Origin of the sequence: Paenibacillus faecis (assembly GCF_008084145.1) — a bacterium.
In the GTDB taxonomy this organism is placed as follows: domain Bacteria; phylum Bacillota; class Bacilli; order Paenibacillales; family Paenibacillaceae; genus Fontibacillus; species Fontibacillus faecis.
This window is the reverse complement of sequence record NZ_VSDO01000001.1, coordinates 1,318,241-1,374,634: the sequence shown is the minus strand read 5'-3', so window position 1 is coordinate 1,374,634 and position 56,394 is coordinate 1,318,241. Positions and strand designations below refer to the sequence as shown.

General features: G+C 52.5%; 57 protein-coding genes and 1 pseudogene (2 of these 58 only partly in view). 38 read left to right on the top strand and 20 right to left on the bottom strand.

Annotated features, from left to right (window positions below; all coding sequences use genetic code 11):
• Positions 1-799: the 5' portion of a non-homologous end joining protein Ku gene (gene ku, locus FRY98_RS06305; protein ID WP_148450837.1), read on the bottom strand. It extends 161 nt beyond the left edge of the window; only the first 799 of its 960 coding nucleotides appear in the window; its start codon is at positions 797-799; its stop codon lies beyond the left edge, outside the window.
• 637 nt (positions 800-1,436) lie between these two features.
• On the opposite strand from ku, the gene tsaE reads away from it, so the two are divergent.
• The 6 genes from tsaE to FRY98_RS06275 all read left to right on the top strand — a co-directional run bounded on the left by tsaE (position 1,437) and on the right by FRY98_RS06275 (position 5,752).
• Positions 1,437-1,952: a tRNA (adenosine(37)-N6)-threonylcarbamoyltransferase complex ATPase subunit type 1 TsaE gene (tsaE, locus tag FRY98_RS06300; protein WP_225040382.1), complete on the top strand. Its 516-nt coding sequence runs from the start codon at positions 1,437-1,439 to the stop codon at positions 1,950-1,952.
• Positions 1,936-2,778 (top strand): tRNA (adenosine(37)-N6)-threonylcarbamoyltransferase complex dimerization subunit type 1 TsaB, encoded by an 843-nt coding sequence (gene tsaB / locus FRY98_RS06295; protein ID WP_148450836.1) that lies wholly within the window; start codon positions 1,936-1,938, stop codon positions 2,776-2,778. The genes tsaE and tsaB overlap by 17 nt, the downstream gene beginning before the upstream one ends.
• Before the next feature lie 15 nt (positions 2,779-2,793).
• On the top strand, positions 2,794-3,306 hold the full coding sequence (gene rimI / locus FRY98_RS06290) for a ribosomal protein S18-alanine N-acetyltransferase (protein ID WP_225040378.1): 513 nt from the start codon (positions 2,794-2,796) through the stop codon (positions 3,304-3,306).
• Positions 3,307-3,308: 2 nt separating this feature from the next.
• Complete coding sequence (tsaD, locus tag FRY98_RS06285) at positions 3,309-4,337, top strand: tRNA (adenosine(37)-N6)-threonylcarbamoyltransferase complex transferase subunit TsaD (RefSeq protein WP_420819692.1); 1,029 nt, start codon at positions 3,309-3,311, stop codon at positions 4,335-4,337.
• A 140-nt stretch (positions 4,338-4,477) separates the two neighbouring features.
• Positions 4,478-4,897, top strand: coding sequence for a DUF6157 family protein (locus FRY98_RS06280; RefSeq protein ID WP_148450835.1), 420 nt, complete (start codon positions 4,478-4,480; stop codon positions 4,895-4,897).
• A gap of 51 nt (positions 4,898-4,948) precedes the next feature.
• On the top strand, positions 4,949-5,752 hold the full coding sequence (locus tag FRY98_RS06275; protein ID WP_148450834.1) for an AAC(3) family N-acetyltransferase: 804 nt from the start codon (positions 4,949-4,951) through the stop codon (positions 5,750-5,752).
• A 430-nt stretch (positions 5,753-6,182) separates the two neighbouring features.
• Here FRY98_RS06275 and cysK read toward each other — a convergent pair whose 3' ends face one another.
• The gene (cysK, locus tag FRY98_RS06270; protein WP_148450833.1) at positions 6,183-7,106 is read right to left on the bottom strand and encodes a cysteine synthase A; all 924 of its coding nucleotides are present in this window, start codon (positions 7,104-7,106) and stop codon (positions 6,183-6,185) included.
• Between the two features lie 236 nt (positions 7,107-7,342).
• Between cysK and FRY98_RS06265 the strand changes: the two genes are divergently transcribed.
• On the top strand, positions 7,343-7,807 hold the full coding sequence (locus tag FRY98_RS06265; RefSeq protein WP_148450832.1) for a hypothetical protein: 465 nt from the start codon (positions 7,343-7,345) through the stop codon (positions 7,805-7,807).
• Between the two features lie 7 nt (positions 7,808-7,814).
• On the opposite strand, the gene FRY98_RS06260 is transcribed toward FRY98_RS06265, so the two are convergent.
• Positions 7,815-8,690: a hypothetical protein gene (locus FRY98_RS06260; RefSeq protein WP_148450831.1), complete on the bottom strand. Its 876-nt coding sequence runs from the start codon at positions 8,688-8,690 to the stop codon at positions 7,815-7,817.
• A 175-nt stretch (positions 8,691-8,865) separates the two neighbouring features.
• Between FRY98_RS06260 and FRY98_RS06255 the strand changes: the two genes are divergently transcribed.
• Positions 8,866-9,183: a YciI family protein gene (locus FRY98_RS06255; RefSeq protein WP_148450830.1), complete on the top strand. Its 318-nt coding sequence runs from the start codon at positions 8,866-8,868 to the stop codon at positions 9,181-9,183.
• A gap of 295 nt (positions 9,184-9,478) precedes the next feature.
• On the opposite strand, the gene FRY98_RS06250 is transcribed toward FRY98_RS06255, so the two are convergent.
• On the bottom strand, positions 9,479-11,428 hold the full coding sequence (locus tag FRY98_RS06250; RefSeq protein WP_148450829.1) for an ABC-F family ATP-binding cassette domain-containing protein: 1,950 nt from the start codon (positions 11,426-11,428) through the stop codon (positions 9,479-9,481).
• 186 nt (positions 11,429-11,614) lie between these two features.
• On the opposite strand from FRY98_RS06250, the gene FRY98_RS06245 reads away from it, so the two are divergent.
• The 7 genes from FRY98_RS06245 to groL all read left to right on the top strand — a co-directional run bounded on the left by FRY98_RS06245 (position 11,615) and on the right by groL (position 16,775).
• Positions 11,615-12,256, top strand: coding sequence for a 5-formyltetrahydrofolate cyclo-ligase (locus FRY98_RS06245; protein ID WP_148450828.1), 642 nt, complete (start codon positions 11,615-11,617; stop codon positions 12,254-12,256).
• An 11-nt stretch (positions 12,257-12,267) separates the two neighbouring features.
• Positions 12,268-12,762, top strand: a complete 495-nt coding sequence (gene moaC, locus FRY98_RS06240) for a cyclic pyranopterin monophosphate synthase MoaC (RefSeq protein ID WP_148451211.1) — start codon at positions 12,268-12,270, stop codon at positions 12,760-12,762.
• Positions 12,763-12,843: 81 nt separating this feature from the next.
• Positions 12,844-13,329 (top strand): MogA/MoaB family molybdenum cofactor biosynthesis protein, encoded by a 486-nt coding sequence (locus tag FRY98_RS06235; RefSeq protein ID WP_148450827.1) that lies wholly within the window; start codon positions 12,844-12,846, stop codon positions 13,327-13,329.
• 109 nt (positions 13,330-13,438) lie between these two features.
• Positions 13,439-13,660, top strand: a complete 222-nt coding sequence (tatA, locus tag FRY98_RS06230; RefSeq protein WP_148450826.1) for a twin-arginine translocase TatA/TatE family subunit — start codon at positions 13,439-13,441, stop codon at positions 13,658-13,660.
• A 93-nt stretch (positions 13,661-13,753) separates the two neighbouring features.
• The gene (tatC, locus tag FRY98_RS06225) at positions 13,754-14,512 is read left to right on the top strand and encodes a twin-arginine translocase subunit TatC (protein ID WP_148450825.1); all 759 of its coding nucleotides are present in this window, start codon (positions 13,754-13,756) and stop codon (positions 14,510-14,512) included.
• A gap of 294 nt (positions 14,513-14,806) precedes the next feature.
• Positions 14,807-15,088, top strand: coding sequence for a co-chaperone GroES (gene groES, locus FRY98_RS06220; protein WP_148450824.1), 282 nt, complete (start codon positions 14,807-14,809; stop codon positions 15,086-15,088).
• 67 nt (positions 15,089-15,155) lie between these two features.
• Positions 15,156-16,775, top strand: coding sequence for a chaperonin GroEL (gene groL, locus FRY98_RS06215; RefSeq protein ID WP_148450823.1), 1,620 nt, complete (start codon positions 15,156-15,158; stop codon positions 16,773-16,775).
• Between the two features lie 855 nt (positions 16,776-17,630).
• Here groL and FRY98_RS06210 read toward each other — a convergent pair.
• The 3 genes from FRY98_RS06210 to FRY98_RS06200 form a co-directional block, all read right to left on the bottom strand.
• Positions 17,631-18,347: a hypothetical protein gene (locus FRY98_RS06210; RefSeq protein WP_148450822.1), complete on the bottom strand. Its 717-nt coding sequence runs from the start codon at positions 18,345-18,347 to the stop codon at positions 17,631-17,633.
• Between the two features lie 109 nt (positions 18,348-18,456).
• Entirely contained in the window at positions 18,457-19,077 is a 621-nt protein-coding gene (locus tag FRY98_RS06205; protein ID WP_148450821.1) for a DUF4352 domain-containing protein, read from the bottom strand.
• A 120-nt stretch (positions 19,078-19,197) separates the two neighbouring features.
• Positions 19,198-19,680, bottom strand: a complete 483-nt coding sequence (locus FRY98_RS06200; RefSeq protein WP_170287034.1) for a MarR family winged helix-turn-helix transcriptional regulator — start codon at positions 19,678-19,680, stop codon at positions 19,198-19,200.
• 191 nt (positions 19,681-19,871) lie between these two features.
• On the opposite strand from FRY98_RS06200, the gene FRY98_RS06195 reads away from it, so the two are divergent.
• The 5 genes from FRY98_RS06195 to FRY98_RS06175 all read left to right on the top strand — a co-directional run bounded on the left by FRY98_RS06195 (position 19,872) and on the right by FRY98_RS06175 (position 24,797).
• Positions 19,872-21,338 carry an MDR family MFS transporter gene (locus FRY98_RS06195; RefSeq protein ID WP_148450819.1) on the top strand — a complete coding sequence of 489 codons (1,467 nt, stop codon included), beginning with the start codon at positions 19,872-19,874 and terminating at the stop codon, positions 21,336-21,338.
• 2 nt (positions 21,339-21,340) lie between these two features.
• On the top strand, positions 21,341-22,153 hold the full coding sequence (gene rfbA / locus FRY98_RS06190) for a glucose-1-phosphate thymidylyltransferase RfbA (RefSeq protein ID WP_148450818.1): 813 nt from the start codon (positions 21,341-21,343) through the stop codon (positions 22,151-22,153).
• Between the two features lie 309 nt (positions 22,154-22,462).
• A complete protein-coding gene (locus FRY98_RS06185) occupies positions 22,463-23,692 on the top strand; it encodes an MFS transporter (protein WP_148450817.1) in 1,230 nt (409 codons plus the stop codon).
• The gene (locus tag FRY98_RS06180; protein WP_338114591.1) at positions 23,637-24,305 is read left to right on the top strand and encodes a TetR/AcrR family transcriptional regulator; all 669 of its coding nucleotides are present in this window, start codon (positions 23,637-23,639) and stop codon (positions 24,303-24,305) included. Before FRY98_RS06185 ends, FRY98_RS06180 begins: the two co-directional genes overlap by 56 nt.
• Before the next feature lie 90 nt (positions 24,306-24,395).
• Positions 24,396-24,797: a cytidine deaminase gene (locus FRY98_RS06175; protein ID WP_148450816.1), complete on the top strand. Its 402-nt coding sequence runs from the start codon at positions 24,396-24,398 to the stop codon at positions 24,795-24,797.
• Between the two features lie 66 nt (positions 24,798-24,863).
• Here the strand turns inward: FRY98_RS06175 and FRY98_RS06170 are convergent, their stop codons facing one another.
• Genes FRY98_RS06170 through FRY98_RS06160 form a run of 3 tightly spaced genes read right to left on the bottom strand, consistent with a single transcriptional unit; the run spans position 24,864 to position 27,683 of the window.
• Positions 24,864-25,565, bottom strand: a complete 702-nt coding sequence (locus FRY98_RS06170; RefSeq protein ID WP_148450815.1) for a hypothetical protein — start codon at positions 25,563-25,565, stop codon at positions 24,864-24,866.
• A gap of 40 nt (positions 25,566-25,605) precedes the next feature.
• Positions 25,606-27,015 (bottom strand): sensor histidine kinase, encoded by a 1,410-nt coding sequence (locus FRY98_RS06165; protein ID WP_148450814.1) that lies wholly within the window; start codon positions 27,013-27,015, stop codon positions 25,606-25,608.
• A complete protein-coding gene (locus FRY98_RS06160) occupies positions 27,000-27,683 on the bottom strand; it encodes a response regulator transcription factor (RefSeq protein WP_148450813.1) in 684 nt (227 codons plus the stop codon). The genes FRY98_RS06165 and FRY98_RS06160 overlap by 16 nt, the downstream gene beginning before the upstream one ends.
• A gap of 185 nt (positions 27,684-27,868) precedes the next feature.
• Between FRY98_RS06160 and FRY98_RS06155 the strand changes: the two genes are divergently transcribed.
• Positions 27,869-28,579, top strand: a complete 711-nt coding sequence (locus FRY98_RS06155; RefSeq protein ID WP_148450812.1) for a YceI family protein — start codon at positions 27,869-27,871, stop codon at positions 28,577-28,579.
• A 76-nt stretch (positions 28,580-28,655) separates the two neighbouring features.
• Here FRY98_RS06155 and FRY98_RS06150 read toward each other — a convergent pair whose 3' ends face one another.
• Positions 28,656-28,913 carry a hypothetical protein gene (locus tag FRY98_RS06150; RefSeq protein WP_148450811.1) on the bottom strand — a complete coding sequence of 86 codons (258 nt, stop codon included), beginning with the start codon at positions 28,911-28,913 and terminating at the stop codon, positions 28,656-28,658.
• A 227-nt stretch (positions 28,914-29,140) separates the two neighbouring features.
• Here FRY98_RS06150 and FRY98_RS06145 point away from each other — a divergent pair, with 227 nt between their 5' ends.
• Positions 29,141-29,641 carry a hypothetical protein gene (locus FRY98_RS06145; RefSeq protein WP_148450810.1) on the top strand — a complete coding sequence of 167 codons (501 nt, stop codon included), beginning with the start codon at positions 29,141-29,143 and terminating at the stop codon, positions 29,639-29,641.
• Positions 29,642-29,787: 146 nt separating this feature from the next.
• Here FRY98_RS06145 and FRY98_RS06140 read toward each other — a convergent pair whose 3' ends face one another.
• The 3 genes and pseudogenes from FRY98_RS06140 to FRY98_RS06130 all read right to left on the bottom strand — a co-directional run bounded on the left by FRY98_RS06140 (position 29,788) and on the right by FRY98_RS06130 (position 32,746).
• Positions 29,788-30,702: a glycine betaine ABC transporter substrate-binding protein gene (locus FRY98_RS06140; RefSeq protein ID WP_148450809.1), complete on the bottom strand. Its 915-nt coding sequence runs from the start codon at positions 30,700-30,702 to the stop codon at positions 29,788-29,790.
• Between the two features lie 14 nt (positions 30,703-30,716).
• Positions 30,717-31,545: pseudogene (locus FRY98_RS06135) on the bottom strand (ABC transporter permease); the annotation flags it as partial.
• Positions 31,532-32,746 (bottom strand): quaternary amine ABC transporter ATP-binding protein, encoded by a 1,215-nt coding sequence (locus FRY98_RS06130; RefSeq protein WP_148450807.1) that lies wholly within the window; start codon positions 32,744-32,746, stop codon positions 31,532-31,534. The gene FRY98_RS06130 and the pseudogene FRY98_RS06135, both read right to left, overlap by 14 nt.
• 372 nt (positions 32,747-33,118) lie before the next feature.
• Between FRY98_RS06130 and FRY98_RS06125 the strand changes: the two genes are divergently transcribed.
• Positions 33,119-33,676, top strand: a complete 558-nt coding sequence (locus FRY98_RS06125) for a GbsR/MarR family transcriptional regulator (protein WP_148450806.1) — start codon at positions 33,119-33,121, stop codon at positions 33,674-33,676.
• A gap of 126 nt (positions 33,677-33,802) precedes the next feature.
• Here FRY98_RS06125 and FRY98_RS06120 read toward each other — a convergent pair whose 3' ends face one another.
• Together FRY98_RS06120 and FRY98_RS06115 are read right to left on the bottom strand one after the other, a co-directional pair.
• Entirely contained in the window at positions 33,803-36,076 is a 2,274-nt protein-coding gene (locus tag FRY98_RS06120; RefSeq protein WP_148450805.1) for an alpha/beta hydrolase family protein, read from the bottom strand.
• Positions 36,077-36,183: 107 nt separating this feature from the next.
• Complete coding sequence (locus tag FRY98_RS06115) at positions 36,184-37,563, bottom strand: amino acid permease (protein ID WP_148450804.1); 1,380 nt, start codon at positions 37,561-37,563, stop codon at positions 36,184-36,186.
• 148 nt (positions 37,564-37,711) lie between these two features.
• Here FRY98_RS06115 and FRY98_RS06110 point away from each other — a divergent pair, with 148 nt between their 5' ends.
• The 7 genes from FRY98_RS06110 (at position 37,712) to FRY98_RS06080 (ending at position 46,768) form a co-directional block, all read left to right on the top strand.
• Positions 37,712-38,677, top strand: a complete 966-nt coding sequence (locus tag FRY98_RS06110) for an ABC transporter permease (RefSeq protein ID WP_148450803.1) — start codon at positions 37,712-37,714, stop codon at positions 38,675-38,677.
• Positions 38,678-38,734: 57 nt separating this feature from the next.
• Entirely contained in the window at positions 38,735-39,601 is an 867-nt protein-coding gene (locus FRY98_RS06105) for a carbohydrate ABC transporter permease (RefSeq protein ID WP_148451209.1), read from the top strand.
• A gap of 66 nt (positions 39,602-39,667) precedes the next feature.
• A complete protein-coding gene (locus tag FRY98_RS06100) occupies positions 39,668-41,347 on the top strand; it encodes an extracellular solute-binding protein (protein WP_148450802.1) in 1,680 nt (559 codons plus the stop codon).
• Between the two features lie 236 nt (positions 41,348-41,583).
• A complete protein-coding gene (locus tag FRY98_RS06095) occupies positions 41,584-43,161 on the top strand; it encodes a response regulator transcription factor (RefSeq protein WP_148450801.1) in 1,578 nt (525 codons plus the stop codon).
• Between the two features lie 17 nt (positions 43,162-43,178).
• Positions 43,179-44,951 (top strand): sensor histidine kinase, encoded by a 1,773-nt coding sequence (locus FRY98_RS06090; protein WP_225040329.1) that lies wholly within the window; start codon positions 43,179-43,181, stop codon positions 44,949-44,951.
• Positions 44,952-45,145: 194 nt separating this feature from the next.
• Positions 45,146-45,343: a hypothetical protein gene (locus tag FRY98_RS06085; protein ID WP_148450800.1), complete on the top strand. Its 198-nt coding sequence runs from the start codon at positions 45,146-45,148 to the stop codon at positions 45,341-45,343.
• 213 nt (positions 45,344-45,556) lie between these two features.
• Positions 45,557-46,768: an MDR family MFS transporter gene (locus tag FRY98_RS06080; RefSeq protein WP_148450799.1), complete on the top strand. Its 1,212-nt coding sequence runs from the start codon at positions 45,557-45,559 to the stop codon at positions 46,766-46,768.
• A gap of 126 nt (positions 46,769-46,894) precedes the next feature.
• Here FRY98_RS06080 and FRY98_RS06075 read toward each other — a convergent pair whose 3' ends face one another.
• Positions 46,895-47,437, bottom strand: coding sequence for a hypothetical protein (locus FRY98_RS06075; protein WP_148450798.1), 543 nt, complete (start codon positions 47,435-47,437; stop codon positions 46,895-46,897).
• A 93-nt stretch (positions 47,438-47,530) separates the two neighbouring features.
• Between FRY98_RS06075 and FRY98_RS06070 the strand changes: the two genes are divergently transcribed.
• The 8 genes from FRY98_RS06070 to FRY98_RS06035 all read left to right on the top strand — a co-directional run bounded on the left by FRY98_RS06070 (position 47,531) and on the right by FRY98_RS06035 (position 53,689).
• On the top strand, positions 47,531-48,124 hold the full coding sequence (locus tag FRY98_RS06070; RefSeq protein WP_148450797.1) for a TetR/AcrR family transcriptional regulator: 594 nt from the start codon (positions 47,531-47,533) through the stop codon (positions 48,122-48,124).
• Between the two features lie 79 nt (positions 48,125-48,203).
• Positions 48,204-48,470: a hypothetical protein gene (locus tag FRY98_RS06065; protein WP_225040327.1), complete on the top strand. Its 267-nt coding sequence runs from the start codon at positions 48,204-48,206 to the stop codon at positions 48,468-48,470.
• A 186-nt stretch (positions 48,471-48,656) separates the two neighbouring features.
• On the top strand, positions 48,657-49,787 hold the full coding sequence (locus FRY98_RS06060) for an outer membrane lipoprotein-sorting protein (RefSeq protein ID WP_148450796.1): 1,131 nt from the start codon (positions 48,657-48,659) through the stop codon (positions 49,785-49,787).
• Positions 49,788-49,964: 177 nt separating this feature from the next.
• Positions 49,965-51,149 (top strand): alanine racemase, encoded by a 1,185-nt coding sequence (alr, locus tag FRY98_RS06055; RefSeq protein ID WP_148450795.1) that lies wholly within the window; start codon positions 49,965-49,967, stop codon positions 51,147-51,149.
• 256 nt (positions 51,150-51,405) lie between these two features.
• Complete coding sequence (locus tag FRY98_RS06050; protein ID WP_148450794.1) at positions 51,406-51,687, top strand: CopG family ribbon-helix-helix protein; 282 nt, start codon at positions 51,406-51,408, stop codon at positions 51,685-51,687.
• Positions 51,688-51,690: 3 nt separating this feature from the next.
• On the top strand, positions 51,691-52,041 hold the full coding sequence (locus FRY98_RS06045) for a type II toxin-antitoxin system PemK/MazF family toxin (protein WP_148450793.1): 351 nt from the start codon (positions 51,691-51,693) through the stop codon (positions 52,039-52,041).
• Between the two features lie 389 nt (positions 52,042-52,430).
• Complete coding sequence (locus tag FRY98_RS06040) at positions 52,431-52,751, top strand: helix-turn-helix domain-containing protein (RefSeq protein WP_170287029.1); 321 nt, start codon at positions 52,431-52,433, stop codon at positions 52,749-52,751.
• A gap of 38 nt (positions 52,752-52,789) precedes the next feature.
• Positions 52,790-53,689, top strand: a complete 900-nt coding sequence (locus FRY98_RS06035) for an IS3 family transposase (RefSeq protein WP_249043332.1) — start codon at positions 52,790-52,792, stop codon at positions 53,687-53,689.
• A 393-nt stretch (positions 53,690-54,082) separates the two neighbouring features.
• Here FRY98_RS06035 and FRY98_RS06030 read toward each other — a convergent pair whose 3' ends face one another.
• The 3 genes in view from FRY98_RS06030 to FRY98_RS06020 are tightly spaced (each overlapping or abutting the next) and all read right to left on the bottom strand, a layout consistent with a single transcriptional unit that may run on beyond the window.
• Positions 54,083-55,255, bottom strand: a complete 1,173-nt coding sequence (locus tag FRY98_RS06030) for an ABC transporter permease (protein WP_148450791.1) — start codon at positions 55,253-55,255, stop codon at positions 54,083-54,085.
• Positions 55,252-55,953, bottom strand: a complete 702-nt coding sequence (locus tag FRY98_RS06025) for an ABC transporter ATP-binding protein (protein ID WP_148450790.1) — start codon at positions 55,951-55,953, stop codon at positions 55,252-55,254. The genes FRY98_RS06030 and FRY98_RS06025 overlap by 4 nt, the downstream gene beginning before the upstream one ends.
• Positions 55,950-56,394: the 3' portion of an efflux RND transporter periplasmic adaptor subunit gene (locus tag FRY98_RS06020; RefSeq protein ID WP_148450789.1), read on the bottom strand. Its footprint extends 863 nt past the window's final position; only the last 445 of its 1,308 coding nucleotides appear in the window; the start codon falls outside the window, past its right edge — the gene reads right to left on this strand; its stop codon occupies positions 55,950-55,952. The genes FRY98_RS06025 and FRY98_RS06020 overlap by 4 nt, the downstream gene beginning before the upstream one ends.

Sequence of the window (56,394 nt, the reverse complement as noted above, 5' to 3'; positions counted from 1 at the left end):
TGGACTTGGCCGGCCCGGGATCGGTGGCGATCGGCTTGACAGCCTCGATGCTCGCCTGGAGCGCGGCCATCAGATCGATCACATTGCTTTCCGGCCTGGCCGGTGCAAGGCTGATTTCTTCTCCGGCCACTTTGCTTTCGATCAACTGCAGGAGGTTTATCCGGTAATCGTCCGTGTATTTTTCCGGCTCAAACGGGGTGGACAACTGTTCGATCAGCAGTCGGGCCATCGTAAGCTCCTTTTCGTTGGTGCTGATTTGCTCGGGAAGATTCGGCACCTGGGAGATCGGGCGGATTTCATCCGGGAAAAAGATGGTCTCGACCGCCAAACAGCCCTCCATCACCCGGATCGCGGCCAGGCTGCTCTTGGAGCGGATGGCGATTTTGGCGATCCCGATTTTACCCGATTGACGCATCGCTTCAAGCAGCAATTGATAAGCGTTCGATCCGGCTTGATCCGGAGAAAGATAGTAGGTTTTCTGAAAATAAATCGGATCGATTTCATGCAGATCGACGAAATCGAGGATCGTGATGGTTCTTTCGGTGCGGGCGGATAGCTGTTCCAATTCTTCTTTTTCAAACAGAACATACTTGCCCTTCTCGTACTCGTATCCGCGCGCAATTTCTTCCCAGTTTACGTCTGCGTCACATGTCGGGCAGCGCCTGACGTACGAGATGGGACTCCCGCATTCCTTATGGATATACTTCATCGAAATATCTTTATCCTCGGTGGCGGAGAACATTTTGACCGGTACATGAACGAGGCCGAAGCTGATAGCCCCCTTCCAGACGGTATGCATCTATCAATCACTCCTTGAAATTCGCATTTTTCTTAGTATTGGATAAAATCCGGTTTTCTATAAGGGTCCGTTCCAACCGAACGGGGGTGGATTCCGTGTTGCGGGGCTTGGGACAGACCGATATAATGGGGACATACGTTTTTTGAGGGTCTTTAGATGCGCGGTGGGGATTTGTGCAAGAAGATGCGATAACGTCGCTTAAGCTTAAGCCGTTTAAGTTGTATCTACCCGACAGGGTTATACTATATTTTGGAATCCTCGCCTCCATGCGGCGAGTTGGATCTGCGTCCTACTGATCACTAGCGTCCGTCGCATTAGCGGCGTTTTGGGCCGTTATTTCGGCCCGATTCGCATTTGCGGGAAAAATAGCGGTCAAAAAAGGCCTTATTACTCTGGTGGGGGTCCTAAAATCAGGATTTTACCTGCTTTTCACCAAAATAAGGCCTCAAAAGACCTCTATTTCTCACCAAAGGGACGATTTCGACAAAATAGCGGCGCAAAAGGCCCCTATCCACGGCGAGTTCACCAAGGACATACGATAAGTTTGCGAGCGCGGCGCTTGCTCGCAGCATGCTTATAGAGCTGATGGAAGCCACCGGCCAAGCCGGAGGTTCTGACAGAAAGAAGGTACCGGAGAATGGATGAATGGATGTTTGATAAAGCCGCCGCGGGACTCGTGTTTCGGGCGGAGAATCTGGAGGGGACGGACAGCCTCGCCGGCCGGCTGGCCAATTTGGCCGTGCCCGGGACCGTCATCGCGCTGGACGGGGACCTGGGGGCGGGAAAGACCGCCTTCTCCCAGCGGTTCGCCAAGCATTTGCAGGTCACGGACACTGTAAACAGTCCGACGTTTACTTTGATCAAGGAATATGCGGGCAGATTGCCCTTTTACCATATGGATGTGTACCGGTTGTCGCTGGAAGAGGCGGAGGAGCTGGGGCTGGATGAGTATTTTTTCGGCACCGGGGTAACTTTGGTGGAATGGGCGAGCCTGATCCAAGAACTCCTGCCGCCGGAGGCTTTGTACATATATATCGAAACGGGAATGGGCGGAGAGCGGACATTTTACTTGAAAGGCTGCGGGCAGCCTTATGAAGCTTGGATCGATCACTTGCGGGAGAATGGAGTCGGGAATAATGAGCAACGAGCATGAAGTACGGCCAATCCGGCGGTTATTGGCTTTCGATACATCGACATCCTCCCTGGCGGTGGCCGTGATGGAAGACGGCAAACTGCTGGCGGAGCGGAATATCCGCGCCGAACGCAACCATTCGGCGTATCTGGTCGGCGCCATCGGCGACGCGCTGGCGGCCGCCGGCATCGCCAAGGCGGCGCTGGACGGGGTCGCCGTCGGCGTGGGCCCGGGCTCTTATACGGGAGCCCGGATCGCCGTAACGACGGCGAAGACGCTGGCGTGGGCCCTGCACCTGCCGGTGTACGGCCTATCGAGCCTGGAGGCGCTCGCCTGGGGCGGGTTCGCGCAGGGCGCGGGCCTGGACGCCGCGAACCTCGGCGTCCCAACCTCCCCGGCGGCAGCGTCCGCCGGGGCAGCCGGAACCAGCGGGGACCACTGGGTCATCCCGCTGGTGGACGCACGGCGCGGTCAAGCCTATACCGCGCTGTTTGCCGCCGGAGCCGGCCGGCCGTCGCCGGAGCGCATGGAGCCGGACGCCGTCCGGCTCATGGCCGACTGGACGGAGCAGCTGGGCGCCCGGCTGCGGGAACTGACGCCGGCGGAACGCCCGGCCGGCGTATGGTTCGTGGGCGAAACGGGGCAGCATGCGCCCGTGGCTGAGTCGCTTCGTCCCTTACTGGGCGAAGCGCTGCACGTGATTCCCTACGAACTGGAGGGAATCACCGTCGGCTTGGCCGCCGTCCGCCGGGCGCGGACGGCCGGCGGCGACGAGGTGCACGCCCTGGAGCCGAACTACACCCAACTGGCCGAAGCCGAAGCCAAACGGCTGCGGGAACGGCGTTAGGGGGCCGGCGCGAACATGGGACAATTACAGGAGGAGACCGGCGGGCATGTCCGGTTCCGCACGATGGAGCTGGGGGACATCCCCGATGTGATGGTCATCGAGCATGAGTCCTTTTCGCTGCCTTGGAGCGAAGAGGCTTTTCGCAACGAGTTGACGTTGAACCATTTCGCCCGTTACCTGATTATGGAGATGGACGGGCAACCGGTAGGGTATGCCGGGATGTGGACGATCGTCGATGAGGCGCATATTACGAATATCGCCGTCCGGACCGCTTTTCGCGGACGGCATTTGGGCGAGCGGCTGCTGCGCCGCTTGATGGAGTGGGCCGGGGAGCTCGGCATGGAACGGATGACCCTAGAGGTGCGGGCCACCAACCGGGTCGCCCAATCGCTCTACACCAAATTCGGCTTTGTTCCGGCGGGGGTGCGGAAGGGATATTATTCGGATAATCAGGAGGACGCCGTGATCATGTGGTGCGAGCTGCCCGAGGAGCTGCGCGGAAGCGGCGAGAAGGAAGGAAGCGAATAAACTTGCGGAATCAGGATTGTTATATACTTGCGGTGGAGACGAGCTGCGACGAAACGTCGGCGGCGGTCGTCAAGAACGGGACCGAGGTTCTGTCGAACTTGATCGCCAGCCAAATCGAGACGCATAAAGCGTTCGGAGGCGTTGTTCCCGAAGTCGCTTCCCGTAAGCATGTGGAGAGCATTACGCTCATGCTGGAGAAAGCGATCGACCAGGCAGGAATCGCTCCGGAAGATCTGTCCGCCGTAGCGGTGACCGAGGGGCCGGGGTTGGTCGGGGCCCTGCTGGTTGGCATTATGGCGGCGAAGAGCCTCGCTTTCGCGCTGGACAAGCCTTTGATCGGCACCCATCACATTGCGGGCCATATTTATGCCAATCGGCTAATCGGAGAGATCCGCTACCCGTGCCTGGCCTTGGTCGTATCCGGCGGGCATACGGAGCTCGTGTTCATGAGGCAAGAAGGCCATTTTGAGCTAATCGGACGGACGAGGGACGATGCGGTCGGCGAAGCCTATGACAAGGTGGCCCGCGCGCTGGGCTTTCCGTATCCGGGCGGCCCGCATGTCGACAAGCTGGCGGTGGAGTCGGCGGTGGCGGAAGAACTTCCCCGTGCCTGGCTGGAGCCCGATTCTTATGATTTCAGCTTCAGCGGTCTGAAGTCGGCCGTCCTGAACGCGGTCAATCAGCATCGCATGCGCGGGGAGGACGGCTATCAGGACGCGATCGCCCGCGGCTTCCAGGAATCGGTGATCGAGGTCGTGGTGGAGAAAGCGATTCGCGCCGTCAAATCGACCGGCGCCGTGCAGCTGCTGCTTTGCGGCGGGGTGGCCGCGAATCGCGGGCTCCGACAGGCTTTGGACGCGCGCTGCGAACGGGAAGGGATCCCGCTGTCGATCCCGCCGATGAAATACTGCACCGACAACGCGGCCATGATCGGTGCCGCCGCCTACCTGAAATGGCAGCGCGGGGAGTTTTCGGAGATGGAGTTGAAGCCCGAACCCTCCTTGTCCTTGGAAGCCTGGTCGGCACGCTGAACCCAAGCAAACAAACAATCGAAGGAGTCCTCATTCCGACCGATCAGTCCGCGGATAGAGGACTCTTTTTACTTCCGAAAAGGGCGGTTTACTTAGTATACTGGGAGAAAGAGAGTCGTTTTGAAAGGAGGATCCTCGCGATGAGCTACAAAAACACATTTATCCTGATCTCACCCGATTGCCCGGTTAGGGAAGGGATTGAACCGACAAGCCGGAAGGAGAGCAAGCCCGTACATGTCATTCAGTACGAGCTGCTTACGGCGCATCCGTATAAATATGTTTACGATGAACTGCTTTTTGAAACGCATATCCGGCATAAAGGCATTTCCGAGTCCATGCTGCAGGACAGCAGGCAAGAAATTTGGGACAGCTTGTTTGCCAAGAAGCATGCCTGTATGCGGGCCTCGGCCCTCCCCAAAAGATACGGCTGGGGCGTGCATTATGATGCGGCGGGGAAGATGGCGATTTACGGGGCGGACACGCCGCAATATCGCTCGTTTGCGGAAAGCGGGGGCAAGGACATTCAGCTTCTGTACGCCATGCGCAGCCGGAAAGCTTAGAGCGCTCCATGCGGCGAGGCCATTCATTTTAATGGAGAGAAGGATACAAAGATGAACAAGATTCAAGGACCCCTGATCACAAAAGATTCGCTATGCGCCGATTTGCGGGCGCTCGGCGTTGAAGAGGGAATGACGCTGCTCGTGCATTCCTCTTATAAGTCCCTGGGCGGCTTTGTTGCCGGCGGACCGGTTGCGGTCATTCTGGCCCTGGAAGAAGCCTTGGGCGAGACGGGAACGCTGGTTGTTCCGACGCATTCCGGGGATCTTAGCGATCCGTCCGGCTGGCAGAATCCCCCGGTTCCCGAAGCTTGGTGGGAAACGATCAGGGAACAAATGCCGGCTTACGACCCCGATTTAACTCCGCTTTGGTACATGGGAGTTATCCCCGAGTTGTTCCGGAAACAAGGTGGGACGATTCGGAGCGCACATCCGAATGTTTCCTTTGCCGCCAGGGGGGCGAAAGCCAGGGAAATCACCGGCGGCCACGGCCTTGAATACGGGTTGGGCGAAACCTCGCCACTGGCGAGGATTTACGAGGCGGAGGGCTGGGTTCTGCTGCTGGGTGTCGGGCACGGCAACAATACTTCCATCCATTTGGCGGAATATCGGGCGGATTACCCCGGCAAGAAGGAGACCGTTCAAAAAGCGCCCATGATGGTCGACGGTCAGAAGAAGTGGGTAGCCTATCGGGAGGTCGAAATCGATGCCGAAGACTTCGACCGGATCGGGGCCGATTTCGAACGGGACACGGGGTTGGTCCGGCGCGGGAATTTGGCGGGAGCGGCTTGCCTGCTTATGCCGCAAAAGCCGCTGGTGGACTATGCCGTAGATTGGATGACCCGCAACCGGAAGTAACCGGCCCAGCCCAAGCGGGTCGGTTTGTTAGTGGCTTTAGCCAGTTGAGCTCGCGAAGCGTGCGAAACAAAAAACGTCCAACTCCAAAAAGATGCAAATCCTGCAGGTATTTTAGGCCGATCCCCGAGGGGATGCGAAAAAAGATGCAAATCTGCAGGAATTTCTAGCGATTTTAGAGAAACGAGCCGGTTTCGTCAAAAATTCCTGCAGATTTGCAGGAATTTTGAAATTTTGGGCCCCAAACAAGAAAAAAAGATGCACATTTGCAGGAATTCTATATTATCAAGGTGGTCTGAAGGGGGACTAGTAATAATCGCCCCCCCTTCAGGGGGAGGCAAAAGCGGCAACGGCATAGAGGCTTGAACGAAGTGAAAGCTAGCGCCTTTAGACGCGAGCCGGTAATAAAGGTAGTTTGACGGGTGGTTATAATTTACTGAAAAATCCCCATGCTCATATACCGTTCTCCGGTATCCGGGGCAATGCAGAGTACCCGCTTGCCTTTTCCGAGCATTCGGGCCAGGCGGAGAGCGGTCCATACCGATGCGCCGGACGAGGGACCGACCAGGATGCCTTCCTCGGCGGCAAGCCGCCGTACCGTATCCAGCGCGTCGTCATCCTCGACCTGAACGATCTCGTCATAAACTTGGGTATTGAGGATAGCCGGGACGAAGCCAGGGCTCGTGCCCACCAGTTTATGCGGACCGGGTTCGCCGCCCGATAGAACGGGGGAGCCTTTGGGTTCCACGACCGCAATGTGAAGCTCCGGCAAATGCTCGCGCAAATATTCTCCTGTCCCGGTAATCGTTCCTCCCGTACCCGAGGTGGCGACAAAAGCGTCGAGCCGCCCTTCCATTTGAGCCAGAATTTCCGGACCTGTCGTCAAGCGGTGGATTGAAGGATTAGCCGGATTCTGAAACTGCCCGGGAATAAAACTACCCGGTATGCTTGCCTGCAGTTCCAAAGCTTTCTCGATAGCGCCCGGCATCCGCCGCGATGCGGGGGTGAGCACGACGTCGGCTCCGTACGCTTTCAACAGATTAATTCGTTCGGAGGTCATATTGTCCGGCATAACGAGAATGGCCTTATATCCCTTGGCGGCCGCATTCATGGCCAGCCCGATGCCGGTGTTTCCGCTGGTCGGTTCGATGATCGTACCGCCCGGCCGGAGGTGTCCGGCCTTTTCCGCCTCCGCGATCATATGGGAAGCGGCCCGGTCTTTAACGCTGCCGCTGGGATTGAAAAACTCAAGCTTCACATAAACCTCCGCGTCATGCGCCCCGGTCAAACGATTTATTTTTACGGCGGGCGTTTCGCCTACCAGATCCACGATAGAATCCACTACTCTCCGTTTCATGACCCTTCGCCTCCGTATCTTCGGTTCGCCATTGGAAAGATGACGATTATGTCTATTGTACTCATGACGGTGTGGCGGTTTCAACGCAAAACTTAAGAAGGGGGATTCCCCGAAAACCGCCGGTATGATATCGTTTAACTAACAACGAAGACGAAGCCGGGAGGTTTCGTCTTCGTGCGTTAAGAGGGCAGGAGTAATTCAATATTTGTGATTTATATCACAATAAGGGGTGGATCATGAATAGAATGGCTAGTATGCCAACCAGCGTAAAGTTATTAATGAGCCTTCATTTTGTGCTGGGTGCCGGGGCCCTTTTTGGCGGAGGGACATTAGTGCTGGATCCCAGCGGGCGGTTGCTGGGGATGCCTCCGGATCTAATGCGGGCCCCTGTTTTTCCGAATTTCCTGATTCCGGGCTTGATTCTCTTTTTTGTACTCGGTGTCGGCCCGCTGGGAGTGCTGTTTTCTTTGGCAGGCCAAAAAAGCTGGAAACTCGGAGAAGCGTTAAATGTGTTCAAAACGCTTCACTGGTCGTGGACGTTCTCGCTGTATATCGGTTTTGCCTTAATCATTTGGATTACCGTACAGATGTATGTGCTTCAAGCAGCATCCGTTGTCCATGCCGGTTACCTATTTTTGGGCCTGCTCATTCAGACGGTAACCCTGCTCCCCGGCACGCAGGATTACTGCCGGAAGACGTGAACACAGCTTACCACGACTCAAGTTTCGTTCTTTTCCAGGTATCCTTGGCTACGCAGACGTAAATGTAATTTTCATCCCAGGTGATATCTCCCTGGTTTCCGGGGGAGTTCACCGAAACGGGCGTGCGTGATTCACGGATCCGAATCGCATCTCCGTTGACATCGAGCTTGCTCTCCGGGGAGGACGTCCCAATCCCGACGTTTCCCTTCTCCCGGCTGGCAGCGATGGCGCTGTCGATAGGCTGGCCTTGGTCGTCATACCGGATCAGGTTAAAATCGGCGCCTTTATTCCCCGCGGTTTCACCGCTGTTCGTCCGCAGCGCCCATAGCGGTGTGGTCGCGTTGTCTTTGCCGGTTTTGGCAAATTGCACGTCCCGGGCGCCTTCTCCGGCCACTCTCAAAATACCGTCCATCACGTTGAAATTCGAGGAATGCGTGCGAATCTCGGCTACGTCGGTATCGTATGGAATTTCGAACCGGGTAAATAACTCGCCTTTGTTTTGGCCCGTGGGTGACATGGTCGTTTCGATGGACAGATGTTTATGGTCGTGCTGTTCCGGATTGTTGGCTTTATCGTGGGACACGATGGCTGTTTTGTCATCCCCGTTTTGGTCGGCCCAAGATATGGCCGGTTTTGCTCGATCGGCGGTCCACTGCAGCCGGATCAAGTCGGACAAATGACCTTCGTCGGCGACCCATTTTTGATTGGTCGACAGATGGATGCGCTCGTTTTCGGGAAAAGCGACACCGCCGCCGGGCAAAGAAGACTCCTTGACGGATAGGGAAGAAGATGAGCTTCCGGACGCACCGGACCATTGGCAACCGCCGACTATCATCAGGCTTGCCCCCAAGGCGGCAATAGAGACGACTTTAACTAACTTCATCATCAAACTCCTTTATGACAATTTTGTAATAATTATATATAAAATGATTGTATTTTTTCATGTAAATGGCAATAGGTATTTCGTTTGGTTTACTTGGGATCGAGTTCCAGGCGTAATTCGGAATATCAGGAAATGGGAGATTCGTCTCATAAATAGAGAAAGGAAGGGAACGAAAATGGGAAATGATTTGATAGACAAGAACTATACGAGGTACGTTATTTTACTTACTTTAAATCCCGGGAAAACGTTGGACGAGCCCCTAATCCGGGAGCATGTGCGTCATTTGCGGAAATTGGACCGTTTGGGGAAATTGGTCATGTGCGGGCCTTTCGGGAATTACAAAGGCGGGATGGTGATTATTGAGGCGGAAGGCATGGAAGAAGCGATGCAATGGGCCGAACAGGACCCGTTTGTGAAATCGGGAGCGGAGAACTATGAAATCCGGACCTGGGAAATATCTTGCGAGGAGAACAATCATTTGGGAATGGGTTGATAAAAAGTCAAGCTGTGGACAATATTATCCACAGTTTGCCTGCTTGCATTATGAAAATTCGTTGAAAGCTTGCCTGCCAAAGGTCCCGGCTTATTTGTGAAAAGACCATATTCACTTTCAAAAAACTGTGGATAATGGGTATAACTCCGTGGATAATATAGGGAATTCGCCTGTCGCAGCCTAAAATCCAAGAAAAAACGACCATGATGGCCGCTTTTTCTTGTGGGTATCCTTGTTAATTTTGTGGATAAAGTTGTGAATAAAGGAATCCGGGCTATTTTGACTATTTTGCAAACTATTCGGCCGCCAGTTTCTCCCATTCTTCATAAGCGGCCCCCAGTTCCGACTTGAGCTTATCAATCGCGGCCTGCCGCTCCTGCAGCACAGCATAGTCCTGATAGACTTCGGGCAGCATCAGCTCGGCTTCCAAATCGGCGATGTCCGATTCGAATTTGGCGATGCTTTCTTCCAGCTGTTCCAACCTGCGGGCGCGGGCTCTTTCCTGCCGTTTCGCCTGCTTTTCCGCCTCGTACGAAGTCGCGCCGGCTTTCTCCCCGGCAGAACTGTTTGCATTGCGGTTCTCTTTCCCGGAAAGGATCATGTTCTGCTCGGCAACCATCTCACGCAGTTCCTGTTTTTTCTCCAAATAATCGTCATAATTACCCAGGAAATGTTCTATTCCTTCGGGATTCAGCTCCTCGATCCGCTCGGCCATCTTATTCAAAAAGTAACGGTCATGCGAGATGAACAGCAATGTTCCGTCATAATCCAGGAGCGCCGACTCCAGTACCTCTTTGCTGAACAAATCCAAGTGGTTGGTCGGTTCGTCGAGAATCAGCACATTGGCTTTTTGCAGCATCAGCTTGGCCAGAGAGACCCGCGCTTTTTCCCCGCCGCTTAATGCCGCGATTTTCTTAAGCACATCCTCGCCGCTGAACAAGAAATTGCCGAGCACGCTGCGGATTCGAACTTCCTCCAAATGGGGGAACGCGCTCCAAACTTCCTCCAGCACGGTATTGTCCGGGTTTAAATGACTCTGTTCCTGGTCATAATAACCGATCTTCACCTTCGTTCCCCAGGTAATCGTACCCTTTGCGGGGGAAAGGTCTCCGGTGAGTATTTTTAACAGGGTCGACTTACCGATACCGTTGGGCCCGATCAAAGCTACGGTCTCGCCGCGTTTTAAACTGAAGGAAACGTTGTGGAATAAGGGTTCGGCGCCGGGCTCGAAGGCATAGGACAGGCCGTCAACCTGCAGCACATCCTTGCCGCTCATGATTTCCGCTTCAAAGGAGAAATGCGCTTTCTTCAAATCGCCGAGCGGCCGATCCATGACCTCCATTTTTTCGAGCGCCTTGCGCCGGCTCTGCGCCCGTTTGGTCGTTGAAGCCCGCACGATGTTACGCTGGATAAAAGCCTCCATCCGGGCGATTTCATCCTGCTGCTTCTCATAGAGCTTCATTTGGCTTTCGTATTCCGCCGCCTTCAATTCGATATAACGGCTGTAATTCCCGGTATACCTGCGCGACTGGTGCCGTTCGATCTCGACGATCACATTGGCGAGCCGGTCCAGAAAATAACGGTCATGGGAAACGACGAGCAAGGCGCCCGAATAGTTCCTCAAATAGTCCTCCAGCCATGTCAGTGTCTGGATATCCAAATGGTTGGTAGGTTCGTCCAGCATCAGCAGATCCGGGGCTTGGAGCAGAATCCGGGCGAGCGCCAGCCTGGTTTTTTGCCCTCCGCTTAGCGTGGAGATCACCGTGTCGGGTGAAAAATCGCCGAATCCCATCCCGTGCAGCACGCTGCGGATGCGGGTTTCGATTTCATAACCGCCATGGTCCTTAAACCAATCGGACTTGGCGGCGTATCGGCTAAGCAGTTCTTTATAGGCTTTATCCTCATGGTCCGCGGCGGGATCGGCGATCTGGATTTCCATCTGCCGGAGTTCCCGCTCGGTTTCCGTCAAATCGGAAAAAACGGCGAGCATTTCCTCCCAGATGGTGCGGTCCGATTGCAAACCGCTATTTTGGGCGAGGTATCCGACCCGCGTTTCCTTCGCTTTGAAAATTTGTCCGCCGTCCGGAGTCAATTCACCCGCTAAAATTTGCAGCAGGGTGGACTTCCCGGCGCCGTTTACACCGACGAGACCGATTCGGTCCCGTTCCAGAACCTGGAGGTTGATCCCGCCGAGAATGGTGGTTACTCCGTACAATTTCTTAATGTCCGTAGCTTGAAGCAGCATATCGTATTGATCCTCCTATATCGCACCTATCTGTATTCAGTGTACATGAAATACGGGGCAAATGCACCGCTCATTCCCGGCGGAACAGGGATGAAACCTGCCGGTTCAGTTTTCATTTTTCGTTAACAATGATACACTAAGGGAGGAGATGGCAGTTCCCGTATTTTCACGGGAGGGAGTTTACGAATGGACATCAAGGAACGCAAAAAAAAACTTAGAGCTCACATGGCCGGGGTGCGGTCGAGTATTCCGGAGGCTGTGCGCCAGGCCGAGGCGTTGGCTGCCTGCCTGCGTGCGGAACGGGAAGTGCTCGGTCCGCTGCGGGCCCGAAAGGGCGCTCCTCTTACGGTTTTTAGTTATTTGTCGTTTCGCGATGAACCGGACACAACCCCTCTTTTGCGGAGCTGCAGGGATCGGGGAGACCGGATCGTTGTTCCCCGTGTAGCGCGTGATGGACGGATGACGCTGCATCTGGTGAACGGGACACAGGACCTGACCGAAGGAACATGGGGCATTCCCGAACCGAGTGAACGGGTGCCCGTATGGCCTGTCAGCCGTTACGGAGAGTTGGATCTCGTTCTTGTACCCGGCCTCGCTTTTGACGGTTTCGGCGGCCGCATCGGCTATGGCGGCGGATATTATGACCGTTTCATGAGCGTTTTGGAAGGGGCGCACCGTGCGGTCCCGGGTGAAAGCCCACGGGTTGTGAAGGCGGCCCTTACATACCGGGAGCTTATCGTAGAAGAGCCGCTTCCGATGGAGGAACATGATTTCAGGCTGGACATGCTGTTTACGGCGTCCGGTATAATATATATAGAAGGAAAGTAGTGAGGAAAAGAATGGTTTCGGCAGATGACCAGGGGAAATTGACGCATTTTAACGAGCAGGGCAGGGCACGTATGGTGGATGTCTCCGGTAAGGAAGCTACGGTCCGCATAGCGGTTGCGGAAACGACGGTCACCATGCATCCGTCCACGCTGCAAGCGATCAAGGAAGGCCGGGTCGGAAAGGGAGACGTCCTTGCCGTAGCGCAAATCGCCGGAATTCAGGGAGCGAAGCGTACGTCCGATTGGATTCCGATGTGCCACCCGTTGCCATTGACCGGGGTGAACCTCGTTTTTACCGATAATGGCAAAGACGAACTTTATGTGGAAGCCACGGTGAAGACCGAGGGAAAAACCGGTGTGGAAATGGAGGCTCTCACGGCCGTTTCCGCCGCGGCGCTTACCGTTTACGACATGTGCAAAGCACTGCAGAAGGATATCGTGATCGGCCCGACGCAGTTGCGCTCGAAGAGCGGCGGAAAAAGCGGAGACTACGTGCGAGAGAACTAAACGAAGCTAAGCTCTGGTTAGGAGCATGAAATATAAAGCTTATATCATTTGACGTTCCGAGATGGATGAGGAGGGTGACTCATGGTTTGGAAAACAGCGATCCTTACGGCAAGCGACAAAGGAGCCAGAGGCGAACGTGAAGACACGAGCGCCCAGGTAATTCGCGAGCTGGTGGAGGAAGAGCTTGGCGGAGAGATTGTGGAGTATCGGATCGTACCCGATGAACCGGACGAAATTATCGCGGCCTTGATCGAAATGACCGATTATTTTCACGCGGATTTGGTGCTGACGACGGGCGGAACGGAACTTGCGATTCGGGATGTAACTCCGGAAGCGACGCGGAGAGTCATCGAGCGGGAGGTTCCGGGTATGGCGGAAGCGATGCGCTATGCGGCGATGAAAAAAAACCGGGGAGCCATGCTGTTCCGGGGAATTGTCGGCATTCGCGGCCGCACCTTGATTGTAAATTTGCCCGGCACGCCGAAAGGGGTACACGAAAACCTCGCGGCTATTATGGATCAGCTTCCGGAAGCGCTGCTGATGGTTACCGGTCAATTTCGGCTGTAAGCGATGAACCCCAAGGGGCATGGGGGAAATCCGTCGAAAATATGGACTAATTTTGTGATATAAGTTATGGTATATCTATAATGAAAGGGTTTGCGGAAGGAGAGTCAGGATGACAGGCGGGATTTTGTTAATCATTATTGCGGCTTTGCTGCTGTTTGGACCCAACAAATTGCCGGAGCTCGGACGCGCCGTTGGACGGACATTCCGTGAATTCAAGGAGGCGACCCGGGATATCGTCGAGGACGAGCCCGAGGCGAAGAAAGCCGAGGCACCGGTGGCCGCTGCGGCGGTTCAGCCCGAGAAGGGCGACCCTCGTCGCCTGCCGGAGTGAGCCTAACTTGAGAGAACAGCTTCCAGCAATCCTTCCCTGAACGGGAGGGATTTTGTTTGCTCATGTCGCATGTGATAGTAAGGAGGCAAAATTTTGGCTGAAGAGCAGGATAAGCAAAGTATTGTCGCTCATTTGGCGGAACTGCGTCGGCGGTTGTTTTATGTCTTATCGGTATTTGTGCTGGTTCTCGTGGCCGCCTTTTTCGTCGTGGACCCGATCTATCATTATATAACGATCAATGCGTTATCCGGCGTCCGGATCGAACTGAACGCCTTTTCGTTTTGGGACGGTGTCGGCGTCTACATGAAAATCGCCATGGTGGTGGCGCTGGGCGTTACCCTGCCTTTTACGCTGTATCAGCTCTGGGCGTTCGTCAGCCCGGGGTTAAAACCGGCGGAACGTAAAGCTACCTTAAAATACATCCCGTACGTGTTCGTCTGTTTTCTGGCGGGTGTGGCTTTCGGATATTATGTCGTCTTTCCGCTGGCGATGTCGTTTACGGGCTCGCTGAACAAGCAGCTTGGGCTGATCGAAACCTACGGCATGGCGGATTATTTCAAATTTTTGATGAATATCGTCCTGCCGATTTCCCTGTTGTTCGAACTGCCGTTGGTGATCCTGTTTCTGACCCAATTGCGGCTGCTCAATCCCGTGCGATTGAAAAAAATGCGCCGTGTGGCCTATTTCATACTGGTGGTCATTTCGGTCATGATTACCCCGGCCGACTTCTTCTCGGCGTTTCTGGTGCTTGTACCGCTCATTCTTCTCTACGAACTGAGCGTCGTGTTGTCCAAGCGGGTACATCAGAAACAGCTCGCGACGGATGCGGAGCGGGAACGGAAATATAAATAGTTTTAGAGTTAAAAGCAACCCGGCTCCGGGGCAGATATGCCCGTGCCGGGCTTTTTGCGTACATATCATCACACGCTGTGCAGGGGAATATATTTATTCGCCGGAGGATAGAATGGTGAGGCGAGGCTGTCCAAGATTTTCATAAATTAAAGACAAAAATTGTATCAGGGACTTGAAATCTGCAAACAAGTTGAGTATCATAAAAGTGGTTATTAGCACTTGGGTATGTCGAGTGCTAATGCATAGTTTACATCTATCCATCAACACAACATATTTAAAGGAGGCTATTTTTTCATGATCAAACCTTTAGGTGAACGCGTATTGGTAGAACCGATCGAACAAGAAGAGACAACCGCTTTCGGAATCGTTCTTCCGGACACGGCGAAGGAAAAACCGCAGGAAGGCCGGGTAGTCGCTGTAGGCAGCGGCGCGCTGAAAGACGGCGTTCGTGTGCCTCTGGAAGTGAAGGAAGGCGATCGCGTCTTGTTCTCCAAGTATGCCGGAACAGAAGTGAAGTACGAAGGTAAAGAGTATTTGATTATGAAAGAGAGCGACATTCACGCCATCGTCGGCTAAGACGGTGCGTTATACATCCGTATTACAGCAGTAACCATTTATAATTAACCAGGGAGGTAATTTACTAATGGCAAAAGAAATCAAATTCAGTGAAGACGCCCGCCGTGCAATGCTCCGCGGTGTTGACACTTTGGCTAACGCAGTAAAAGTTACGCTTGGACCTAAAGGACGGAACGTCGTTCTGGAGAAAAAATTCGGCAGCCCGTTGATCACAAACGACGGTGTGACGATCGCGAAAGAAATCGAGCTGGAAGACGCTTTTGAAAACATGGGCGCTCAGCTCGTTAAAGAAGTAGCGACTAAAACAAACGACGTGGCCGGTGACGGTACGACAACAGCTACGGTATTGGCTCAAGCGCTGATCCGCGAAGGCTTGAAGAATGTTACGGCAGGTGCCAGCCCAATCGGACTGCGTAAAGGGATCGACAAAGCCGTTCGCACAGCGGTTGAAGAACTGAAGAAGATTTCCAAAACGATCGAAGGCAAGCAGTCCATCGCTCAAGTTGCGGCGATTTCCGCTGCGGACGAAGAAGTGGGCCAACTGATTGCCGAAGCTATGGAAAAGGTAGGCAAAGACGGCGTTATCACTGTAGAAGAATCCCGCGGCTTCGCAACCGAACTGGAAGTCGTAGAAGGTATGCAATTCGACCGCGGCTACGTCTCCCCGTACATGATTACGGATACGGACAAAATGGAAGCCGTGCTTGACAACCCGTATATCCTGATCACCGACAAGAAGATCAGCAGCACGCAAGAAATTTTGCCGATCCTTGAAAAAATCGTACAACAATCCAGACCGCTTCTGATCATCGCCGAAGATATTGAAGGCGAAGCTCAAGCGATGCTGATCGTGAACAAACTGCGCGGTACATTCAGCGCTGTGGCCGTTAAGGCTCCTGGCTTCGGCGATCGTCGCGAAGCGATGCTGCAAGATATCGCCGCACTGACGGGCGGTCAAGTGATTACCGAGAAACTCGGCTTGGATCTGAAGAGCACGACCGTGGATCAACTCGGTAACGCTCGTCAAGTTATCGTTACTAAAGAAAACACGACCATCGTTGACGGCAGCGGCGATAAGAACGACATCACCGCTCGCGTTAACCAAATCCGTGCGCAACTGGAAGAAACCACTTCCGAGTTCGACAAAGAAAAACTGCAAGAGCGTCTGGCTAAACTGGCCGGCGGTGTAGCGGTTATCAAAGTCGGCGCGGCTACGGAAACCGAGCTGAAAGAGCGCAAACTGCGCATCGAAGACGCCCTGAACGCAACTCGCGCTGCGGTTGAAGAAGGGATCGTATCTGGCGGTGGCGTAGCGCTCGTGAACGTATACAACGCGGTAGCCAACCTCAGCCTGGTCGGCGACGAAAAAACCGGTGCGGAAATCGTACTGCGCGCTCTGGAAGAGCCGGTTCGTACGATTGCTGCCAACGCCGGCGAAGAAGGTTCGGTTATCGTTGACCGCCTGAAGAAAGAACAAGTGGGTATCGGCTACAACGCGGCTACCGGCGAATGGGTCAACATGTTTGACGCTGGTATCGTCGATCCGGCCAAAGTTACCCGTTCCGCATTGCAGCATGCCGCTTCCGTTGCAGGTCTGTTCCTGACTACCGAAGCTGTCATCGCCGACAAACCGGAACCGGAAAAACCGGCTATGCCTGACATGGGCGGCATGGGTGGAATGATGTAATAAAGGGTACGAAAACCCTGTAATAAGCATAACGAAAAGGCTCCCGAGAGGGAGCCTTTTTTACTTAGTGGCTTTAGCCAGTTGAGCACGCGAAGCGTGCGAAACAAAAACCACCTGCTATGCGGGTGGTGTAGTGCTGCTTATAGCAAAAACAACCTGATGGGTTCGTTATCATAGAGGTGTTCAAGCTGCTATGTATAGCGAAAGGAAAAGGTGGCTTAATGGCTAATCGAAGTGAAATGTCACCTACAAAGAGGCGCCTAGAGTGCTTCCAAGCTTCCAACTCCAAAAAGATGCAAATCTGCAGGTATTTTAGGCCGATCCTCGAGGGGATGCGAAAAAAGATGCAAATCTGCAGGAATTTCTAGCGATTTTAGAGAAACGAGCCTATCTCGCCGAAAATTCCTGCAGATTTGCAGGGATTTTGAAATTTTGGGCCCCGAACAACAAAAAAACATGCACATATGCAGGAATTCTATATTATCAAGGTGTCTGAAGGGGCACTAGTAATAATCGCACCCCTTCAGGGTAGGCATAAGCGGCAACGGCATAGTAGTTTGAACGAAGTTCAAAGCTAGCACATTTAGACGCGAGCCGGTAATAAAGGCTTATAGCCTAAGAGCAAACCACCCGTTTGACGGGTGGTTATGATACGGATCAGGTAAAAATCTTTATGTGAATAGCTTAATGATCAGTCTGGGGAGATAAAACAATGCCTCTGATAACCAAGTGATGAAGTTAGCGGCTTTTTCCGATTTTCTTCTTCCAAACTCCATTATGACACCTCGCAATGGAAGCACTTTGCTAAATCATATCCAATTTGAGAGGAAGAAGCTACAATTGTAAGCGGACTCCTTATTGTTTTTGAATTGTTGAAGCTGCTAATAGAACGGCATTTGTTGTACCGCCACCAATATTATCAAACGAATAGACCACAGTAGGAACACCTCTCATGGTTACATAATCACCATCAAGGATATCGCCTGTTGACCCTAAATAGATTCCTATCACTGAATTATTGTTATCATCTATTATATGAATTTCTGAAACAGTTCCAAAATCAGTTTCTTCTTCTTCAATCTGAACGATATCCCCACTAACCTTGATCATTTTTTCAAGATATGGAGATATATTTTTGAAAATGTGGCGCGATGTTACATTTGAGTCGACTAGTGATTCTGCTTCTTTTTTTAATTCAACGGTGCCTGCAGGAAATAAATTACTGTGATCGACTATGTAATTGTATGACTTTTCGTCCAATTCAGCTCCTGAGTAATATAAGGCGATCTGGTTCATTACTTCTGCTGCTGCTACCTTTTCTTGTTCTTTAGCTGCAGCCTCCTGTGCTGCTATTGTTTCTTGCTCCTTCTTCTCAGCTTCTTCTTTTTCAGCCAATTCCTGTTTAAGCTTTTCAGCTTCGGCTTTTAATTTTTCAATTTCCTCTTGATTTTCACTAACTGTGCCGCTATCCACGTTTGACTTAGGCGCCGAATTGCTCTTATTGTTCCCGCCACAAGCGCTAAGGGCAACCGCTAAAGTAATAACCAGAAATAAGCTCAATAATTTCTTCATATTCTTCCAACCTTTATTTCCCCATCGGCTGAGGTACTTGCTTAATCATTCTGACAATCACCGTTTCATAAAGGTAAAGCCCCACGATTTGTGAGGCCCTAATCTTGCTTTATTTGTTTTGCAGAACAATCTTAACTTCGCCGTCGTTGCTCAAACTGAGTACGGTTAAATCGACATCGATTTCAAGCTCTTTCCAATCCTTAGGTACTTGATAAATCAAGTTCCCCTTAATCTTTTTACCGGCGGCTAAAGCCCCATCCATTGTTTTCTCCTGGCCCTTAATGGCATGAGCGGTGATGTCTTCGTTTATAGAAAACCCATCCTGATAGGCATTAAACATCAACATAGAACTAACGGTATAATCCTTCTCGGAAATATTTTCAATTAACAAACCGACAGAAACGAACTCTTTGCCTTCTTCCGGTGCTATAAATTGATTATCGCTCTTTGGTTTGGTCAAACTTTCCACGCTAACCTTGAAGTTCTTGGTTTGAATTCCCTCGCCAACAGCGGTAATGGCGGTTTCTTCTTTTTTCTCCGGTTCCTTTGATGGTTCTTGTTTTGGCTCGGTTGTCGCTGCCTTATCCTCGCCTGCTTTTGCCGGTTCCGCGGTATTCGCGGTTTTGGTCGTATCCGTAGAATTCATGTTAGAACCAATGATGCCGATGGTCAGAATGATTAAAACCCACACCCACCATTTTTGATACCATTTCTTTTTAGCCTTTTCCAAAATAAAAATCCCCCTAAATGTAGTTAAATAGAACTAATTCAATATTACCATCATTTGGAGGGATGAGAATAAAAAAATAAAACTCTACCAGGTCTATCGACACAATAAGCGAATGTGGACTTATCCATCTTTTGTACTAAATTCAGTTCGATTCGAATCAAGCTGCCATAAAATTTCAACCAATTGGCTCCGCTGCTCTAAAGTTAAACGCTCAAGCAATTTATTCGATATTTCCCCCATCACTTCTTCCGCTCTTTCCATTAAGGATTTCGCACTGTCCGTAAGCTGCAGGATGGTGGCGCGCCGATCGGATGTATCGGGGGTACGGACGATAAATTGATCCTTCTGAAGCGCGTCGACGAACTGGGTGACCGTACGGGCTTTAATGCCCAAATTTTTCGCCAGCTCATTCATTCTGATTTGACCGGCTGCGGAAATCTCCAATAGAACGCGTAATCTTGGCCCCGTTAATTGTTCCGGCAAACCGTAAGATATTAATCCCATTTCAAATTGCCGTTGCAGAAGATGATTGATTTTAAACAACAGATGCAATAAATCTTGGGCCGACAGCTCTCCGTAGCCGGAAGATGAATCTGAACTCATCATAAATCCTCCTTGACATCCCAAAAATTAGTGAGTATACTCCCTTTGTCAAGTAAATGGTGAGTATACTCATTATATGTTTACTCTCTATTTATCATTTTACTTCATTCCGCGGTTTATGTACAGGGAGGTGATATATCCTGCAGCGACTTTAAGCTTATTCATTAACACAAGGAGGATCTTGGTCGATCATGACAAACCCATCCATCGCAAGCTCTGAACCGTTTTCGCTTCGTAGAATATTACCCGCACTATTACCTGTTTTAACCGGAATGCTCCTAGTCATGCTGGATAGTACGGTCATGAATGTAGCGATTCCACAACTTGAAAAAAACTTTCATACGGATCTAAAAACGATCCAGTGGGCGATTACCGGATATACCCTTGCTCTATCTGCAGTAATCCCTTTGGCAGGCTGGTTTTCGGACCGCTTCACCTCGAAAAAAGTGATTTTAACCTCCGTCTTCTTATTTACAGGCTGTTCCGCATTATGCACTATTGCCACAACGCCAGCTCAGTTAATTATATTCCGCATTTTGCAGGGTCTCGGAGGGGGAATGATTGCCCCGATTAGCATGGCGCTTTCTTTCAAGCTGGCTCCCCCGGACAAACGGGGCTCAGTGATGGGGATTTTAGGTTTACCCATGTTGATTGCTCCCATTGCGGGACCCGTATTGTCAGGCTGGTTACTGGACTATATGCATTGGCGGTGGATTTTTCTCATCAATATCCCTATCGGTCTGTTCTCCTTTATATGGGGGATTAAACATCTTCCAGAATCCAATTTGGGAAAAGACGTGAAGTTGGATATTTGGGGGGCCATTTTAGCTCCCGTATCCTTCTCCGCATTGGTTTATGGTGTGCATAGCGGCAGCAGCGAGGGATGGGCAGATATTACCACGATGATGTCCATCACCATAGGAGTAATTCTTCTGACCACCTTTATTTTGGTAGAAATTCGAAAGAAAGAACCGCTGCTTGAACTACGTTCCTTTCTTTCTAAGGAGTTCAGCAAAGGTATGATACTTACCTGTCTGAATTGGACCGCATTAGCAGGGTCGGCTTTATTAATACCTTTATTTTTGCAGCAGGTAAGAGGTTTTTCATCCTTTGAGTCGGGCTTGCTTGTCATCCCGCAAGCGATCATGTCTTTTATCGGGATGCAGCTTGGCGGCAGGCTGTTTGATAAATACGGTGCACGGCCCGTGGTGTTTGTAGGACTTGTCTTTCTGGCAAGTGCTTTGGGGGGATTATCGGGAATTCGGGAAACCCGCAGATTGGAACTATTGATCGGCTTTATCGCCTTTATGGGCTTGGGGCAAGGATTAGCGACGATGCCGCTCAGCACTTATGTTTTGAAATCCGCCCCAGAACACCTCATAAGTCGGGTTACTCCATTAACTGCATCCGCCCAGCAAGTTTTCGGGTCGTTTGCCGTTGCGCTCATGTCCGGTTTTCTAACCTCGAATATTAAAAGTCACTTGGCTAGTGTCACGGCGGGTTTACCGGGATCACAAGCAGGGGCAATGACGGCAGGATTTTGCGACACCTTCCTGATTTCCATGATATTAGCTGTTTGCGGTGTGATCCTGAGCCTGTTTTTACGGAAATCGGAAAAATATTCAACAACCAATCATTTTAAAAGTAAGGAAGTGTAATTATGGCAAATGTACTTTTTTTAAGTATTCCGTCACATGGACATGTTAATCCTTCATTAGGGTTAGTAAGCGAGATGATGGCGGGAATCAGGGAGATATTAATCATTTCCACGCCAAGGGATACCCGTCTGTTCCAAGACCTTCTGGGAGATGGTTCTAAACTCGGTCTTTCTCTGCAATATGCGGTTCAAGCACAGCCGCGCGGGCTTGCGGATGCCTTTATTGTCGGCGAAGCGTTTATAGGACGCGATTCAGTTGGTTTGATTCTGGGAGACAACATTTTCTTTGGACAGAGTTTTGGCGCCACCCTTAAAAAGGTTGTTCAAAGACAGGAAGGGGCCACGATTTTCGGTTATTATACAAAAGACCCGAGGGCCTATGGAGTGGTTGAATTCGACCGCGAAGGCAATGCCGTTTCCATTGAAGAGAAGCCCAAGATACCGAAATCGAATTACGCGGTACCGGGATTGTATTTTTATGATCATAATGTCGTCGAAATTGCGAAAAAGCTAAAGCCTTCCGCCAGAGGGGAAATTGAAATTACCGCGGTCAACGAGGAATATATGAAGAGCGGAAAACTGAAGGTCGAACTGCTTGGCAGAGGGATGGCCTGGCTGGATACGGGGACGATCGAATCATTAAGAGAAGCCGGCAATTTTATTGAAGCCATTCAAAAAAGGCAGGGATTGTACGTAGCCTGTATTGAAGAGATTGCCTTCCGCAACGGGTATATCTCCAAAGAACAATTGGTGGAAATGGCTGGCCCTCTGACCAAAATCGACTACGGCAAATATCTGCTTCAGATTGCGGAATGACCTTGCGGAAGGGCGCCAATTAGAATCAAAAGTAAAAGAGGGTGTCCCAAGTCATCCTAGATGACGGAGGGACGACCCTCTTTTACTCTCTATGATTTAACCTCCTTAAACAGTTCTGGCGAATTGTTCCTTACGTTTCCGACCGAACTTGAAACCGGGTAGGCCCGCATTTTTTCTCCGCTTGATCGGGCTGCAGCAGTAATAGGATATTAATTTTATCAGTGCGTCTTTGACAAAGAAATCGGAAGTTATTAAAATGGTTTACATAGAGTAATCCTTTACATAACGTAAACTATTTTGGAGGTCCTTATGTCACGCATTCCGGTTACAAGCAGATACCCGCTTTTTATCTTGATGTTTAATTTATTCATCGCCCTGTTGGGGCAAGGAATGGTCATTCCGATTCTTCCGGATTATCTGAAGCTGTTTGACGCCGCAGGCACGGCAGCCGGCTATCTTGTCGCCGCCTTCGGGGCGGCCCAGTTTTTGTTTTCCCCTATCGGGGGGCAGCTTTCCGATAGATTTGGCCGTAAAAAAATGATCATGTCCGGTCTGTTTTTAACCGTTCTCTCCGATTACATGTTCGCCGTATCGCACAGCCTGTCTTTTTTATATGCAGCCCGTTTTATCGGGGGCATCGGACTCGGGCTTATGGTACCGTCCGTTATGGCTTATGTAGCCGATTGCACAACTACGAAGACAAGGGCTAAAGGGATGGGGTATCTGAGCGCAGCGATGAATCTAGGCATGGTCCTAGGGCCGGGGCTGGGAGGTATTATCGCCGAGTTTGGCATTCGGATGCCTTACTTTTTTGCCGCGGGGTTGGGACTTGCGGCCACTCTGCTTACAGGGCTGCTCCCCGAAACCCAAACGCGGCAACTTCAGCAACCCGCAAGATTACGTTCTGAACGTGAACCGCTAAAGCAGCAAATCGTTAACTCGTTTCGAACTCCCTATTTTCGATACCTCCTGCTCATTTTGGTCATGACATTCGGGCTAGCCAATTATGAAACGGTGTATGCTTTGTTCGTAGAGCAAAAATACGCTTTCGACGCTCGGGAGATTTCCGTTATTATAACAATAGGAGCGATTGTTGGTGTGGTCGTACAGGTATGGCTGCTTGATCGGATTGTCCGGCGTTTTGGCGAGATCCGGGTCATCCGCCTTTCTTTGATCCTATCGGCTTGTACCCTCTTGTTGATGTTGGTCCGGGTCAATCAGGCTTACCTTTTGGTGATATCAGCTCTGTTCTTTGCCTTCAACGCTTTTCTCCGGCCGACGGCCAGCACGATAATTGCCAACATGGCCGAAGGGCGGCAGGGATATGCTTCCGGACTAAATACGACCTATACCAGTTTGGGGAACATGATCGGGCCGATTTTTGCGGGGGTTCTGTTTGATATTCAACTTAATTTGCCTTATATAATGGGTGCGTTTATTCTGCTGGGGGCCTTCGGTTTAACTATAGAAAGGAAAATGCGTAATGAAGGACGAATCTACAACGATGGCGGAGTCATGGCACAAAAACCTGAAGAATAAACATCGCGAAGCCTTAATCGCGGCAGGTAAGAGCCTATTTATGAAAAAAAGCTTCCTTAACGTGAACATCAAAGAGGTATGCGAGTTGGCGGGGGTTAGCCGCGTCACCTTTTACAAGCATTTCCGATCCATGGACGAATTGATTTTTGAGGTTCAAATGGATGTGCTGGAGGGCATGACCGGTTATTTGGAAGGAATAGGCGTCGAAGCTCGCGATGGGAAGGCCAAGTTACGGCTCATTCTTGAGGCTTGGATCGACTATGCCCGGCAGCATCCCGATTATCTGAAATTCATCCTGCTCTTTGACCTCTACTACGAGGCCTATGATTCGGATCATGAATTGAAACACCGCTATGAACAATTTATCGTTACGAAAAAAGAACGGCATTTCCTTACCGAGACACTCGAAGCGGGGCTCAGGGACGGCTCGTTGCAACCAGGTCTCCACCCTTTGGAAACGGGACAGTTTATTTTTACTGCGATGATGGGACTGCTTCAGAAAGTTAGTCTAGTCCCGGCAGCGGAGATGGCCGGGGAATCGATAGACGACCCCATTCCTCAGCGCTTCGTGGACATGATTCTTCAATATTTGGCTGACAGTCGGCACAATTAGGACGGATGAGGTAATGCTATCGCATTTTAAAATGAATAATATTAAAATAAGCAAGACAATATATCTATTTCTAACTTTTGGAGGTTCACATTGAGTATTGAACAGAGACTTTTTGAAGCGGCAAAGGAATTGGTAATGAAGAGATATCCCTCAGGTTGGGGAGGGGCGGCGGCCATGTATACCAGTGATGGGGAGATTTTGACAAGCGTGGCGCCGGAAGTGATCAATGCTTCCACAGAGTTGTGCATGGAGACGGGGGCTATTTTGGAAGCGCACAAACTGAACACCAAAATCACGCATTCCCTATGCATCGCGAGAGATAACGAAAATGAAGAGTTTAAGATTCTGAGTCCATGCGGCGTGTGTCAAGAAAGGTTGTTTTATTGGGGCAACGACGTAAAGGTAGCGGTAACCACACCGGACAATCAACTTCTGTTTAAATCCTTGGAAGAAGTGCAGCCCTATCATTGGACCAAGGCCTACGCCGAATAAGAAAAATTCTAAAGCAGTATGAAATAAAACCGACCTTCCGCTTAGCCGGAAAGGCCGGTTTTTGTTTTAGCCGTACCATGTGCACTTGCTCAACATCTCGTCCCATTCCGGCTCGGGAAGGATCAGATTTCCGCCATAGGCCATGTCCAAATGAAAGTCCCAATCTCCCATTGTAACGAGGTGATAACGGCCCGCCGTTTTCCGAACCAATCCCCATACGCCCAAGTCTCCCTCAGCGCTGGAAGTGACCAGAAACCAATCCTGCCATTGAAAAATATGAGGGTTCCTATATAAGCCCAGGTGTTCGGCATACCCCGATCCGTCCCGCGGCGGGACTATGGCACAAAGCTCGGATAGCAGCGTGACCTCCTCAATATACAGCTCCACCCACGCTCTTTGTCCGTTCCGGTCAAGGACCCGCTCCACCTTGCAGCGCACAAACGCAGAAGCTTCAATTTCCTCGGGATGGCTGTCCCAGCCGTTAAAATGCGAAAGGGCAGGGGTAAATAAAGTCCAAAACGACTCCCCGACCGTCATATGAAAATGGGAATGAACCTGTACGATCCGACGTTCTCCAGCCGTAGGCGCTTTCTCGGATCTGGCCCAGATTCTCTCGTCTAAGCCAGGGAGATCATCCTCCGGCCGGAAATCCGACCAATCCATCACATTATCGAGCCCGGTGATCTCAAAATCGGGATGATCCTTCTTCGCCTTTTCGTAATTTTTGTGACATACGGTACATTCAAACACGATAATCTCCTCATCCATCCGGCAAACTCCTCATCTTCAGCGAATAGTCATATGAAAATCAAGCGGGCACCTGCCTGCGCAGCTCCAAAATAAAGGTGCTGCCGGCCTGCGAGCTGCTGCCCAGCCTCAGATCGCCGCCTTGGGCGCGGGCCAGCAGCCGGCTGTAGGTCAAGCCGAGGCCCAGGCCGCGGACCTTGCGCTTCTTGGCCTCCCCGCGATAGAAGCGTTCAAAGATATGCGGCTGCTCCTCCTCCGCAATGCCGCTTCCATTGTCGCTCACCGCGATATCAATGTACCCCTCGTGGGAATGGAGCGAGATCTGGATCAGGAGCGGGCGCTCGTCGGAAGCGGCCTGCAGCGCATTATTCAGCAGATTCACCACGATTTGCTGAATCCGCAGGGCGTCCCCGGCCGTAAGGAGCTCCTCCTCCGGAGCCTCCACGGTAATGATGATGTCCTCGTTCTCATGGAGCAAATTCCACTGATAGGCGATTTCCTCAACGAGCACTTTCACGTCCAGCGAATCATGCCGGACCTCCAGACTGCCCGAAGATAGGGCATTGTAATTGAGCAGGTCGGCCACCATCACCTCCATCCGCTCCGATTCCTTGAGCGCGATATCAAGAAACTCCTCGGCCTCCTCCGGATGGACCACTCCTTCACGTACCGCCATGAGCAGGCCTTTGATCGAGGTGACGGGGGTCTTCAATTCATGGGACACCCCGGCCAGCGACAAGGCCCGCCATTCTTCCAGTTGCTTAAGGCGGTGCGCCATGTCTTTGAAGGAGCCGATCAGGTCCTGAAGCTCCCTTTCCGGGGTGGCGATCTCCAGATCGACCTCGTAGGAGCCCGCCGCAATCTGCCTGGCGCTCTGCGCCACGCGGCGAATCGGGCGGGACAGCTTGCGGGACAGTGAGTAAATCGTAATCCAACCGCATAAGATGAGGGTCGCCAGCAGTACGGCGATCAGGATAATTTCGTTGGGACTATAGGTGAGCGAACGTTTGGACTGCAGCAGGGAAACCTGCCCTTGCAGTTGTTTTCCGTTCAGGATCGGCGTCGTCACGGCCAAAAAACGCTCATCCCGCGCACGCGACAGATCGTCGGTGAGTTTATGTTTAAGCTCCCGATCGCTGATTCGGGGTTTGGAAAATACGAGATCCCCTTTGTTGTCGGTAATAATCAGGCAGAGTTCATCCTTGTCCAGATTGAAATAGACGAACCGGCTTTTCAGCAACTGTTCGAAGTTCGGAGGGATAACGAGTTCACCTGTGGGTGAAGCGACCCGTTCCGAAATTTCCTGACCGAGCAGCCCGGTCGTCTTCAAGCGGCTGTCCATCGCCGTCTCCCGGATCCAGTACACGGCAGCGAGAGCGATAATCGCCAGCCCAAGGCACAGAATAATAAAATAACGGACGGTCCAATACGATAGCATGGAGGTTTGTTTACGTTTCACTCTTTGATCCATAACTGATACCCCATTCCCCGCAGCGTACGGATTTCTCCTTCTTCCAGCGACCAATGCGACAGCGCCTGCCGCAGCCGTTTAATGGACAGATCGACCGCCCGGTCGCTGCCGTCATAATCGATTCCCCATACCTGCTCAATGAGCTGTTCGCGCGTAAAAGTCCGGTTGGGCCATTCCGCCAAAAACAACAGCAGCGCCAGTTCACGGGGATTCAAAGCGACTTCGGCGCCGTTGACCAGGACCTGCTTGGCGGCGAGGTCAATCGACAGGTTCCCGTAAATCCGTTTGCTGCTGCCGTCATGCCAGTGCGGAGGCCTGCGCAGTACGGCGTTGATGCGGGCGACGACTTCATCGGGGACGAAGGGCTTGATCATGTAGTCGTCAGCTCCGCCGTTCAGCCCCGCCAGCCTGTCGGAGATTCCGTCACGCGCCGTCAACATGATGACCGGGCAGGCGCTCGTTTTGCGGATCTCCGCGAGCAAATCCATCCCGTCCCCGTCCGGCAGCATCAGATCGAGGAGGACGAGGTCCGGGGACTCGCTTTCAAATTGCTCGATCGCAGCCCGGCCGGTAGCCGCCCGGACCGGACGGTGCCCAGCTTTTCGGATATAAGCGGCGAGAACGCGGGAAATGGCTTCTTCATCCTCGATAATTAAGATCGTTTTCACGAATTTCTCCTCTTTCGGCTGATCGCTTTTTCTAAATCTTTATCATATCCCGGGCATAGCCGCAAGCTTTTCAAGCCGTTCAAAGTGAAAAATAGGAAATTTTTCAGAAAAGTGTGATTCTGACATCATCCCGACATATTCGGATGCTAGATTAGCTGTAAATGAGATAGGAGGTAACCTGAAAAATGAACAAGAAAACCAGAAATTGGATTATAACAGGAGTGGCCGCGGTCATACTGGTCGGTGCCGGCGGCTATGCATTTATGGATAATTATCTGGGGAATCGCGTGGAGATCACCGAAGCGATTCCGGCAAGCGCGGCGGCGGCAAATGGCAAAGCGGACGGGGGAAGCGACGAACAAGCGGTTGTAGCCGCTGAACAGTTAAACGGCGAATGGAAAATTGCCGCTGCGTCCAAAGTCTATTTTTCCGTCACCACCTCCAGGGAAACCGTCAATTTTGAGAATGCGGCGGTCAGCGGGAGTTGGACGATTCAATTGGATCAACCCGAAAATATGAAGGCCGAAGGAACCGTTGAAATGAGTGAAGTCAGCTCGGGAAACGCACAGCGGGACGGGCATATTCAGAATGGAGAGTTTTTTAATGTGCCTGAGCATCCGCAGGCCAAATTCGTCGCTTCTTCATTTGAAGGGCTTCCTGCGGAATGGAAGGAAGGGGCGGTATACGACTTCACCATGCCGGGGACATTAACCGTAAAAGGGGTCGATAAAGACGTGATCTTCGAGGCACAGGCGCTTTATCAGGACAACCAAGTCAGACTCTCGGGCGTCACGACCGTGACTTTCGCCGATTTCGGCATGCAGAATCCGCATTCCGTCGTCCTGGAAACGGAGAACGATATTTCGGTTCGTCTCGAGCTGGTGCTGGAACGTTAACGGAATTACTCATACGTGGATAAAAAAGACAGGGATGGACCCAATCGGGTCCATCCCTTTTTTCGAAAGGCCGAGATTAAATAAGCGCAATAGCGAGCAGCGTAAACAGGCTGAGCGTGAGAATATCATTGCCGTACCAGCCGGCACCGCCATATCCCGGACCGTAAAATCCCGGGTAAAACGCGGATGTTTGGACGGGCCCCCCACGTTCAGGACGCAAATAGACATATTGGGGGTCCACGTCGACGATCGTTCCTACGACATGGCGTCTGTCCGTCGTCAAAATCCGCACCTTGCGGTTTTTCAAGCGCATACAGTTATAGTAAGCTTCCACTTGGGCATTCCTCCTCCTTTTTTATAACCTATGTGAGACCTGGCGGCATGGAAACGGCGTTCGCCGGGAGGCGGAATGTTTCAGGTCAAAAGTTTCTCACTAATAGTTTTTTAAAAATTTTAATGACTAAGTCTTCGGTTTTTGGAAGTTTACAGAAGTTTTGCCGGGAAAAACGGGTATGGAAATAATGTGGAGTGCAGAGAGGACGACAACAGGGAGGAGATATGATGGCAAAATTAGTGGCTGCGATTACACACACAAGGCAGGATGCGGCGATGGCGATCGAGGATCTGAAACGGGCCGGTGTGAAAAAGGGGCGGATTTCCGTGGTGGCCAGAACGGAAGAGGAATTAGGCATCATCAGCAGGGATACCGGATTACCCAAGCCGAGACGGGGGGACGGCAATCACGCGCTGTTTCATCCGCTGCTTGAAGTCGCCGCCATATTGGAAGAACAGCCGGCGAACGTGGCCGTCATCGGGCCCGCTTCCTATTTGCTCGCCGGAGCGGAGATCGGCCAGGGAAGCGACGACTTTGTCGTCGGATTGACGGGAGCGGGGATTCCTTTGGAGGATGCGCGGGAAATGGAACGCGGTCTTTTAAACGGCGGTTTCGTCTTGTTTATCGAATGTGAAGAAGGCCAAAGCGAGTTTATCGAGCGGCTTCTGGCGGCCCGGGAAGAGCTGGTGCTTTTTCCGGCGGAGGCTTTAAACAACATGGCTAAATGAAATTAATCTGTTTTTCAGGTTTCCGTAAGGTTTGTTTAAGGAAGGCTTGTTATATTAATTGTACTCCCTCTTTTTAATTGATATAGATGAAACAAAGAAACCATCCCAGCCAGAGGGATGGTTTCTTCTTGTGGTTTGAAGGATGTTTATTTCAAATCCTCGATCGATTTCACATCGACATAGGACGGCACGACCAGGCCGGTTTTGACGCCGGTCATGTTGGGGCCGAGGTCCTCCAGCTTGTCGCCGAACTTCGTCCAGTAATCGGCATGCGTGAGCGGAAGCCAGGCCGCCGCGGAAGCGTCGACATCCCCGCTCGCCACACCGGTCCACATCGGGCCCGCTTCGACTTGAAGCGCCGTGACGTCGTATCCGAGCTTGCTCTCCATAATGTATTTCAGCAGATAGGTGCTGGCGATTTCCGAATCCCATGCGACATAGCTCAGCTTGATTTTGTCGCCGCTGACCGGCTGCAAATCCTTCGTCCAGGCATCGACGCGATCGCCGTGGCTGTCCGCCCATGCCTTGGCGGCTTCCGCCGGATCCGTACCGTCCTGAATGGCCGTCATGATTTCGCCCATTTCATCGGAACTCCACTCAAACCGGTCCAAAAATTCGTAGGCGACCGGGTGATCTTCCTTCAATCCTTTACGAACGATCGTATGGATTTCTTCCGCTTCCCCGTATACTTTCTTGGGGTCTTCCAGGTATTTCAGATCATACTTGGAAAACATCCAATGCGGCGTCCAGCCGGTGATAATGATCGGCTCTTCTTTTTTGATCGCCTTGTCAAGCATGGCCGTCATCGCGGCGCCCGAACCTTCGATTAATGTCCAGTCTTTCAGCTCATACTGCTCCAGGGCGTCGGCGGTTGCCTTCATAATGCCGGCGCCGGGATCGATGCCGATAATTTCATGTTTGACCTGCGCACCGATAGAGCCGGTTTCCGCGCCCGCGCCGGACTTGCCGTCACCGCCGGTGGCGGCATTGGAACCGCAAGCGGTTAAAGCCAGCATCCCGGCTAAGCCTGCCATTACCCATAGCTTCTTCGTTTTCTTCATCCTTTATCCTCTCCTTTTGCCTGATTTGAAAAGATTCTGCGTGAACCGGTCCAGCACAATCGCCAGTACGACCACAGCTAACCCGGCCTCAAAGCCTTGCCCGATTTTCAACTGGGTGACGGCGCGGTACACGGTTGCCCCGATGCCCTGCGCTCCGATCATGGAGGCGATGACGACCATCGACAAGGACAGCATGATCGTCTGGTTCACACCGGCCATCATGGTCGGCATCGCTAACGGCAGCTCCACCTGGACAAGTTTTTGCCAGGAGGTGGAGCCAAAGGCATCCGCCGCTTCGGCCAGTTCGCCGGAAACCTGCTTGATTCCAAGGTAAGTCAGGCGAATCGTCGGCGGGATCGCAAAGATAACGGAAGCGATCACCCCCGGAACGACCCCCAGACTGAAGAAAGTGACCGCCGGCAGCAAGTACACGAACGCCGGCATGGTTTGCATGAAATCAAGCAACGGGGAAATGATACGGTGCGCCGTTTTGCTGTAGGCGCTCCAGATCCCGATCGGAATCCCGAGGACAATCGAGATCAGTCCCGACGTAATCACCAATCCCAACGTGTTCATCGTTTCCTGCCAGTACCCGAGATTTTCAATCAGCAGGAAGCCGATCACCGTAAAGAGCGTCAGTCTCCACTTGCCGATCAAAAATGCCAGTACGCCGAGGATAGCGATAAATAGAAGCGGGTGGGGGAGCAGGAACAACCCCGAGAAAAAGCCTACGATTCCTTCGATAACACTTGAAATACCGTCGAACAAGCCGCCGAGATGAGCGGCCATCCAGTCGACCAACATTTCAATCCAATCCGCGAGCGGCAGTTTAGGTAAGTTCATGTCCGCTCACCTCCTTATTTTCGACTTCACCGGCGAGCGCGCCGAGCACGGCACCGCGGACAATGACACCGAGAAGCCGGTCCTGGTCATCCACGACCGCGAGGGGAACCTTCGCGGAGCTGGTGACCTCAAACAGTTCGTTAAGCAGAGTATCCGGGGAGACCCGAGGTCCGTCCTTGATCAGAATGTCGCTCAATGTCCCGCCGGCCTTGTGAACTTGCGAAGCGTCCTCCGCCGTAATCACCCCGAGCAGACGTTTGGCCCGGTCGATGACGAACAGGTTGGAAATCCCCCGCTCCCGCATCAATTGCAGCGCGACCCGCGGACCGCGGTCCAGGGTTACGGTCTCCGGACGGCGCATAACATGCGAAGCGGTCAGTACCTTGGACAGGTCGACATCCTCGATGAAACGTTCCACATAACGGTCGGCCGGTTGCGTCAACATTTCTTCCGGCGTCCCGATCTGGACGAGCTCGCCGTCTTTCATCAGGGCGATACGATCGCCGATGCGCAGCGCTTCATCCAGGTCATGCGTGATGAAAACGATCGTTTTCTTCATTTTTTCCTGCAGCTCGAGCAGTTCATCCTGCATATCGCGCCGGATCAGCGGGTCGAGGGCGCTGAACGCCTCATCCATCAGCAGAATTTCCGGGTCATTGGCCAAGGCGCGCGCCAGGCCGACCCGCTGCTGCATCCCGCCGCTAAGCTGATCGGGCATCACATTCTCCCAACTTTGCAGCCCGACAAGTTCCAGCGCACGCAGCGCTTTCTCGCGGCGTTCCGCCTTCGGCACTTTCTGCACCTTCAGCCCGTATTCGACGTTTTCCAGCACGGTCCGGTGCGGGAACAACCCGAATTTTTGGAACACCATGCTGATCGTTTTACGGCGCACTTCGCGGAGCTGCGCCTTGTTCATTTTTCTTAAATCCTTGCCATGAATCAGAACTTGACCCGATGTCGGCTCGATCAGCCGGTTTAACATGCGAACCAGCGTAGACTTACCGCTGCCGGACAGGCCCATAATGACAAAAATCTCGCCTTCCTGAATGCTCAGGCTGACGCGGTTCACCCCGACCATAATGCCCTTCTCCTTGGCCAACCGCTCTTTGGTGTAGCCTTTCTCGAGCAGTTCGACGCCTTGATCGGCCCCGGGTCCGAACAACTTGGATAATTGGTTGACTTTTAAAATTTCTTTAGTCATATGTTCACCCCTTTTGGATTCGATACTTCATTTCTCTATAACATCACAACGGAATGACGCCGCCGTGACGATCATGTAACTTAGTTTAGCAAAATGGCAAGCTTTTAATCAAAGCTCAAAACCGTACGTAAAGAACGTACAGAAAAAACTGAACGGAAGGATACTTCCGTATTCTCCGGATTACTCCCAAATGCTGTCCAGTTCGCTTCTTTACTTTTGAACCTCCTTTTCTTAAGATAGAATAAGCATCCGTGCGCTTGGATTTATGTACCGCGGGTTGAACGCGGGACTTATCGGAATTCACTCGTTGAAATTCAATTCTTTTCAATTTACGGATTGAACGCACAGCATAATGAATGGAGGTCGCACAACATGAGCTTGGACCAGCTCACAACGGAACAACAAGCCGAGTTACAAAAAGTGCGTAAGCGTGTTATAGAAGCGATTGGACGTAATATGGACTTATATGGAATATCTTTGTCAACGGGCCATTTGTACGGGCTGCTTTTTTTTGCCGACAAACCGATGACGTTGGATGAAATGGGTATGGAGATGAGGATGAGCAAGACGAGTATGAGTACGGGCGTCCGTACGCTGCTCGACTTGAAAATGGTGAATAAAGTTTGGGAAAAGGGTTCACGCAAAGACTTGTATGAGGTGGAATACGACTGGTATCAGACTTTTACCGACTTTTTTGCGATTAAATGGAGAAAAGCGGTAGAGACGAACCTCCTCGTATTGAAGCGGGCCATGGATGAAATCCAGAGATCTCTGTCCGCGGAGAACGGCCCGGAAGAACCTTTTCGGTCGATCCTGGAACAGGACCGGCAGAAGATGGGGGAAGCCGTTAAATATTATGAATGGATGGACAGGCTGATCGATGTGATGGAGAGCGGCGAAATCTACAACCTGGTTCCCAAGGAAATATAGAAAAAGAGGGCGTCCCGAGTCGTTTTGACGGGGACGTCCTCTTTTTTGCCGCTTGCGTCGCATTAAACTCGAGCCAATTTGTCAGCGGCCAAATCCGTTAGAAGAAGCTGCGGACGCTGCCGAGCGTCAATACGCGCCGATGTCATCCAGCATGACCCGGCCCGGGCCGCCGGTCAGGCGGAAGGAAAGCCGCCGGATGCCCGTACTTGCGTCGAACTTCGCGTTCTCGGCGGTAAACGCGGTGATCGGCAGCCGATAGGTCTGAAAGACGGCTTCGATCGGGTCTTTATATTTTCCGCCGGACAGATGCCGATCGAGCCAGGGATGAAGCGTGTAGCTCGTTTCGGGCAAACGCGGTATCGGCATGAACTTGGACAGCGGGACGCGGGCCGTTTCCCCGTTGCCGCTCTCCAGTTCCACTTCGATGTCCAGCTCTTCCCGGGAGGCTTCCCCTTCCTTTCGTTCCAGCTCGTAGCTCCGGTCCGACAAAGAGAACGACAACATGTCGATCGGTCCATTTTCCGGAGAAGGGGCGGATGCTTCCCAGTTCAGGCTGTAAGCGGACACCTCCGATGGGCTGTCCGCATCTCCCGTCCGCTCCAGGACAATGCCCCGCGTGCCTTTGCCGGAGTTGCCCCGGTTTTTGGCTTCCTCTTCCTTCCAGAGTAAATTCGTTCCTTTGGCGGTTCCGCCGTCCGGAAGGGTCAACCGGTTGGAGTCTTCGTCAAACCGGGCCCAGGCTACCATTTCCCCGCTTTCGAAGCGGTTGAAATAGGCGGTTTCCGGCAGCCAGGACAGTCCCGTCCGGTAGTCGACGAATAGAGGCAGGTACTCCTCGTTTTGTCGCAATGTACTTTCCAAAAAGGCGGAGATGTATACCTTTGCGATCGTCCGCTGTTCCTGCGGAGACAGCATTCCCTGCCGGCTCAGCAGAATGCCTTTCGGGTAACTGACATCGCGTCCGCCCCAGCCGGTATTGAATTGGCTGTGGTTGGCGTCCGCGATGTACAGCGAGGCCTTGAACGCGTCTGCTCTTCCCGGGAAGCTCGTGCGGACGTACTGCCGCTCGCCGTCAAAGTCCGTGACGTCGCCGTCGCGGGCCCCTTGCAGCGTCAAATAGCTGACATCGGCGAGCCTCGCATACTGATCGTCCACCTTTTTGTCCGTTGGGGCGATCGCGGCCACGGCGCGGATGTTGTAGCGGTCCATTCCGCCCAGCGTGGCGTCCTTGCTGAACCAGCGTTTGTAATCGGCGGCCATCGCCACGGCCTGCCCGCCTCGGGAGTGGCCGACCAAAGCGATCCGCCCGAAATCCACCTTGCCGGAGAACGGCGTGTCCGCGCGGTCGGCAAACCGGCCGATCTGCTGGAGATGTTTCAACAGCAGCCAGGAGCGCACCTTCATATCCTGGTCGGGAATTCCGGACCAAACGGAGTAATTCAGGAAATTTTCGTCGATGGAGACGGCGATGTATCCCCGGCTGGCCAGCAGATTCCCGAGGTAGGCATAGCCGTCATCGGAGTAGTCCTCCATGAGGTGGTTTCCGTGAACGATCAGCACCAGCGGGAAGGGGCCCTCGCCCTGCGGCATCCATACCCGGCCGTTGAGCGGAAGCGCGCCGGCGTGAAAGCCCCAGTAGAGCGTGCGAAAACGGGACCACTTCCCAAGATAAGCGGAGGCGTCGACGGGATCCGACCTCAGGCCGACGTGTCTGCCGTATTCCGGCTGCCAGATATCCCGGCCGCTCCCGTAGGTAAACGCGTCCACGGGATACCCGCCGGGCTCGGAGGGATCGGCCGCGGCCAGCGGCAGGGTGCCGGAGTCGGCCCGGATCTCCGCCGACCCGGCCGGGACGGCGGACCCGTCGGGCGGCCAGACGGCGGCCAACAGGCAAGCTAAGGCCATCAGGCCGGCGATGCCCGCCTTCAGGCGAAGCGAGGCCTTGCCTGCGGCAAACCAGCCGAGGAGCAGACCGCCGAGAGCACCCGCCGCGGTGAGGATGACGGATACGATAGCCGAGATGGCGAAAGCTTGATCCTCTTGATAAAAAATCAAGAAAATGGCGGCTAAATCGAACAGCAGAGCGCCCGCGAAGAGGCGGGGGATCGGCAGCCCGGTCAAGGCCAGCAAAAAGGCGGCAAGGTGCGCCGTAAGGAACAAGGCTGCGGTGCCCGCCGCGGCAAAGCTCAAGGTGTCGACCGCGGCGCCCAGTCCGGTCGGCATGCCCAGCGCCGCCAGGGCAAACGCGAACATGCCGGCTCCCCAGGGGCCGGCCAGGCTCATGCGCCAAAAAGCGGTGTCATACCGGTAGGTCTGCCGGATGCGCTGCCGCAGGATGTGACGAAGCCGCCTTTTGGGCGGCCGGACGACAACAAGTTCGGTCTGTGCTTGAAGTTCCATAGTTTCCCCCGGATTTTTAGATCAAGGTGTTGAAACGGCGTAGTTTCATATTTTCATTTATTGTAACACGCCAAATCGCGGGAACAAACAGGAGAATATCGGCGCTTTTAGGAACGGGAACCGCGTTTGAAGAGCCGGAAAGAGCAGAGGAGCAGCGCGGCCATCACCCCGAGGCAAACTCCGATGCTGATCCGGTTTTGGGCATCGAACAGGAAGAGAAGGGCGATGATCGACAAGCAAATCACCGCGATCCAGGTGATGAACGGATATCCCCAGATTTTGAAGGACGGTTCCGCGGGATAATTTTTACGCAATTTCCATTGCGCCAGCAGAATCGTAATCCACACCAACAAGACCACGAAGCCGGGAACGGCCATCAAGAGCCGGAACAGGTTGTCCTGGGCGACATAGGCGATCATCGCGCCCAGGACCAGAACGAGTCCGCTGAGCTTCAGGCTGTTAACGGGCACCCCTTTGGAGGAGAGCCGGCCCAGGACCCGGGGGGCTTCGCCGCTCGCCGCCATCGAATGCAGCATCCGCGTCGCTCCGTAAATCCCGGAATTGGCGGCCGACAACACGGCGGTAATCAGAATGAAATTCATCAAATGCGCGGCGCCCTTCAATCCGGCAGAAGTCAACACCTGAACGAACGGGCTGGTTTGTTCGCTAAGCGTGTCCCACGGGATTAACCCGCAAATCACCAGGATAGGCAGCGTATAGAACAGCACCACTCGTAAAATAAAACTTTTGACGACCTTCGGCAGCACTTTCTCGGCCTGTTGGGTTTCCGACAACGTGAGACCGATCAGCTCGGATCCCCCGTAAGAGAACATGACGACAAGCAGGGCCGAGAATATCGCCGTCCATCCGTTCGGAAAGAATCCGCCATGGGCGCTGAAGTTGGAAAGTCCCGGCGTTTCCGCACCGGGCAGCACCCCGAACAAAATACAGCCCCCAAGCACGATAAACACGAGAATCATGGCAATCTTTATGCCCGCCAGCCAAAATTCAAATTCCCCCAGACCGCCGACGCTCATCAGATTGACGGCAAGAATCAGCGCCGCGCAGCCCAGGCTAAGCAGCCAAAGCGGAACCTCCGGCAGCCAAAACTGCAGGAAGCTTCCGGCCGCGATCACCTCGATGACGCACACGGTAAGCCACATGAAGCAATAGAGCCAGCCGATGATAAACGAAATGCGTTCGCCCAAAGCGAGCCGGATAAAGTCTTTCATATTAAGTCCGGGGTAGACCGTGGCCATTTCGGCGATCGCCCCCATGACGACCAGGAGCAGCAGTCCCGCCAAGGCATAGGAGAGGACGACTCCGGGCCCCGCCAGGCTGACGGTCTCGGCGCTCCCCTTGAATATGCCGGTCCCGATCACGCCGCCCATCGCCATAAAGCTGATATGCCGCGGGCGTAGTTTTTTCTGTAAAGGAGAAGATTGCGAATTCACAAATGAAAGCCTCCCGACGTGGATGATAGACATTAATATTACATCAATTTGCGACGTGTGGAAATGAATATTCGTTACATTGATAAGTATCATTTTTAGTTGATCCGTCAGATAGTCTTCCCGTCCGATCCTCTTTAAAATGAGGATAGCCGGAAAAATGCGGATAGGAAAGGAGCAAAATATGGCACAGCTTTCCGTCAATAAATCGGTGGACCCTCCATCACTCCGGGACCGTAGGAAGAATGGGTTCCTGCGATTCGTGAGACAGCTTGACTTGCAGTTGATGGTCATCCCGGCGCTCGTTCTGATTTTTGTGTTCAGCTACATTCCGATGTACGGGATTCTGATCGCGTTTCAGGATTACAAAATCGGGCGCAGCTTTACGGGCAGCCCCTGGGTGGGAATGAAGCATTTCATTACTTTTTTTCAATCGCCGGAGTTCGGGATCGTCATGAAGAATACGATTATGATTAGCCTGCTGAAGTTTTTCATCGGGTTTCCGGCCCCGATCCTGCTGGCCCTGATGCTCAACGAGGTCCGCAAGATGGTGTTCAAGAGGGTAGTGCAGACGATTACGTATCTGCCCCATTTCATGTCCTGGGTCATTTTGGGCGGGATCGTCGGGTCCATGCTGGCCACGGATAACGGCAGCGTCAATATGCTGCTGGAACGGCTGAATCTGATCGATGAACCGATCAACTTTCTGTCGCTTCCGGAATATTTCTGGTCCATTTTAATTACGACCAACGTATGGAAGGAGATCGGCTTCGGCTCGATCGTCTACCTGGCCGCCATTGCGGGCGTAGATCCGAATACGTATGAAGCCGCTTCGATCGATGGCGCCAGCCGGTTTCGTCAAATTTATTTGATAACGCTTCCATCGATTATGCCGGTCGTTTCGATCTTTATGATATTGGCTATCGGCAATCTGCTGAGCGCCGGGTTCGAGGACATTCTGGTGCTTGCGGTCAATCCGGCGCTGCGCGATGTGTCCGATGTGCTCGATACGTATGTCATCCGCGTCGGCATCAACAATTACCGCTACTCGTATGCGACCGCGGTCGGTTTGTTTAAAGCGGTAATCAGCGTCGGTCTGCTGACGATCGCCAACTATGTGGCCAGGAAATCCGGCAATAGCTTGTGGTAAACAAGACATCATCCAGGGAGGTGAACCTCGGTGCGGGATAGTCTGGGTGACCGAATCATGGTCACATTCATTTATATGTTTCTCATTCTCCTGTCCGTTTCAACCTTGTATCCGTTTTTAAACGCTATTGTTATTTCCTTGAACGAAGGCTTGGATACCTCGAAGGGAGGGATCACGCTCTGGCCCAGGGAATTTACCTGGGAGAACTACAGCGTGGTTTTCCAGGATGAAAGGCTGATGAGCGGTTTTTTCGTCTCCGTGTTAAGGACCGTCATCGGAACGGTTACGGCCATTTTGGCCACCGCGATCTTCTCGTACGGGATGTCCCGGAGAGAGCTGATGGGGCGAAAATATTACATGATCATTTGCATTATTACCATGTACTTTGGCGGGGGGCTAATTCCGACCTTCCTGTTGATCCGTGAGCTGGGCCTGATGAACTCGTTTTGGGTTTATATTATTCCCTCGCTGATCAGCGTCTGGAATATGATCATTTTTCGTACGTTTTTTCAAGGGCTGCCGGCCGGTTTGGAGGAATCCGCCAAAATCGACGGCTGCGGCAATTGGGGCACGCTTTTCCGGGTGGTGCTTCCGTTGTCAGGCCCGGTCATCGCCACGCTGGCGCTGTTTACCGCGGTTGGACACTGGAATGAATGGTTCCTGGCCAGCATTTACATTTCGGATGAGAAGCTGCTGCCGATCCAGACGATCCTGAAGCAGATCCTGGCCTCGAACATCGTCTCCGAGCAAACTGCCAGTATGGATGCCGCCGCGCTGGCCCACTTGCAGAAAGCGAAGACGATCACAAGCAAGTCGCTGTCGATGGCGACGATGATGGTCGCGACGCTGCCGATCGTTCTGGTATATCCTTTTGTGCAAAAGTATTTCGTCAAAGGCGTACTGGTAGGCTCGTTGAAAGAGTAGCCTGGAAGTTTAGAGCGCCCTCGCTTTAAACATATATATTATGGAAGGGAAAGGGGATCACAGCGAATGAAGAAAAGAAGAAAGCTGTTTGTCGGCATGATCGCTCTGTTGACGGTGATGGCCATGATCGCGGGATGCTCGGGCGGCTCGGGCAAGGCCCCCGCTAACAAGGCGCCTCAAACCGGTGAGAACAATACGGGGCAGGGAAATGCGCCGAAATCCGAAGAGTCCGGCTTGTACGAGTTGGGGAAGGAACCGCTTGAATTTACGCTGTTTGGCAATTATGACTGGTACACGATGCCGAAATGGGGAGCGGACAAAACGACAGCCTGGATTCAGGAGAACAAGAAGGTGACCGTGACGGAAGTGCCGAACGGAGGGAATAACGTCCAGAAGCTGAATACGATGATCGCTTCGGGCGAACTGCCGGACGTCATTTGGGGCGAACGCGGCGCGGACGTGGAAAGAATGCGCGAGGCGGGTATGCTCGTTCCGCTGGACGATTACATCGAGAAATATCCGAATCTGAAAAAATGGCTCGACCCCAAGGCGCTGAACATGCTCCGCTCGCCGGACGGCAAAATTTATCAATTCCCGAACTGGTACACGAACCGTCCGAACGGGAATGCCGGCTGGGTCGTCAACAAGAAAATATATGACGAGTTGGGGAAACCGAAGCTGGAAACGACGGATGATCTGTACGCCTACTTGAAGATGGTCAAGGAAAAATATCCGGATGTCATTCCGCTGGAAACGGACATTGCCAGCGAAGGCCACGGCCTGGATCAAATCTATTCCGCCTTCAAAGAGAACAATTTGAGCTTTACCCGTTATTTCGCCGTTCCGGATGGCGATAAAATGACTTCTATTTATAAAGATGAGCCGTTCCGCGAATCGGTGGTGTACGCCGCCAAGCTGTTCCGGGAAAAACTGATGACCCAGGACGCCATGACACAGACGCGCGATCAGGTGCAGGAGAAGCTGATGAACGGCAAAGTCGCCGTCTACGTCTCGACCAACCCGACCGTATATGCGATGCAGGCCCATGCCGAACTGACCAAAAAAGATCCGAACGGCGGTTATTTTATGATTTGGCCGATTCATAAGGAAGGGCTGGATAAGAACAAAATTTATCCGGGGACTTACAACAAGCTGGGATGGAACGCCGCGGTCATCACCACGAGCGCCAAAAACCCGGAAGCGATTTTCGCTTTCCTGGACTGGTATACCGGTCCGGAAGGAATGAGATTGCAAATGTGGGGCGTGGAAGGCGAATATTGGAACGGTCTTGAAGCCGATGGGGAAACGCCGAAATTCACCGAGAAGTATACGACGGAGAAAGAGGCGCTCGCGGAGCATCAGACGAAGATGGACCCGTTAATGTGGGTAGGCAACACCGTTTATGTCGACGATATCAAGGGGAAATATGAAGCGACCCTCCCCGAAAATGAACGGAACTGGTCGACATACTGGCAATATGAGATTACGTGGAAAACGCAAGGCGACGCCACGGAATTTATTAACCTCTTCCCGATGCCGGACAGCGAAGAGGGGATCTCGTTCCAACGGGCCAAAGACATTTGGCTGAAGGTCCGGGCCCAAACCTTGTATGCGAAGACGGACGAGGAAGCGCTGGCGATTCTTGACCAGGCTCACGAAGACACGATGGCGGCCGGCTTCCAAAAGGTGTTGGATTTCTACGCGGCCAAATGGCAGGAAAACCTGAAGCAGATTAACGGGAACTGATGCGAATCGAGGGAAACCGGTTATCCGGGGACCCTCTTTTCGCCGTTTTGCGGGTGCGGGGTACCTCCATCTCACAGGGAGGGATTTTTGTCGGGAGGGAAGAATTTAGTATTATATTAGATTGAATTCAAGAATTGCGTTGGGGAAGGGCAGCGCACTGCAATCAAAGTGTCTAATGATCAAGTTCGGGCATAACGTTTATGGATGGATTCCCTCTGAAAAAAGGAGTTTACCTCATGTATAAAGTTTTGCTGGCGGATGACGAACTGTTGGATTTGGAGGGGATGAAGCGGTTTATCCCCTGGTCCGACCTGGGGCTCCAGGTCGTCGGTGCCGTGAACAACGGCTTTGCAGCCTGCGAGGTTATGGAGCGGGAGCCGGTCGATATTCTGGTCACGGACGTAAACATGCCGAATATGTCAGGGCTGGAACTGGCCCGGATCGCGATCGAGAAAAAACCGGAAGTCCGAGTGATCTTTGTAAGCGGTTACCAGGATTTCAACTATGTGAAACAGGCGCTTTCCTTGAAAGCGTGCAGCTACGTGTTAAAACCCATGGAGGATGACGAGCTGATTTCCTCCCTGCGCCGGATTACCGAGGAGCTTGCCGAAGAGGAACGCCGCAAAGCAGCGGAGAAACAGTACCTTCACCTCAAGCCGATGGCGAAGAACGACTTCCTCGTCCGGCTGCTGGAAGGGGAGCTGGCCCTTGCCAAGGCTGAGGAGTTTGGCGAGCTCGCGGCTTCCTTTGGCATGGATCGTTTAAGTGCGCCGCTGCAGGCGGCCGTACTGGAAATCGATGATTTGAAGTGGCTGCAGCCGGGAAATGCGGAAGCGGCCCTGCATCACTTGGAAATGAGCTTGACGCAGATCAACGAGGTGCTGCTTGGCTATGGATTTACCCACAGTTGCAAGCTGTCCCGGCAGCGGATCGGCATCCTCCTGCATGGCGAAAGGCTCAGAGCCTGCGTTGACGAGCTATGCGGCGCGGTGGACGCCAAGGCGTCTCTTTCCTTGACGATCGGGCTGGGCCAGCAGGTACCGGATCTTTCCCGCATCCATGAATCCTACAGGCAAGCGTTGGAGGCGCTGGAGGGAAAGATGTTTTTCGGCCGTGGGCAGGTCATTAAATACGAGGATGTGCAGCAGGCTCCGGAGCTTAGCGACGCGCGAACGCTGGATCTAAGGCTGGATGCGTTGTTTAAGGCGATGGCCAATTACGATCTGGTCCTCATTCACGATGAGATCGAGAATCTGTTCAAATCCGTCTCTTCGCTTCGATCCAAATTTACGATTTATAATCTGGCGATGTACATCGTTTTTAAGCTGGACCATTATTTGCACGCCCTGGATGAGGATCTGTTCGAAATGCTCGGCATGGAACTTCACAGCCTGGATGTGGTGCTCCAGTTTGAAATGGTCGGGGATATCCGTTCGTGGCTGGTCCGCAAGGTGTTTGAAATTTCCGAAATCATGCGGATCAAAGCGAACTCCAAAAACAGCCGGCTGATTCGTGAAATTTTGAAAACGATGCGGGAGCGCATGCAGGAGAACTTGACCTTAAAGGACATTGCCGAGCAGTTTTCGTTCTCGCCCAACTATTTGGGGCATCTGTTCAAGGAAGAGGTCGGCAAAAGTTTCAGCGAAACGCTGATCGGCATGCGGATGGAGCGGGCGCGCGAACTGCTCAAGAATCCGTCCCTGAAAATTTACGAGGTCGCGGATCAGGTCGGATACCGATATATCCCGTATTTTAGCCGGCAGTTCAAGGAGACGTTCGGCATGACCCCGATGGAGTGCCGAAAGCGCGAGTAGGACGGAGGGAACGAAACATGAAACCGGCCGCGGATGCAGCACCGAAACAACCGAAATACATTCCTTTCGGCTACAAGTTAATGATCACATATATGGTGTTTATTATTTTGCCGGTCCTTGCGATCGGCTATTTTTCGAATGCGATGTACCAGGAATCCATCCGGGACCAGACGAGAAATTCCATTCAAGGGACGCTTGTACAGATGAAGGATAATATCGAATTCAAGATGGCCGACGTAGAGCGCATCTCCTCCATGCTGTATAACGATTACTCCCTGGTCATCCAGCTGCGGAGCTATGAAGAAGGCTGGGACAGCTACGAGCGGACGACGAAGATCATCATGCCGAAATTCGCCATCGCCGTGAATGCAACGGGATTGAATATCGCGATGTACCTGTTTCTGGCCAACGATACGCTGCCGGAGGTGTACTACGGTTCTTTTGACCGCGAAAATCCGGATCTGCTCGAACGGAATTATAATCTCTATCATTTAAAGCGTATAGAGAACAAGGCTTGGCACCGGGACTTTCCGCCGGAAAAATACGGGGAGACGATGCTGTGGAGAAAGGTGGAGCGCGATGCGGACTTCAGCCGGATCTCTCTGCTGCGCCGCCTGGTGGACAGTCAACGTCCGCTGGATTTGAAGGAAGTCGGTTTTATGCGGATCAGTGTGAGTACGGAGGAGCTGTTCCAGGGGCTGGACTATAAAAAAATCGGGGACGGGAGCGGCCTGATTATCCATGACGAAACCGGGGCGGTGCTGCACCGATCGGGAACGATTCCCGGTGAAGGCCGTGAAGCCGATGCCAACGGGGGAGAGCGCGAGTTTCTGACGATCCGCGAGTCGGTCGGCAGACAAGGCTGGGACTTGACGGCCTACGTGCCGCTGACGATCATGGAGCGGGATTCCGCGAAGGTGCGCATGTTCGTCATTCTGATCTGCCTGCTGTGCCTGATCGTATTTACCTTTGCGGGGATGTTCATCTCGCGGTATTTCTCCATCCGGATGAACAAAATCGTGTTCGTGCTGAACGCGTTTCGCGAAGGGGAACTGCACAAGCGGATGGGATATCGGGGCAAGGACGAATTTTCCCAAATCGCCAACGCATTGAATGAGATGGGCCGAAATATCGATCATCTGATCGAGCAGGTGTACATGACGCAGATCGAAAAGAAAGAGGCGGAGCTCGAGTCGCTGCAGGCCCAAATCAACCCGCACTTTTTGTACAATACATTGTCTTCCATCAGCCGGTTGGCCCAATTCGGCGAGATCGACAAGCTCCAGCGGATGGTGTTGGATTTGGCGAAGTTTTACCGCCTTTCCCTCAATGAGGGGAGGACCGTGATCCCGATTCACAGCGAATTGGAACAGGTTAAGGCGTATATGAACATTCAGACAACCAAGTTCGGCGAGGCGGTTCATGTCTTTTACGATATCGATCCGAAAATTTTGAACTACGTTACCGTGAAACTGATTTTGCAGCCTTTTATCGAAAATGTTCTGGAGCATGCCTGGTTCGGAAACTCCATTCATATTCGCATCTCGGGACGCCTGGAGGGGGAGCGCATCGTTTTTAAGGTGATCGATGACGGCGTCGGAATGTCCCTCGAGCGGATTGCACAAATTTTTGATCCGGTGGAGGGGCTTAACACCGGGTTTGGCATCCGAAATGTACACAGCCGGATTCAGCTTCATTTTGGATCCGCCTACGGCGTTACGATCGGAAGCCGGCCGGGGATCGGCACAACCGTTCGAATCGTGATCCCCGCCCAAAGGCGCACGGACTAGGACCAAAGGGGAAGGGACTTGACGCTGAGGACCGCACTCCTTTTTCCGAAAGGCCAAGGGTCCTAAAACTGAAACTATCTTCCTGTTTTATGAAAAGCTTGTTTATAACTCCGGAGAAGCGGGTAAACGATCGATAGTGATCCGAATCGGAAAGAGGATGACCCGAACCTTATTCATAAAGGAGTTTTAACGATATGAATCTCAGCAGTGTACATAGCCCGGTACCCTATCATTCCCAATATCCCAGAACTTCCGTGATGAGTCAGGCTAAGAAGAGCGAGGGCAAAGACTCCCCGCTAAGCTTCCAGGAGATATTGCAGGAAAAAATGAAAAGCAACCGGGAGCGCCAGACTTCCGAGTCAAAACGCTTGTCTCTGCCGAGATCGGTCTAACCGGATAACTTAGTTTTACCCTTCCTAACATGGTTCCCCCTGCCCAAGACAGCCGTTTCCAAGCAAACGGCCGGTCTTGGTTTTTTTGTTCGAGGGACGGGAATCGCAGCGTCTTCGCCTCAACCTTGACAGAAAATGACTTCTCGGGTTTAATAGTCCAATAGTTTCTTTACATAGAATGAGTAAATCCGCATCAAGAAAGGCGACAAGTGTATGACCGCGAACCTGAGACAGATCCACCCGCTATCCTGGACCATTATTATTGGAACGATTTTCGGCAGAATGGCCACGTCCATGAGCATTCCCTTCCTCTCTATTTATCTGATCGGCAGGCTCGGCGCAACCCCGTTAGAATCCGGCGTCGTCGTTGCGGTCAGTTCGCTGATCGGTGTGTTTGCCAGTTTCTACGGCGGCTACATTTCGGATGTCATCGGCCGAAAAAAAGTGCTGTTCATCTCCATCTTCGGCTGGGCGCTCGTCTTTGTCGGTTTTGCGCTGGCCGATCGAATCTGGTTGTTCTTCATTATCAATGCGCTGAACGGACTCTGCCGGGCCATGTTTGAACCGACCTCCCGGGCGTTATTGGCCGACATTACTCCTCAGGAAAGTAAACTTCTCGTTTTCAACCTGCGGTATGCCGCTATCAATTTGGGGGTGGTGGCCGGACCGATTTTAGGGCTGCAGATGGGCTCCTCCCACTCGGGGGGCGCCTTTTACATCGCGGGCCTCGTATATTTTTGCTATGGGGCGGTGCTCGTCTTTCAGTTTCTGGGACACAAACATATCGGCGGGGTCAGCGGGGAAAGCAGGGATCCTTTAACCTTAACCGAAGCGCTGCGGGTGACCGGCAAGGACCGTACTTTCGTCTATGTGCTGATCGGGATGATCTTTTGCGTGCTGGGGTACGGGCATTTCAGCTCGACGCTGGCCCAATATATGGAGTTAAGCCCGCATTTCACGGACGGGGCGAAATGGTTCGGCTACATGCTGTCCTTGAATGCGGTGGTCGTACTGACTGTTCAATATCCGCTTGTCCGCTTCGCCGGCCGTTTCTCGCCGATGGTGCCGTTAATCGCGGGAAATTTATGCGTAGCCTGCAGTTTGCTGATGTTCGGCCTCTTTCCTTACCTATGGACCATGATGCTCGGCGTCGTCGTATTTACGATCGGGGAAGTGTTGATGTTCACGATGACGGATGTGCTGGTGGACCGGATCGCCAGTCCGGAACTGCGGGGCACTTATTTCGGAATGTTCGGCTTCAACAACCTTGGGAATGTACTGGCTCCGTTGCTTGGCGGTTTTCTGCTGAACGGATTTGGAGCGAACCATGCGATCCCGATATTCGCTGTTATAGCCTTGACTACGGCCTTCGGTCTTCCGTTTCTCCTCCTGGCCCGCAAACATTTGCCTGAAGGAAAGGAGTGAGGGGGGCCAAAAATGTAAGTGAATCCCCTTTTCCAAATTTAGAGGACTTGAGTTGAAATGATCTGCGATCGCAGGAAAGCCCGCCGTCCGGTATGTATTCTCCGGAAGCGGGCTTTTTGTCTTTGGTTACGGCTTTGCCGGTTTCGGCCAAATAAAGTAGCTGCAGGTAATCAGGAAGTCTATGCCCAGAACGGCCCCCCAAATTCGCAGAACGTCCATTAATTTTTCCGTCCGAGTCGGGTCGTCGATCCAATAGACTAGACCGGCAAGGAGTCCTGCCCCGATGAGAAACGCCAGGATATGCCGGAAAAATCCCTTCAGGTAATGCTTGGCGAAATCCGTGCCGTACCGTTTGACGGGTTTGGCCTCCGGCTGTTTGGCGATATGGTAGCGAAATCGGGTGTCGGCCCATTGGATCATGCTTTTGCCGTAAGCGACGGAAACGCCGATGTAAACGGCGGCGATGGCGTGGGCCGTAGTCGCTGTGGCGCCGCGATACAGGTCCAGGCCGGTGATGATCAGGAGAACCAGATCCACGACAGGGGTTAACGCGAGCAGAATAAGTCCGAGTTTGGGCAATTTCAAGACATAGCGGGCAAGGAGCCCGGCTGCGATAACAACCCAAAACGCAATCTCACAGGCAACAATCATCCAGGCTACGAAATTCATTGTATACTCCTTCCAAAATATAAATATTTAATTTTTATAATACAGTTGTACTAAATAAATGTCCACAAGGAACTTTTTTGATAAAATGAGGCTATGCCGAAACAAATCGATCATGACCAAAGAAAACAAAAAATCGCCGAAGCGACATGGCGGGTGATTTTGAGGGACGGGATGAGTGGCGCGACCGTAAGAAATATCGCCCGGGAGGCCAATATTTCGCCGGGATCGCTCCGGAACGATTTTCCCTCCCAGGAGAGCTTGCTGCAATACGCTATGACTCTGGTAAAAGAGAGGGCGGGCGAGCGCATCTTGACCATTGCCAATCAGGAACTTCCTCCGAAGGAGAAGGTGCTGGGGATGCTGATGGAAATCGTGCCTACCGATGAGCAGACGCGGGCGGAAATGGAGGTGTGGTTTGTATTTACCGCCCATTACAGCCACCAAAGGGAGCGGTTTGACGCCGGTTTCGACGGAATCCGGAATATGATCCGGATCATTATTCACCAACTGCAGGAGCTGGATTTACTTAAGCCGGATATCCATCTGGATTTAGAAGTCGAGAAACTGTACGCCTTGGTGGACGGTTTGGCGCTGCACGCCATGCTGGAGCCCGGCAGACTTGACCGGAGTCAAATTAAGGCCGTCCTGAAAAGCCATCTGTCATCCGTCTGTCTGTTCTCTTCTTAGCGATCCGCTAAACTAGGGTCCAAGCGTTCTCCCGGTCCGGCGCGTATACTGTGTCAAGATCCGGAGGAGGTGAAGAACCTTGACGCTGCAGGCCAAGATGAAACGAGCCCTCCGCTATGTCGGAAAACGGGTGCGGATTAAAACCAAAACCGGAGCCGTTTTGTACGGCACGGTCGAAGAGGTGAAGAGCGGCAAGCTCTACTTAAAGACAGAATCCCTTCATCCGCGGAGCAGCAAGGCGCATGCCGCATTCGCTCCGGCTATTTTGCCGCTGGTGCTGTTCGACTTGCTGGCGATTATTCTGCTAGACAGAAGACCGAGACGCAGGAGATTAAGAAGATTATAACAAGTGGAAACCCGGCCGGGATACAATCCGGCCGGGTTTTCGCGTCTCGCCATGATGAAATGGGAGAGCCTGTCTTAACGCCTGTCCCCGGCGGCGGGCCAAGCAGGAACTCGTCTGCATAATCGGCCAAGTTCCCACATAGACATGTATCAGTTTAAGAAATCAAACTGCAGAGGGGATGATCTCATGCGTCGGATCGCAAGGATGCTGACGATATTCATCGTAGTAAGCATCGTACTGGCCGCATGCGGGAAAAAAGATGCCGCCGGCGTCGTCAAGGATTTGGACAAAGTGGTTACCAAATTGGAAAGTTATCAGGGCTCGGGGACCATGACACTGTTTACCGGTGACAAACCCCAGGAGTACAAGGTCGAGGTGTGGTATCAAAATCCGTCCTTTTACCGGATTGCGCTCACCAATGCGGAAAAGGACATAACTCAAATTGTGCTCCGCAACGAGCAGGGCGTGTACGTTCTGACGCCGAGTTTGAACAAGAGCTTCCGTTTTCAAAGCGATTGGCCGGAAAATCAGGGGCAGGTGTATTTGTACCAGACTCTGGTACGCAGCATCCTGAGCGATAATTCCCGTCAATTCGTGGCCGATAAGGACGACTATGTTTTCGAAGTGGCCGCCAACTACAACACGCATTCGCTGGTTCGGCAAAAAATCTGGCTGGCAAAGGACAATTACGCCCCGAAACAAGTACAGGTCTCCGATGCGCAAGCGAAGGTTGTCGTTGAGGTGAAGTTTGACAAGTTCGATTTCAACACCAAATTCGACAACAACTCTTTCGATATGCAGCACAACTTGGATACGGCGGCTAAGGACGCTCAAGGAACGCTGCTGGAAGTGGATCAGAACGGGATGTTGGTGGAAAAGACTCCCGAGGAGAAGGCCGAGGACAACCAGCCTTCAACGGATGCGGCCGCGGGGGAAGCGGGAGACGGAACGGTGGAGAAGGCGCTTCCGGCGTTGTCCGATCCGTTTGGAGTCATTATCCCCACCTACCTGCCTGACGGTGTTGTGCCTCAGGACGATAAGATTGTGGAGGACAGCGAACGGAGCATGGTGCTGCTGCGTTATGACGGTACATACCAATTTACGCTTTCCGAATCCCGGTCTCCCGATCGTACGACATCTCTCGTCCCGGGCGAAGTGATCGATCTCGGGTTTACGGCCGGGCTGCTGACCGGCGAAGAGCTTCAAACCTTGACATGGACGGTGGACGGTTTGGAATTCCGGATTACGAGCGACAATTTGCCCGTGCCGGAGATGGTGAAAATCGCCGCTTCTATGCAGGATCAAACGGGTAAATAAGGATTACGGCAGGCGGATTAACGGTTGTCGGGGAGAAGATGAAAAGTTCCCCTGACCCGTCTATTCGCCTCTTTCTTCATCTCACCTTCCACCGGATTTGACAGCCGCTCCCCGGAACATTACGATAAGTGTATTGTTTCAGCATGGACTTTCAATCATTAGAGAAGGTGACTTAAAGTGCAAGTGAAGTATCGGCCAACCCAAGCAGTCATAGACCTGGATGCACTGTATTCCAACTACACGGAGCTGCGGCGAAATCTGCCGGCCGGCATGAAATTTATGGGCTGCGTCAAAGCCAATGCCTACGGGCACGGCGCCGTTATGATCGCGCGCGAACTTGAACGTTACGGGGCGGATTATCTCAGCGTCGCGTTTTTGGATGAGGCGCTCTTACTCCGGCGTTCGGGGATAACCCTGCCCATACTCGTACTTGGATACACGCCTCCGCACGGTGTTAGAACTGCGTGGGAGCACGACATTACGCTGAATGTTTTCAGCGCAGAAGTGCTTGAGGCGATCTCGGCGCTCGACCCTTCCGATTTTCCGCATAAGCTAAAGGTCCATATCAAAATCGACTCCGGTATGGGACGCCTTGGTTTGCTTCCCGGGGAAGGAGCGGTTGCCTTCATTCGTCAAGCGCTCGAAATGCCTCAGCTGGAAGTTGAGGGGCTGTTTACTCACTATGCTACGGCGGATGAAGAAGACAAAAGCTATACATTGGAGCAGTATCAGCGGTTTCAGGACGTGGTGTCCGCCCTGGGGGAACTTGGAGTCCAAATCCCGATTATACATACGGGCAACAGCGCCATCGCCATTGATTTGCCGGACCTTTCCTGCCAAATGGTAAGAATCGGCATCGCTCTATACGGGCTGTATCCGTCCGAACAAGTCAGCCATCAAAGCGTGAAGCTTAAGCCGATCCTGTCGCTGAAGAGCGCCGTGGTTTGGGTTAAAACGCTGCCGCCGGCCTCCGCCGTCAGTTACGGTGCGAAGTATGTGACGAGACGGGCGGAACGGATCGGAACGCTCCCGATCGGTTATGCGGACGGATATTCCCGTATGCTCGACGGCAAGGCGGAAGTATTGATACGCGGACACCGCGTTCCTGTGATTGGAAAAATTTGTATGGACCAATGTATGGTATCGCTAGAACCTTTGGCCGATGAAGCCAAAGAAATCCAAGCCGGCGAGGAGGTTGTACTCATCGGTCAGCAGTCCGGGGGACAAATATCCGCGGATGAACTGGCCTCCGCCATGGGAACTATCCACTACGAACTGATATGCATGCTGGCCCATCGGGTTCCGCGCTTATACACCCGTTCGGGGGCGCCTGATATACTTGTCAACCCTCTATCGACCTAATCATTACGCAGGTTGACAAAAACCTACAAAACTTTTTTCCCGGGTGAAGGAATTTATGCCTAGTCTATCGAATGAGTAAACAATGGAAATGACTCAGGTATGTACGGTAATGTCATTTTTGTTTATAATGATATGCAGCATACTTGATATACTCACGGCATATATTTTCTTTGTATATATTTCCTTGGATAATGCTATACTGTATCACAGGGTCAAGGGATCAGGGTCGACAAGGTTTTGGGGGTGGAAGTTAAAGATGGCCAATATGCATAACACCAAAAGAATCATGATTAGTTTACCGGATCATCTTTTGCAGGAAGTGGATGGAATCGTGGCGATGGAGAATTCCAATCGCAGCGAGCTGATCAGGCAGGCTATGAAGCTGTATCTGAACGAGCGGAAGAAGCGGTTTATCCGCGAATCGATGCAGCGCGGCTATATGGAGATGGCGAAGATCAATCTGTCCATGGCCTCTGAAGCGTTCCATGCGGAGGAAGATGCAGACAGCACTCTGGACCGCCTAGTAAGCGGGGTGTAACTATTGATCGTAAAGCGCGGCGACGTTTTTTTTGCAGACCTCTCCCCTGTAGTAGGTTCTGAGCAAGGCGGGGTGAGACCGGTGCTTATTATCCAGAACGATATCGGCAACCGATTCAGCCCGACGGCGATCGTTGCTGCCATTACCGCACAAATCCAAAAGGCGAAGCTGCCGACGCATGTCGAAATTGAGGCGGCAACGCATGGGTTTGATCGGGATTCCGTTATCTTGCTGGAACAGATCCGTACGATTGACAAACAGAGATTAACCGACAAAATTACGCATTTAGACGACGAGACGATGAAAAAGGTGAACGACGCTTTGCTCATTAGTCTTGGTTTAATTGACTTTTAAACATATCGCCCGAGAAGACGGCGTCAAGCTCGGGTCGGACGCTTCGAACAACTCGTTCGGGGCGTTTTTTGTTCGTGGCTTTAGCCAGTGGAGCTCGCGAAGCGTGCGAAACAGCAAGCCATCTGCTATGCGGGTGGTGTAGTGATGCTTATAGCAACAAACCAACCCGATACGGTCGTTATCATAGGGGTGTTCAAGCTACTATGTTGTATAACGAAAGGAAAAGGTGGTTTAACGGCTAATCGAAGTGATACGTCACCTACAAAGAGGCGCCTAGCGTGCTTCCAAGCTTCCAACTCCAAAAAGATGCAAATCCTCTAAGGCCCCCTAATTAAACTGGAGTCTCCCTGCCCAATAATTTAAACTTAGGACAAAGGGAGATGATCGGTATGGGAAAAAGGTTGAATGAAGAAAAACGTTTAAAAGTTGTGAAAGAAGCGATGGCAGGTGTTAAGGTGGGGGTATTGGCTCGAATGTACGACGTCCACCCTGAGACTGTCCGTAGTTGGATTCGAGATCATCGGGACTCTATTTCGCCTGAAGAAATTCCTGCGGCAGACGAACATGTTCAAGAGTTGCAACGCCTGCAGGAGGTAGAGCAACGCTACCAAAAGGCCGTTAAGGTCCTTGGTGAAAAAGAACTCGAAATCGAAATTTTGCGAGAGCTGCTAAAAAAGCAAAACCCCGCTTATCTGAAAAATTTGAAATAGCCGACCCATTCATTAAGCGGGGGGAACCGGCAGCTGTTGTGCTGCGCATTCTTGGGTTGTCAGAATCAACGTATTACCGTAAAAAGCGACTCGCCCAGTCGGCAGAAAAAGGCGAAGAACGTCCAACCGAAAGCCGTGCAGGGCGCCCTGTGCCGGGATACTCATACACGACTACAGGTGAGAAAGTTAGCGACGCACAAATTAAAGAATGGCTGCTCGAACTCCTTGAAGGAGAAGAGTTTGTCTATGGTTATAAGTTTCTAGCCCAATCCCTTCGAGATAAGTATGATCTCATCTTCAACAAAAAGAAGTCTTATCGACTTTGCCAAGAGTTAGACATATTGCAGAAACCTAGAAAGCGCCTACGCTCTCACCCCCGCAGATTACCGAGAAATCGAGTTATAACGGGGTCAAACCAACTTTGGCAAATGGACATTAAATACGGATACGCGATCGGGCAGAACCGGTTCTTTTTTATACTCAGCATTATAGATGTGTTTGACCGAATGGTAGTAGGGCAGTATAGAGGCCCGGTATGCGAAGCTAAACAAGTCGTCCAAACCTTCTGGTATGCCTTGCAAGACCGTATAGAGCCCGGCGAGCCCATGCCGGTGGTTCGTACAGACAATGGTCCACAGTTCGTTAGCAAGCTATTTGGGGATACCTGTGAAAGCTTGGATCTTATTCATGAGCGTATTCCGCCACGGTCCCCCAATATGAACGCCTACATTGAGTCGTTTCACAGCGTCCTGGAGCGCCATCTGTTTAGCCGGAGGGACTTTATGACCCTGGATGAAGCTTATGAGGCACTAGACCAATACATGGACTTTTACAACAACCGAAAAATTCACGGTAACTTAAGAAAAATGTCTCCAGCGAAGTTCTCAATATGGGTGAGGACACTGAAAGACACCTCTGCCTTTCATAGAGCGGTGTAATACGGCAGAATAAGGAGCAATCCTGTGAATTCATAAACATTGTAGGGTAGGACTCCGAAATAAGGGGGCCTCGCCGAATCTGCAGGTATTTAAGGCGATCCCCGAGGGGATTGCGAAAAAAGATGCAAATTTGCAGGCATTTCCAGCGATTTTAGAGAAACGAGCCGGTTTCGTCGAAAATTCCTGCAGATTTGCAGGAATTTTGAAATTTTTGCCCCAAACAAGAAAAAAACATGCACATATGCAGGAATTCTATGTTATCAAGGTTATCTGACGGGGGATAGTTTGTCGCGTGCGCGGGCCCCTCAGGCGAAAAAAAGGCGATGATTTCCCTCTGAAAACGAGAAAATCACTGCCTTTTTTCATTGTGATATCAATCTGGGCGGGCGCGGGCTAGTCGTTCCGCAGCGCATAGATCGGTCTCAGCTTGGCGGCTTTGTTGGCCGGAATCATGCCGAAGACGACGCCGATAAACAAGGAGAAGCCAAAAGCTATGAGCACAACGGCGATCGAAACGTCGGCGCTTAAAGTCGAATAAGTGCTGATCAGAGCGCAAGCGCCGTACCCGATGCCTATGCCGATCAAGCCTCCGAAGCTGCTCAGGGCGGTGGACTCGATCATGAATTGGAGCAGAATGTTCCTTTTTTTCGCCCCGATCGCTTTTCTAACCCCGATTTCCCGCGTCCGCTCGCTGACGGACACCAGCATAATATTCATAATTCCGATTCCGCCGACGAGGAGGGAAATCCCGGCGATCCCGCCGAGCGCCATGGACAGCATCTGGGTGGTCGAGTTCAGCGTATCCATCATTTCCTGGGCGTTGAAAATCGTATAGGCGTTGTCGGCGGATTTGAACTTCTCGTTCAGCCACGCTTCAAGCCGGCTCTGCGTCCGCTCGACCAGGTCGGTCGATTCCGCCTGGACCGTGATCGAACGGATGCCCCGGGTTTGCATAAATCGTTCCGCGGTCGTGATGGGAATCAGAATTTTGTCGTCATTGGACTCGGTCGCGCTGGTGCCGATCGATTCCAACAGCCCGACGACGGTAAAGCTGGATCCGTTCAATTGCAGCGTTTGTCCGACCGGGTTGTCGGTTCCGAAAAAGTCGCCGGCCACCTCGGTGCCGATAAGCGCCACTTTCATGCGATATTCATTATCGATATCGAGAATATATCGACCCGCTTGGACATGAAAATCTTTAACCTCCTCATAGGCGGGAGTAATCCCTTCAATGGTATACGTATCGTTAATCGTTCCCTTTTTTACGGTAGCGGAACCGTTGATGACCGGAGAAACCGCCTTGATCCCCTCAATTTCGCTCAAACTTTTGACCTCCGCGTAGGTTAGGGACGTCGTCGCTCCCCGGCCCATGATATTGACGGTGAGCAGATCGGTTCCGAGCCCTTCCAGCTGTTCGGTAATGGACGAAGTGGTGCCTTGGCCGACGGAGACCAGGGTGATCACGGACGACACGCCTATAATAATACCCAACATCGTCAGAAAAGATCGAACTTTGTTCCCAAGTATGCTTTTCAAGGCCATCTTGATGCTTTGGTACAGGTTCATCCCGCGGCCCCCCGATCCTCGACGATCTCGCCGTCCATGATCCGGATAACCCGCTTGGCTTGCTCTGCGATAGAAAGGTCGTGTGTGATAAGAATGATCGTATGCCCTTTACGGTTTAAATCTTTGATCGTTTCCATCACTTCGGCACCGGTTTTACTGTCGAGCGCGCCTGTAGGCTCGTCAGCCAACAGGATCGGAGGATTCCCGGCGATAGCGCGGGCGATGGCCACGCGCTGCTGTTGACCGCCGGACAGAGCGGAGGGGCGGTTATGCATCCGGTTCTCCAGACCGACCGATCGGAGCGCCGCCTCAACCGCCTTCTTTCTCTCCCGGTGCGGCATGTTCCGGTAAATCAGGGGCAGCTCCACATTTTCATAGGCCGAGAGTTTCGGCAGCAGGTTATATTGCTGAAAAATAAAACCTATTTTTTCATTGCGGATTTGCGCCAATTTGTTATCGGACAATTGACGGACGTCCTGTCCGTCCAACATGTAGCCGCCCGCATCGGCGACATCCAGACAGCCCAGCATATTCATGAGGGTTGATTTTCCGGAGCCGGAAGGTCCGATAATGGCGACAAATTCCCCGTCATGAATGCGAAAGGAGATATTTTGCAAAACGGGTATCCTCTCTCCCGCCATGATATAGCCGTGACTCAGACGATCCACTTCGATTAGCGGCCGGGGCGAACTTATCATTCTCTCCCACCCCCGCCACCACCGCCGCTGCGGGGCATCCCGCTTCCGCCGCCGGGCATACCGCCGCCCATGCCGCCACCTATACCGCCGGGCATTGGAGCGCCTCCGCTTCCGAAACCGCCCATCCCTGCGGGGACGGCTTGCTCATTGGCCGTTGAGCTGCCGGAAGGCCGAACGGTGGGGATAACGACTTCGTCTCCTTCGTTCAAGCCGCTGACGATCTCAATCCGGGTTTCGTTATGCGCTCCAACCTGGACTTCCTTCATCCGGCCATTGGCCGAAGCGCCCGTTTTTCGGGCGGTGGGTGACGCGGAATCCGCCGCCGGTTCGCCGGTTTCCGTCTGCTCCCGCACGTTACCGCCGTCGTTCGAGGAACCGGAAGGCAGGAGGACTATGTATTTTTCGCCCCGTTGTTGAACCGCTTCGATGGGAAGCGTCAGC

What these genes read in the sequence shown, in the direction of transcription:
- FRY98_RS06040 (WP_170287029.1), top strand. Translation starts at nt 52,431, where the DNA reads ATGGGAAAAAGGTTGAATGAAGAAAAACGTTTAAAAGTTGTGAAAGAA.
- FRY98_RS06130 (WP_148450807.1), bottom strand. Translation starts at nt 32,746, where the DNA reads ATGACTAAAGAAATTTTAAAAGTCAACCAATTATCCAAGTTGTTCGGA.
- moaC (WP_148451211.1), top strand. Translation starts at nt 12,268, where the DNA reads ATGGTTTCGGCAGATGACCAGGGGAAATTGACGCATTTTAACGAGCAG.
- FRY98_RS06140 (WP_148450809.1), bottom strand. Translation starts at nt 30,702, where the DNA reads ATGAAGAAAACGAAGAAGCTATGGGTAATGGCAGGCTTAGCCGGGATG.
- FRY98_RS06050 (WP_148450794.1), top strand. Translation starts at nt 51,406, where the DNA reads ATGGCCAATATGCATAACACCAAAAGAATCATGATTAGTTTACCGGAT.
- FRY98_RS06030 (WP_148450791.1), bottom strand. Translation starts at nt 55,255, where the DNA reads ATGAACCTGTACCAAAGCATCAAGATGGCCTTGAAAAGCATACTTGGG.
- FRY98_RS06110 (WP_148450803.1), top strand. Translation starts at nt 37,712, where the DNA reads ATGGCACAGCTTTCCGTCAATAAATCGGTGGACCCTCCATCACTCCGG.
- FRY98_RS06200 (WP_170287034.1), bottom strand. Translation starts at nt 19,680, where the DNA reads ATGAGTTCAGATTCATCTTCCGGCTACGGAGAGCTGTCGGCCCAAGAT.
- FRY98_RS06185 (WP_148450817.1), top strand. Translation starts at nt 22,463, where the DNA reads ATGTCACGCATTCCGGTTACAAGCAGATACCCGCTTTTTATCTTGATG.
- FRY98_RS06195 (WP_148450819.1), top strand. Translation starts at nt 19,872, where the DNA reads ATGACAAACCCATCCATCGCAAGCTCTGAACCGTTTTCGCTTCGTAGA.
- FRY98_RS06180 (WP_338114591.1), top strand. Translation starts at nt 23,637, where the DNA reads ATGAAGGACGAATCTACAACGATGGCGGAGTCATGGCACAAAAACCTG.
- FRY98_RS06250 (WP_148450829.1), bottom strand. Translation starts at nt 11,428, where the DNA reads ATGCTGCTTCAAGCTACGGACATTAAGAAATTGTACGGAGTAACCACC.
- FRY98_RS06235 (WP_148450827.1), top strand. Translation starts at nt 12,844, where the DNA reads ATGGTTTGGAAAACAGCGATCCTTACGGCAAGCGACAAAGGAGCCAGA.
- FRY98_RS06170 (WP_148450815.1), bottom strand. Translation starts at nt 25,565, where the DNA reads ATGGATGAGGAGATTATCGTGTTTGAATGTACCGTATGTCACAAAAAT.
- tatA (WP_148450826.1), top strand. Translation starts at nt 13,439, where the DNA reads ATGACAGGCGGGATTTTGTTAATCATTATTGCGGCTTTGCTGCTGTTT.
- tsaE (WP_225040382.1), top strand. Translation starts at nt 1,437, where the DNA reads ATGGATGAATGGATGTTTGATAAAGCCGCCGCGGGACTCGTGTTTCGG.
- FRY98_RS06080 (WP_148450799.1), top strand. Translation starts at nt 45,557, where the DNA reads ATGACCGCGAACCTGAGACAGATCCACCCGCTATCCTGGACCATTATT.
- FRY98_RS06075 (WP_148450798.1), bottom strand. Translation starts at nt 47,437, where the DNA reads ATGAATTTCGTAGCCTGGATGATTGTTGCCTGTGAGATTGCGTTTTGG.
- tsaB (WP_148450836.1), top strand. Translation starts at nt 1,936, where the DNA reads ATGAGCAACGAGCATGAAGTACGGCCAATCCGGCGGTTATTGGCTTTC.
- FRY98_RS06025 (WP_148450790.1), bottom strand. Translation starts at nt 55,953, where the DNA reads ATGATAAGTTCGCCCCGGCCGCTAATCGAAGTGGATCGTCTGAGTCAC.
- FRY98_RS06095 (WP_148450801.1), top strand. Translation starts at nt 41,584, where the DNA reads ATGTATAAAGTTTTGCTGGCGGATGACGAACTGTTGGATTTGGAGGGG.
- groES (WP_148450824.1), top strand. Translation starts at nt 14,807, where the DNA reads ATGATCAAACCTTTAGGTGAACGCGTATTGGTAGAACCGATCGAACAA.
- FRY98_RS06265 (WP_148450832.1), top strand. Translation starts at nt 7,343, where the DNA reads ATGAATAGAATGGCTAGTATGCCAACCAGCGTAAAGTTATTAATGAGC.
- FRY98_RS06155 (WP_148450812.1), top strand. Translation starts at nt 27,869, where the DNA reads ATGAACAAGAAAACCAGAAATTGGATTATAACAGGAGTGGCCGCGGTC.
- FRY98_RS06115 (WP_148450804.1), bottom strand. Translation starts at nt 37,563, where the DNA reads ATGTCTATCATCCACGTCGGGAGGCTTTCATTTGTGAATTCGCAATCT.
- FRY98_RS06255 (WP_148450830.1), top strand. Translation starts at nt 8,866, where the DNA reads ATGGGAAATGATTTGATAGACAAGAACTATACGAGGTACGTTATTTTA.
- groL (WP_148450823.1), top strand. Translation starts at nt 15,156, where the DNA reads ATGGCAAAAGAAATCAAATTCAGTGAAGACGCCCGCCGTGCAATGCTC.
- FRY98_RS06090 (WP_225040329.1), top strand. Translation starts at nt 43,179, where the DNA reads ATGAAACCGGCCGCGGATGCAGCACCGAAACAACCGAAATACATTCCT.
- FRY98_RS06260 (WP_148450831.1), bottom strand. Translation starts at nt 8,690, where the DNA reads ATGAAGTTAGTTAAAGTCGTCTCTATTGCCGCCTTGGGGGCAAGCCTG.
- FRY98_RS06210 (WP_148450822.1), bottom strand. Translation starts at nt 18,347, where the DNA reads ATGAAGAAATTATTGAGCTTATTTCTGGTTATTACTTTAGCGGTTGCC.
- cysK (WP_148450833.1), bottom strand. Translation starts at nt 7,106, where the DNA reads ATGAAACGGAGAGTAGTGGATTCTATCGTGGATCTGGTAGGCGAAACG.
- FRY98_RS06125 (WP_148450806.1), top strand. Translation starts at nt 33,119, where the DNA reads ATGAGCTTGGACCAGCTCACAACGGAACAACAAGCCGAGTTACAAAAA.
- FRY98_RS06120 (WP_148450805.1), bottom strand. Translation starts at nt 36,076, where the DNA reads ATGGAACTTCAAGCACAGACCGAACTTGTTGTCGTCCGGCCGCCCAAA.
- FRY98_RS06100 (WP_148450802.1), top strand. Translation starts at nt 39,668, where the DNA reads ATGAAGAAAAGAAGAAAGCTGTTTGTCGGCATGATCGCTCTGTTGACG.
- rfbA (WP_148450818.1), top strand. Translation starts at nt 21,341, where the DNA reads ATGGCAAATGTACTTTTTTTAAGTATTCCGTCACATGGACATGTTAAT.
- FRY98_RS06105 (WP_148451209.1), top strand. Translation starts at nt 38,735, where the DNA reads ATGGTCACATTCATTTATATGTTTCTCATTCTCCTGTCCGTTTCAACC.
- FRY98_RS06145 (WP_148450810.1), top strand. Translation starts at nt 29,141, where the DNA reads ATGGCAAAATTAGTGGCTGCGATTACACACACAAGGCAGGATGCGGCG.
- FRY98_RS06165 (WP_148450814.1), bottom strand. Translation starts at nt 27,015, where the DNA reads ATGGATCAAAGAGTGAAACGTAAACAAACCTCCATGCTATCGTATTGG.
- FRY98_RS06070 (WP_148450797.1), top strand. Translation starts at nt 47,531, where the DNA reads ATGCCGAAACAAATCGATCATGACCAAAGAAAACAAAAAATCGCCGAA.
- rimI (WP_225040378.1), top strand. Translation starts at nt 2,794, where the DNA reads ATGGGACAATTACAGGAGGAGACCGGCGGGCATGTCCGGTTCCGCACG.
- FRY98_RS06085 (WP_148450800.1), top strand. Translation starts at nt 45,146, where the DNA reads ATGAATCTCAGCAGTGTACATAGCCCGGTACCCTATCATTCCCAATAT.
- FRY98_RS06275 (WP_148450834.1), top strand. Translation starts at nt 4,949, where the DNA reads ATGAACAAGATTCAAGGACCCCTGATCACAAAAGATTCGCTATGCGCC.
- FRY98_RS06060 (WP_148450796.1), top strand. Translation starts at nt 48,657, where the DNA reads ATGCGTCGGATCGCAAGGATGCTGACGATATTCATCGTAGTAAGCATC.
- FRY98_RS06280 (WP_148450835.1), top strand. Translation starts at nt 4,478, where the DNA reads ATGAGCTACAAAAACACATTTATCCTGATCTCACCCGATTGCCCGGTT.
- FRY98_RS06245 (WP_148450828.1), top strand. Translation starts at nt 11,615, where the DNA reads ATGGACATCAAGGAACGCAAAAAAAAACTTAGAGCTCACATGGCCGGG.